This is a genomic window from Lysobacter sp. Root604, assembly GCF_001427505.1.
In the GTDB taxonomy this organism is placed as follows: domain Bacteria; phylum Pseudomonadota; class Gammaproteobacteria; order Xanthomonadales; family Xanthomonadaceae; genus Lysobacter.
Map to the genome: position 1 here is coordinate 229,711 of NZ_LMGS01000001.1, position 54,012 is coordinate 283,722.

General features: G+C 69.7%; 59 protein-coding genes and 1 riboswitch (2 of these 60 cut by a window edge). Of the genes, 34 read left to right on the plus strand and 25 right to left on the minus strand.

Annotation, left to right across the window (positions count from 1 at the left end; translation table 11 throughout):
• From eno to ASD69_RS01155, 7 genes are all read left to right on the plus strand, one after another.
• A protein-coding gene (gene eno, locus ASD69_RS01130; protein WP_056172839.1) for a phosphopyruvate hydratase crosses the window boundary here: on the plus strand, window positions 1-965 show its 3' portion. Its footprint begins 322 nt before the window's first position; only the last 965 of its 1,287 coding nucleotides appear in the window; the start codon falls outside the window, past its left edge; its stop codon occupies window positions 963-965.
• A gap of 19 nt (window positions 966-984) precedes the next feature.
• Window positions 985-1,320 (plus strand): cell division protein FtsB, encoded by a 336-nt coding sequence (gene ftsB, locus ASD69_RS01135; protein ID WP_056172842.1) that lies wholly within the window; start codon window positions 985-987, stop codon window positions 1,318-1,320.
• A 43-nt stretch (window positions 1,321-1,363) separates the two neighbouring features.
• Complete coding sequence (ispD, locus tag ASD69_RS01140) at window positions 1,364-2,053, plus strand: 2-C-methyl-D-erythritol 4-phosphate cytidylyltransferase (protein WP_056172845.1); 690 nt, start codon at window positions 1,364-1,366, stop codon at window positions 2,051-2,053.
• 80 nt (window positions 2,054-2,133) lie between these two features.
• The gene (locus ASD69_RS21605) at window positions 2,134-2,295 is read left to right on the plus strand and encodes a hypothetical protein (protein WP_157498882.1); all 162 of its coding nucleotides are present in this window, start codon (window positions 2,134-2,136) and stop codon (window positions 2,293-2,295) included.
• Window positions 2,296-2,541: 246 nt separating this feature from the next.
• Window positions 2,542-3,015, plus strand: a complete 474-nt coding sequence (gene ispF / locus ASD69_RS01145) for a 2-C-methyl-D-erythritol 2,4-cyclodiphosphate synthase (RefSeq protein WP_056172848.1) — start codon at window positions 2,542-2,544, stop codon at window positions 3,013-3,015.
• Entirely contained in the window at window positions 3,012-4,076 is a 1,065-nt protein-coding gene (truD, locus tag ASD69_RS01150) for a tRNA pseudouridine(13) synthase TruD (protein ID WP_056172851.1), read from the plus strand. Before ispF ends, truD begins: the two co-directional genes overlap by 4 nt.
• Window positions 4,077-4,191: 115 nt before the next feature.
• The gene (locus ASD69_RS01155) at window positions 4,192-4,419 is read left to right on the plus strand and encodes a hypothetical protein (protein WP_056172853.1); all 228 of its coding nucleotides are present in this window, start codon (window positions 4,192-4,194) and stop codon (window positions 4,417-4,419) included.
• A 6-nt stretch (window positions 4,420-4,425) separates the two neighbouring features.
• On the opposite strand, the gene ASD69_RS01160 is transcribed toward ASD69_RS01155, so the two are convergent.
• The gene (locus ASD69_RS01160; RefSeq protein WP_056172856.1) at window positions 4,426-5,010 is read right to left on the minus strand and encodes a Smr/MutS family protein; all 585 of its coding nucleotides are present in this window, start codon (window positions 5,008-5,010) and stop codon (window positions 4,426-4,428) included.
• 341 nt (window positions 5,011-5,351) lie between these two features.
• On the opposite strand from ASD69_RS01160, the gene surE reads away from it, so the two are divergent.
• From surE to ASD69_RS01180, 4 genes are read left to right on the plus strand one after another with little or no spacing between them, the layout of a single operon-like run.
• Window positions 5,352-6,131, plus strand: a complete 780-nt coding sequence (gene surE / locus ASD69_RS01165) for a 5'/3'-nucleotidase SurE (RefSeq protein WP_056172858.1) — start codon at window positions 5,352-5,354, stop codon at window positions 6,129-6,131.
• Window positions 6,128-6,808, plus strand: a complete 681-nt coding sequence (locus ASD69_RS01170; RefSeq protein WP_056172861.1) for a protein-L-isoaspartate(D-aspartate) O-methyltransferase — start codon at window positions 6,128-6,130, stop codon at window positions 6,806-6,808. The genes surE and ASD69_RS01170 overlap by 4 nt, the downstream gene beginning before the upstream one ends.
• Before the next feature lie 25 nt (window positions 6,809-6,833).
• The gene (locus ASD69_RS01175) at window positions 6,834-7,451 is read left to right on the plus strand and encodes a YqaA family protein (RefSeq protein ID WP_056172864.1); all 618 of its coding nucleotides are present in this window, start codon (window positions 6,834-6,836) and stop codon (window positions 7,449-7,451) included.
• An 8-nt stretch (window positions 7,452-7,459) separates the two neighbouring features.
• Entirely contained in the window at window positions 7,460-8,317 is an 858-nt protein-coding gene (locus ASD69_RS01180; protein ID WP_056176385.1) for a peptidoglycan DD-metalloendopeptidase family protein, read from the plus strand.
• 352 nt (window positions 8,318-8,669) lie between these two features.
• Here ASD69_RS01180 and ASD69_RS01185 read toward each other — a convergent pair whose 3' ends face one another.
• The 3 genes from ASD69_RS01185 to yhbY form a co-directional block, all read right to left on the minus strand.
• The gene (locus ASD69_RS01185; RefSeq protein ID WP_056172867.1) at window positions 8,670-9,308 is read right to left on the minus strand and encodes a D-Ala-D-Ala carboxypeptidase family metallohydrolase; all 639 of its coding nucleotides are present in this window, start codon (window positions 9,306-9,308) and stop codon (window positions 8,670-8,672) included.
• Entirely contained in the window at window positions 9,305-9,679 is a 375-nt protein-coding gene (locus ASD69_RS01190; protein WP_056172870.1) for an MTH938/NDUFAF3 family protein, read from the minus strand. Before ASD69_RS01190 ends, ASD69_RS01185 begins: the two co-directional genes overlap by 4 nt.
• Before the next feature lie 151 nt (window positions 9,680-9,830).
• The gene (yhbY, locus tag ASD69_RS01195) at window positions 9,831-10,136 is read right to left on the minus strand and encodes a ribosome assembly RNA-binding protein YhbY (RefSeq protein WP_056172873.1); all 306 of its coding nucleotides are present in this window, start codon (window positions 10,134-10,136) and stop codon (window positions 9,831-9,833) included.
• Window positions 10,137-10,205: 69 nt separating this feature from the next.
• Between yhbY and rlmE the strand changes: the two genes are divergently transcribed.
• The 9 genes from rlmE (at window position 10,206) to ASD69_RS01240 (ending at window position 20,443) form a co-directional block, all read left to right on the plus strand.
• Entirely contained in the window at window positions 10,206-10,838 is a 633-nt protein-coding gene (rlmE, locus tag ASD69_RS01200; protein WP_056172877.1) for a 23S rRNA (uridine(2552)-2'-O)-methyltransferase RlmE, read from the plus strand.
• Between the two features lie 97 nt (window positions 10,839-10,935).
• Window positions 10,936-12,831, plus strand: coding sequence for an ATP-dependent zinc metalloprotease FtsH (gene ftsH / locus ASD69_RS01205; RefSeq protein ID WP_056172880.1), 1,896 nt, complete (start codon window positions 10,936-10,938; stop codon window positions 12,829-12,831).
• A gap of 482 nt (window positions 12,832-13,313) precedes the next feature.
• Window positions 13,314-14,213, plus strand: coding sequence for a dihydropteroate synthase (gene folP, locus ASD69_RS01210; RefSeq protein WP_056172882.1), 900 nt, complete (start codon window positions 13,314-13,316; stop codon window positions 14,211-14,213).
• Between the two features lie 1,155 nt (window positions 14,214-15,368).
• Window positions 15,369-16,358, plus strand: a complete 990-nt coding sequence (gene miaA, locus ASD69_RS01215) for a tRNA (adenosine(37)-N6)-dimethylallyltransferase MiaA (protein ID WP_056172888.1) — start codon at window positions 15,369-15,371, stop codon at window positions 16,356-16,358.
• 144 nt (window positions 16,359-16,502) lie between these two features.
• Complete coding sequence (gene hfq, locus ASD69_RS01220; RefSeq protein WP_056172892.1) at window positions 16,503-16,781, plus strand: RNA chaperone Hfq; 279 nt, start codon at window positions 16,503-16,505, stop codon at window positions 16,779-16,781.
• A 96-nt stretch (window positions 16,782-16,877) separates the two neighbouring features.
• A complete protein-coding gene (gene hflX, locus ASD69_RS01225; RefSeq protein WP_056172896.1) occupies window positions 16,878-18,185 on the plus strand; it encodes a ribosome rescue GTPase HflX in 1,308 nt (435 codons plus the stop codon).
• Window positions 18,186-18,260: 75 nt separating this feature from the next.
• Complete coding sequence (gene hflK, locus ASD69_RS01230; protein ID WP_056172899.1) at window positions 18,261-19,394, plus strand: FtsH protease activity modulator HflK; 1,134 nt, start codon at window positions 18,261-18,263, stop codon at window positions 19,392-19,394.
• Window positions 19,391-20,254 carry a protease modulator HflC gene (gene hflC, locus ASD69_RS01235; protein ID WP_056172901.1) on the plus strand — a complete coding sequence of 288 codons (864 nt, stop codon included), beginning with the start codon at window positions 19,391-19,393 and terminating at the stop codon, window positions 20,252-20,254. Before hflK ends, hflC begins: the two co-directional genes overlap by 4 nt.
• Complete coding sequence (locus tag ASD69_RS01240) at window positions 20,255-20,443, plus strand: DUF2065 family protein (protein WP_056172904.1); 189 nt, start codon at window positions 20,255-20,257, stop codon at window positions 20,441-20,443.
• Between the two features lie 28 nt (window positions 20,444-20,471).
• Here the strand turns inward: ASD69_RS01240 and ASD69_RS01245 are convergent, their stop codons facing one another.
• The 4 genes from ASD69_RS01245 to ASD69_RS01260 are packed head-to-tail and all read right to left on the minus strand — an operon-like array spanning window position 20,472 to window position 23,553.
• The gene (locus ASD69_RS01245; protein WP_056172906.1) at window positions 20,472-21,257 is read right to left on the minus strand and encodes a LytTR family DNA-binding domain-containing protein; all 786 of its coding nucleotides are present in this window, start codon (window positions 21,255-21,257) and stop codon (window positions 20,472-20,474) included.
• Window positions 21,254-22,336: a histidine kinase gene (locus ASD69_RS01250; protein ID WP_056172910.1), complete on the minus strand. Its 1,083-nt coding sequence runs from the start codon at window positions 22,334-22,336 to the stop codon at window positions 21,254-21,256. The genes ASD69_RS01245 and ASD69_RS01250 overlap by 4 nt, the downstream gene beginning before the upstream one ends.
• A 39-nt stretch (window positions 22,337-22,375) precedes the next feature.
• Window positions 22,376-23,245: a DUF2306 domain-containing protein gene (locus ASD69_RS01255; protein ID WP_056172913.1), complete on the minus strand. Its 870-nt coding sequence runs from the start codon at window positions 23,243-23,245 to the stop codon at window positions 22,376-22,378.
• Entirely contained in the window at window positions 23,242-23,553 is a 312-nt protein-coding gene (locus tag ASD69_RS01260; RefSeq protein ID WP_056172916.1) for a hypothetical protein, read from the minus strand. The genes ASD69_RS01255 and ASD69_RS01260 overlap by 4 nt, the downstream gene beginning before the upstream one ends.
• Before the next feature lie 378 nt (window positions 23,554-23,931).
• Between ASD69_RS01260 and ASD69_RS01265 the strand changes: the two genes are divergently transcribed.
• The 5 genes from ASD69_RS01265 (at window position 23,932) to ASD69_RS01285 (ending at window position 28,704) form a co-directional block, all read left to right on the plus strand.
• Window positions 23,932-25,224 (plus strand): adenylosuccinate synthase, encoded by a 1,293-nt coding sequence (locus tag ASD69_RS01265; protein WP_056172919.1) that lies wholly within the window; start codon window positions 23,932-23,934, stop codon window positions 25,222-25,224.
• 124 nt (window positions 25,225-25,348) lie between these two features.
• The gene (locus ASD69_RS01270) at window positions 25,349-25,777 is read left to right on the plus strand and encodes a hypothetical protein (RefSeq protein WP_157498884.1); all 429 of its coding nucleotides are present in this window, start codon (window positions 25,349-25,351) and stop codon (window positions 25,775-25,777) included.
• A gap of 106 nt (window positions 25,778-25,883) precedes the next feature.
• Window positions 25,884-26,357, plus strand: a complete 474-nt coding sequence (locus ASD69_RS01275) for a hypothetical protein (protein ID WP_157498886.1) — start codon at window positions 25,884-25,886, stop codon at window positions 26,355-26,357.
• A gap of 28 nt (window positions 26,358-26,385) precedes the next feature.
• A complete protein-coding gene (locus ASD69_RS01280; RefSeq protein ID WP_157498888.1) occupies window positions 26,386-26,760 on the plus strand; it encodes a hypothetical protein in 375 nt (124 codons plus the stop codon).
• A gap of 129 nt (window positions 26,761-26,889) precedes the next feature.
• Window positions 26,890-28,704 carry an SLC13 family permease gene (locus tag ASD69_RS01285; protein ID WP_056172930.1) on the plus strand — a complete coding sequence of 605 codons (1,815 nt, stop codon included), beginning with the start codon at window positions 26,890-26,892 and terminating at the stop codon, window positions 28,702-28,704.
• Window positions 28,705-28,714: 10 nt separating this feature from the next.
• On the opposite strand, the gene ASD69_RS01290 is transcribed toward ASD69_RS01285, so the two are convergent.
• A complete protein-coding gene (locus ASD69_RS01290) occupies window positions 28,715-29,140 on the minus strand; it encodes a VOC family protein (protein WP_056172933.1) in 426 nt (141 codons plus the stop codon).
• A 72-nt stretch (window positions 29,141-29,212) separates the two neighbouring features.
• Between ASD69_RS01290 and ASD69_RS01295 the strand changes: the two genes are divergently transcribed.
• Window positions 29,213-29,785 carry a TetR family transcriptional regulator gene (locus ASD69_RS01295; RefSeq protein WP_056172937.1) on the plus strand — a complete coding sequence of 191 codons (573 nt, stop codon included), beginning with the start codon at window positions 29,213-29,215 and terminating at the stop codon, window positions 29,783-29,785.
• A gap of 8 nt (window positions 29,786-29,793) precedes the next feature.
• Here ASD69_RS01295 and ASD69_RS01300 read toward each other — a convergent pair whose 3' ends face one another.
• Complete coding sequence (locus ASD69_RS01300; RefSeq protein ID WP_056172939.1) at window positions 29,794-30,132, minus strand: hypothetical protein; 339 nt, start codon at window positions 30,130-30,132, stop codon at window positions 29,794-29,796.
• Window positions 30,133-30,261: 129 nt separating this feature from the next.
• Here ASD69_RS01300 and ASD69_RS01305 point away from each other — a divergent pair, with 129 nt between their 5' ends.
• Window positions 30,262-30,882, plus strand: coding sequence for a GIY-YIG nuclease family protein (locus ASD69_RS01305; RefSeq protein WP_056172943.1), 621 nt, complete (start codon window positions 30,262-30,264; stop codon window positions 30,880-30,882).
• Between the two features lie 6 nt (window positions 30,883-30,888).
• Here ASD69_RS01305 and ASD69_RS01310 read toward each other — a convergent pair whose 3' ends face one another.
• Complete coding sequence (locus ASD69_RS01310; protein ID WP_056172946.1) at window positions 30,889-32,133, minus strand: sigma-70 family RNA polymerase sigma factor; 1,245 nt, start codon at window positions 32,131-32,133, stop codon at window positions 30,889-30,891.
• A gap of 5 nt (window positions 32,134-32,138) precedes the next feature.
• Window positions 32,139-32,543, minus strand: a complete 405-nt coding sequence (locus ASD69_RS01315) for a YciI family protein (RefSeq protein ID WP_056172949.1) — start codon at window positions 32,541-32,543, stop codon at window positions 32,139-32,141.
• Window positions 32,544-32,804: 261 nt separating this feature from the next.
• Here ASD69_RS01315 and ASD69_RS01320 point away from each other — a divergent pair, with 261 nt between their 5' ends.
• Window positions 32,805-33,068, plus strand: coding sequence for a hypothetical protein (locus ASD69_RS01320; protein ID WP_056172952.1), 264 nt, complete (start codon window positions 32,805-32,807; stop codon window positions 33,066-33,068).
• A 77-nt stretch (window positions 33,069-33,145) separates the two neighbouring features.
• Window positions 33,146-33,739: an HAD family hydrolase gene (locus tag ASD69_RS01325; protein ID WP_056172955.1), complete on the plus strand. Its 594-nt coding sequence runs from the start codon at window positions 33,146-33,148 to the stop codon at window positions 33,737-33,739.
• A gap of 40 nt (window positions 33,740-33,779) precedes the next feature.
• Here the strand turns inward: ASD69_RS01325 and ASD69_RS01330 are convergent, their stop codons facing one another.
• Window positions 33,780-34,754 (minus strand): alpha/beta hydrolase, encoded by a 975-nt coding sequence (locus ASD69_RS01330; protein ID WP_056172959.1) that lies wholly within the window; start codon window positions 34,752-34,754, stop codon window positions 33,780-33,782.
• 141 nt (window positions 34,755-34,895) lie between these two features.
• Between ASD69_RS01330 and ASD69_RS01335 the strand changes: the two genes are divergently transcribed.
• The 5 genes from ASD69_RS01335 to ASD69_RS01355 all read left to right on the plus strand — a co-directional run bounded on the left by ASD69_RS01335 (window position 34,896) and on the right by ASD69_RS01355 (window position 40,404).
• Entirely contained in the window at window positions 34,896-35,732 is an 837-nt protein-coding gene (locus ASD69_RS01335; protein ID WP_200943923.1) for a helix-turn-helix transcriptional regulator, read from the plus strand.
• Window positions 35,733-35,743: 11 nt separating this feature from the next.
• Complete coding sequence (locus ASD69_RS01340) at window positions 35,744-36,889, plus strand: histidine kinase (RefSeq protein WP_157498890.1); 1,146 nt, start codon at window positions 35,744-35,746, stop codon at window positions 36,887-36,889.
• A gap of 360 nt (window positions 36,890-37,249) precedes the next feature.
• Window positions 37,250-38,401 (plus strand): histidine kinase, encoded by a 1,152-nt coding sequence (locus ASD69_RS01345; RefSeq protein WP_056172970.1) that lies wholly within the window; start codon window positions 37,250-37,252, stop codon window positions 38,399-38,401.
• Window positions 38,398-39,180: a LytTR family DNA-binding domain-containing protein gene (locus tag ASD69_RS01350; RefSeq protein ID WP_056172972.1), complete on the plus strand. Its 783-nt coding sequence runs from the start codon at window positions 38,398-38,400 to the stop codon at window positions 39,178-39,180. Before ASD69_RS01345 ends, ASD69_RS01350 begins: the two co-directional genes overlap by 4 nt.
• A 126-nt stretch (window positions 39,181-39,306) precedes the next feature.
• The gene (locus ASD69_RS01355) at window positions 39,307-40,404 is read left to right on the plus strand and encodes a serine hydrolase domain-containing protein (protein WP_056172976.1); all 1,098 of its coding nucleotides are present in this window, start codon (window positions 39,307-39,309) and stop codon (window positions 40,402-40,404) included.
• Window positions 40,405-40,577: 173 nt separating this feature from the next.
• On the opposite strand, the gene ASD69_RS01360 is transcribed toward ASD69_RS01355, so the two are convergent.
• The 12 genes from ASD69_RS01360 to gcvP form a co-directional block, all read right to left on the minus strand.
• Window positions 40,578-41,003, minus strand: a complete 426-nt coding sequence (locus ASD69_RS01360) for a hypothetical protein (RefSeq protein ID WP_056172978.1) — start codon at window positions 41,001-41,003, stop codon at window positions 40,578-40,580.
• Between the two features lie 71 nt (window positions 41,004-41,074).
• Window positions 41,075-41,572: an SRPBCC family protein gene (locus ASD69_RS01365; protein ID WP_056172981.1), complete on the minus strand. Its 498-nt coding sequence runs from the start codon at window positions 41,570-41,572 to the stop codon at window positions 41,075-41,077.
• Window positions 41,573-41,584: 12 nt separating this feature from the next.
• Window positions 41,585-41,944, minus strand: a complete 360-nt coding sequence (locus ASD69_RS01370) for a metalloregulator ArsR/SmtB family transcription factor (RefSeq protein ID WP_056172984.1) — start codon at window positions 41,942-41,944, stop codon at window positions 41,585-41,587.
• 118 nt (window positions 41,945-42,062) lie between these two features.
• Complete coding sequence (locus ASD69_RS01375; protein WP_056172986.1) at window positions 42,063-42,698, minus strand: DUF998 domain-containing protein; 636 nt, start codon at window positions 42,696-42,698, stop codon at window positions 42,063-42,065.
• Window positions 42,695-43,099 (minus strand): hypothetical protein, encoded by a 405-nt coding sequence (locus ASD69_RS01380; RefSeq protein WP_056172991.1) that lies wholly within the window; start codon window positions 43,097-43,099, stop codon window positions 42,695-42,697. Before ASD69_RS01380 ends, ASD69_RS01375 begins: the two co-directional genes overlap by 4 nt.
• Before the next feature lie 87 nt (window positions 43,100-43,186).
• Window positions 43,187-43,954: a LytTR family DNA-binding domain-containing protein gene (locus ASD69_RS01385; protein WP_056172995.1), complete on the minus strand. Its 768-nt coding sequence runs from the start codon at window positions 43,952-43,954 to the stop codon at window positions 43,187-43,189.
• Window positions 43,947-45,215: a histidine kinase gene (locus ASD69_RS01390; RefSeq protein WP_056172997.1), complete on the minus strand. Its 1,269-nt coding sequence runs from the start codon at window positions 45,213-45,215 to the stop codon at window positions 43,947-43,949. The genes ASD69_RS01385 and ASD69_RS01390 overlap by 8 nt, the downstream gene beginning before the upstream one ends.
• Window positions 45,216-45,378: 163 nt before the next feature.
• Window positions 45,379-46,248, minus strand: a complete 870-nt coding sequence (locus tag ASD69_RS01395) for a hypothetical protein (RefSeq protein ID WP_056173000.1) — start codon at window positions 46,246-46,248, stop codon at window positions 45,379-45,381.
• An 18-nt stretch (window positions 46,249-46,266) separates the two neighbouring features.
• Window positions 46,267-47,772, minus strand: a complete 1,506-nt coding sequence (locus ASD69_RS01400; RefSeq protein WP_056173002.1) for an XVIPCD domain-containing protein — start codon at window positions 47,770-47,772, stop codon at window positions 46,267-46,269.
• Between the two features lie 215 nt (window positions 47,773-47,987).
• Window positions 47,988-49,490 carry an XVIPCD domain-containing protein gene (locus tag ASD69_RS22320; RefSeq protein ID WP_056173006.1) on the minus strand — a complete coding sequence of 501 codons (1,503 nt, stop codon included), beginning with the start codon at window positions 49,488-49,490 and terminating at the stop codon, window positions 47,988-47,990.
• 135 nt (window positions 49,491-49,625) lie between these two features.
• Window positions 49,626-50,642 carry a sensor domain-containing diguanylate cyclase gene (locus tag ASD69_RS01410; RefSeq protein WP_056173009.1) on the minus strand — a complete coding sequence of 339 codons (1,017 nt, stop codon included), beginning with the start codon at window positions 50,640-50,642 and terminating at the stop codon, window positions 49,626-49,628.
• A 261-nt stretch (window positions 50,643-50,903) separates the two neighbouring features.
• Window positions 50,904-53,819, minus strand: coding sequence for an aminomethyl-transferring glycine dehydrogenase (gcvP, locus tag ASD69_RS01415; protein ID WP_056173012.1), 2,916 nt, complete (start codon window positions 53,817-53,819; stop codon window positions 50,904-50,906).
• Between the two features lie 99 nt (window positions 53,820-53,918).
• Window positions 53,919-54,012, minus strand: a riboswitch (glycine riboswitch); it runs 58 nt beyond the window's last position.

Here is a 54,012-nt window from a genome sequence, read left to right on the forward strand (position 1 = left end):
CCAACGCGCTGCTGGGCGTGTCGATGGCCAATGCGCACGCGGTCGCCGCGTCGAAGAGGCTGCCGCTGTGGCAGTACCTGGCCAACGGCCGCGCGCCGGTGCTGCCGGTGCCGATGATGAACATCATCAACGGCGGCGCGCATGCCGATAACAACGTCGACCTGCAGGAGTTCATGATCCTGCCGGTGGGCGTGCCCAACTTCGCCGAAGCGCTGCGCGCCGGCGCCGAGGTCTTCCACGCGCTCAAGTCGGTGCTCAAGGGCCGCGGCCTGAGCACCGCGGTCGGCGACGAGGGCGGTTTCGCGCCCGACCTGCGCAGCAACGAGGAAGCGCTGGAAACCATTCTGGAAGCGATCGGCAAGGCCGGTTACAAGGCCGGCGAGGACATCCTGCTGGGTCTGGACGTGGCCTCCACCGAGTTCTACGACAACGGCAAGTACCACCTGGTGGGCGAGGGCAAGCGCCTGACCAGCGAGCAGTTCGTCGACTTCCTGGCCAACTGGGCCGCGCAGTATCCGATCGTGACCATCGAGGACGGCATGTCCGAGGACGATTGGACCGGCTGGAAGCTGCTCACCGAGAAGATCGGCCACAAGGTACAGTTGGTCGGCGACGATCTGTTCGTGACCAATCCCAAGATCTTCCAGGAAGGCATCGACAAGCACGTCGCCAACGCGATCCTGATCAAGGTCAACCAGATCGGCACCCTGACCGAGACCTTGGAAGCGATCGCCATGGCGGACGCGGCCAAGTACGCGGCCGTGGTCTCGCACCGTTCGGGCGAAACCGAGGACACCACGATCGCCGACATCGCCGTGGCCACCACCGCGACCCAGATCAAGACCGGCTCGCTGTGCCGCAGCGACCGCGTCGCCAAGTACAACCAGTTGCTGCGCATCGAAGAACAGCTGGGCGCCGCGGCCCGTTACGCCGGCCGCGACGCGTTCGTGTCCTTGAAGCGCTGAGCGGCCGGGGAGGGCGGACATGCGCTGGCTGCGAGTGCTGGTGATCGTCCTGGCGGGCCTGCTCGCCTTCCTGCAGTACCGTCTGTGGATGGGCCAGGGCGGCACCCGTTCGGTGGCCGCGCTGGAGCAACAGGTGCAGCAGCAGACCCGCGATAACGGCGGGCTGCGTCAGCGCAACGCCGCCCTCGCGGCCGAGGTCGAGGACCTCAAGTCCGGCGAGGCGGCGGTCGAGGAGCGTGCGCGCAGCGAGCTGGGCATGATCAAGCCCGGCGAAACCTTCTACCGCGTGGTCGAACCCGAAACCCCGACCAACGCGCAGGCCGCGCCGGCCGGCACGGACGCGCCGGCGCCGTGACGGCGGTATTCCGCCCGTTCCGGATCGACGCGGAGCCGGGCCGATGAGCGCGCCGATCTGGGCGGTGATGCCCGCGGCCGGTCGCGGCACGCGTTTCGGCGGCGAAACCCCCAAGCAATATCTGGTCGCGGCCGGCAAGCCGCTGATCGCGCACGCGCTGGACGCCTTGCTCGCGCATCCGCGCGTGGCCGGCGCGATGGTGGCCTTGGCCGCGGACGACGCGCTGTGGCCGGGTTGGAGCGAACGCCAGGGCAAGCCGGTGCTGCGCTGCGTCGGCGGCGGCGAGCGCGCCGATTCGGTACTGGCGGCGCTGCGCGCGCTGCCCGACGGCGTCGGCGACGACAGCCTGGTGCTGGTGCACGATGCGGCGCGCCCGAACCTGCGCCGCGCCGACCTGGATGCCTTGATCGTCGCGGCCGACTCCGACTCCGACGGCGCCATCCTCGGCGCGCCGCTGCGCGATACCCTCAAGCGCGCCAACGATCGACGCATTCTCTCCACCGAACCGCGCCAGGGTTTGTGGCGCGCGTTCACGCCGCAGGCCTTCCGCCGCGGCGCGCTGAGCACCGCGCTGCGCGACGCCGCGGTGGCCGGCCTGGTCGTCACCGACGAGGCCGCGGCGATGGAATACGCGGGCCTGCATCCGCGTCTGGTGGAAGGCCGCGAGGACAATCTCAAGGTGACGACGCCGGCGGATTTGGCGCTGGCGGAGTATTTGCTGGGGAAGGTTTAGCGGTTCTTTCGGCGTCGCTCCCGCTTGGGTCGCCACTTTTGATCGTCATTCAGCCTCGCTCTCACCTGGAGTCGCCGCTCTTGATCGTCATTCCCGCCTTCGCGGGAATGACGGCAAGAACAAACGGCGTAGGGGCGAATGACAGCAAGTACGGACGCCGGCAAGTACGAACGCTGCCGCGCTTGGTTCTCGATCGCAGCTGCTTCTCGCTCGTCATTCCCGCGAAGGCGGGAATCCAGTGACTTCAGCGCGATGCGGGAAGAGCCGAGGTAGGTCCGCTTCTGTCGGCGACCTCAGCCCTAAGGCTGTTCCTGCATTGTCGAATCTGCGGGGCTTTCGCCTGCCGTTTGGACATGCCGCTAAAGTCACTGGATTCCCGCTTTCGCGGGAATGACGGCAAAAAACGAGGCTTCGCGGGCTGCTGAGTCGACGGCTCCCCCGGGAATTTCGTCATAATTGCCCCCGATTCCCTCAGGCGGCACCCACTCATGCGCATCGGCCAAGGCTACGACGTCCACGCATTCGGCGATGGCGACCACGTGATGCTCGGCGGCGTGCGGGTGCCGCACGATCGCGGGGTGCTTGCGCATTCGGACGGCGACGTGGTCCTGCATGCGCTGTGCGACGCCATGCTCGGGGCGTTGGCGCTGGGCGATATCGGCCAGCACTTTCCGCCCAGCGACGAGCGCTGGCGCGGCGCCGACAGTCGTCGTTTTCTGCGTCACTGCAACGAGCTGATCGCGCAGCGCGGTTATCGGGTCGGCAACGCCGACGTCACCGTGGTCTGCGAGCGGCCCAAGGTCGGTCCGCATGCGCTGGCCATGCGCGAGGCGATCGCGCAGGACCTGGGCATCGCCCTGGACGCGGTCAGCGTGAAGGCCACCACCAGCGAGAAGCTGGGCTTCACCGGCCGCGGCGAAGGCATCGCCGCGACCGCGATCTGTCTGCTGGTGCCGGCGTGAGCGGCGAGCCCGCGCTGGCGCGCGCGCATGGCGCGCCGGCCCTGCGCGCGCGCATCCGCAGCGTGCCCGAGGATTTCCTGGTCGAGGAACTGCCGGGCTTCGCGCCCAGCGGCAGCGGCGAGCACCTGCTGCTGACGATAGAGAAGCGCGGCATGAACACCGCCTTCGCCGCCAAGCGGATCGCCGCCTGGGCCGGCGTCGGCGAGCTGGCGATCGGCTACGCCGGCCTCAAGGACCGTCACGCGCTAACCCGCCAACGCTTCAGTGTGCACCTGCCCAAGCGCGTCGCGCCCGATCTGGCGACGCTGCAGGAAGCCTCCGCGTCGGGCGAGGGCTTGCGCGTGCTCGACAGCGCCTGGCACGCCAAGAAGCTGCCGCGCGGCGCCCTGGCCGGCAACCGCTTCGTGCTGACCCTGCGCGAGCCGGAAGGCGAGCGGGCGGCGATCGAAACCCGTTTGCAGGCGATCGCCGCGCGCGGCGTGCCCAACTATTTCGGCGAGCAGCGCTTCGGCCGCGACGGCGACAACGTCGCCAATGCGCTGGCGATGTTCGGCGGCCGTCGCGTCAAGCGCGAACAGCGCAGCCTGCTGCTGTCGGCCGCGCGCTCGGAGCTGTTCAATCGGGTCCTGGCCGCGCGCGTGAGCGCCGACTGCTGGGATCTGCCCCTGGACGGTGAGGTGTGGATGCTGGACGGCAGCCGCAGCGTGTTCGGGCCGGAGCCCTACGACGACACGCTGGCCGCGCGCCTGGCTGGGTTCGACATCCATCCCAGCGGCCCGCTCTGGGGCCGCGGCGAGCTGCGCAGCCGCGAGGCCGCGGCCGCCATCGAGCTGGCGGCGCTGGCCGGCGAGGACGCCGCCGCGTTGCGCGAGGGCTTGGAGCAGGCCGGCCTCAACCAGGAACGGCGCGCCCTGCGCCTGCGTCCGACCGCGCTGAACTGGCGTTGGCTGGACGGCCCGGAAGGCGTCGCACTGGAACTGGATTTCGTGCTGCCGGCGGGCGCTTATGCCACGGTCGTACTCGCCGAACTGGGCGAAATCTCGACGCTCGTTCGGCCCTGATCGACCGTTCGTCGGAAAGCAACGGGGGGCACTGGTTGCTCCTGAGGGCGGGCGTATAAGCCAAAAGAGCGACCGGCAATGGTGCCGGGCGCTGCAAGCCTCAGGAGACGGGAATATGAACGCGTCCTTGAAAGTCGTTTTGCTGTCGCTGTCCGTCCTCGGTCTGGCCGCCTGCGCTGGGCATAGCACCAAGAGCGCCTACGTACCGCCGCAGAAAGCGCCGTCGATCATGGACAACGACGAGCTCTACATGGCGCAGGTGGAACGCATCGCGCGTCGCCGCGGCATCGATGTGACCTGGGTCAACCTGCCGCGCAAGCCACTCGCCAAGCACGAAGATTGACCTTGCTCAGCGCCGCCTGAGCGGCGGCGCGAGCAGCACCAGCACCGCTCCGGTACCGCCCTGCGAGGGCGGTGCGGAGTGGAAGGCCAGTATGTCGCCGCGCTGCCGCAGCAGCCGGTCGACCAGGTTCTTCAGCACCGGCAGGCCCCGGCTGTCGACGTACTCCGTGCCGCGGCGGTGGCCCTTGCCGTGGATCACCCGCACGCATCCCAGCCCGTGCTCGCGCGCGTCGTGCAGAAACGCGCGCAGCAGCGCCTCGGCCTCGCGCACATCGCTGCCGTGCAGGTCCAGTTCCTCCTGGGCGGAGATCTCGCCGCGGCGCAGGCGCTGGAACACCCGCGGCGGCAGTTCGTCGCGGCGGTAGGACAGGGCATCGCCGGATTCGAGCTCGCCGGACCCGGCCAGGCTGGCGTCCAGCGCATGCCGGAATTCCTCGCGCGCCTGCGCCTCATCGCGTTCGGCCATGCGCGCGCGCGGCTTGGGCTTGGGCGCGCTGGGCGGCAGCGCGGCCTCGGGCAGCCGCCGCACCGGCCCGATCGCGGAGCGGAACAGTTCGGCGGCGTCTTCGTCGTCGTCGTTCGGATCGGCCATGCGGAAACTTTAGCAGGGCGGTCGGGGCCTGCCCTTGGATTCGGATGCCTCGCACGCTCCCGATTCGGGGTAGGAGCGGCGTGAGCCGCGGCCGCGAAATCACGGCCAGCACGCCGCTCCTAGCCCAAGGCAGGGGCCAAACCCAGCGCGATCTTTCCGATCCTGGCCGCAGCGATCGGGATCGTGGTCCCGCGCCGCGAGCGGTGCGGGAGCCGGTAACGCCCATCGGCTATCATGGGCCCGTGCGCCGTTCGCGCGCTCCCGAGGTTGCGAAGAACCTACGTTCCACGGACCTCGGTGCCCACCCCGTTTCGAAGCTGTGCGGTAACGCAAGGGAGTCCATGCGAGTTCTCGTGAGTAACGACGATGGCGTCGACGCCCCCGGCATCCGCGTCCTGGCGCAGACCCTGCGCGAGGCCGGCCATGAGGTGCTGGTGGTCGCCCCCGACCGCGACCGTTCCGGCGCGAGCAATTCGCTGACCCTGGATGCCCCGGTGCGCGTGCACCAGCTTGACGCCTCGACCTGGCGCGTGCACGGCACTCCGACCGACTGCGTCCACGTCGCGATCACCGGCATGCTCGAGGTCGAGCCCGACCTGGTGGTCTCCGGCATCAACAACACCGCCAACCTCGGCGACGACGTGATCTATTCGGGCACCGTCGCCGCGGCGATGGAAGGCCGCTTCCTGGGCCTGCCGGCGCTGGCGATGTCGCTGCAGACGGTGGACCACGACGGCAAGCATTACGAGACCGCCGCGCGCGCCGCGGTCGAGATCATCGCGCGCCTGCGCACCGATCCGCTGCCGGCCGACACCATCCTCAACGTCAACGTGCCCGACCTGCCCTGGGGCGAGATCGCCGGCTTCGAGGTCACCCGCCTGGGCAACCGTCACCGCGCCGAGGCCTGCATCCCGCAACGCGATCCGCGCGGGCGCCAGTGGTGGTGGATCGGCGCTGCCGGCCCCGAACAGGACGCCGGCCCCGGCACCGATTTCCATGCGCTGCGCCGCGGCTGCATTTCGATCACCCCGATCCACGTCGACCTGACCCGTTACCAGGCGTTGGATCAGGTCGCCAGCTGGGTCGGCGGGCTCGCCGCCGAGCTGGAGCAGGGCGCATGAACGTGCGCATGCGTCTGCAACCCGAGGCGATCGGCACCGGCATGACCTCGCAGCGCGTGCGCGACCGCCTGGTCGAGCGCCTGCGCGACAACGGCATCGGCGACGAGCGCGTGCTCAATGCGATCCGCACCGTGCCGCGCCATCTGTTCGTCGACGAGGCCCTCGCCACGCGCGCCTACGAAGACACCGCGCTGCCGATCGGCCACGGCCAGACCATCTCGCAGCCGTGGGTGGTGGCCAAGATGACCGAGGCCCTGCTCGCCGACGGCATGCCGGGCAAGGTGCTGGAGATCGGCACCGGTTCGGGCTACCAGGCCGCGATCCTGGCCGCGCTGGGTCTGGACGTGCACACCGTCGAGCGCATCGGCGAGCTGCTGCGCACCGCGCGCAAGCGCTTCCGCCAGCTCGGCTTGAACGTGCGCAGCAAACACGACGACGGCCGCATCGGCTGGCCCGAGAACGGCCCCTTCGACGCCATCATCGTCACCGCCGCCGCGCCGGCCCTGGTCGATGCGCTGACCGCGCAGCTGGCGCCGGGCGGCACCCTGATCGCGCCGGTCGGCGGCTCCTCGTCGCAGTCGCTGCTCAAGCTGCGCAAGGACGCCGACGGCAACGTCAGCCAAACCACGCTCGCGCCGGTGGTGTTCGTGCCGCTGCTGTCGGGCATGATCGATTGAACGCCGCGCGCCACAGGGATACTGAGTGAAGATTTTCGGTCCGCTCTACGAGCGCACGCTGGCCTGGGCCGCTCACCGTCATGCACCGGCCTATCTCACCGGTTTGAGCTTCGTCGAAGCGATCATCTTCCCGGTGATGCCCGAGGTGATGCTGGCGCCGATGTGCGTGGCCCAGCCCAAGCGCGCGTTCTGGTTTGCGACCTTGAGCCTGATCGGCTCGATGGCCGGCGCCCTGGTCGGCTACGCGCTGGGCCATTACGCGTTCGAGGCCCTGAAGCCGATGTTCGCGGCCCTGGGCATGCTGGACAACATCGAGGCGGGCATCGCCACGGTCCAGGCCAAGATGGTCGAATCGCCGTGGGCGGTGTTCACCTTCCTGGTGATCGGCGGCTTCATGCCGATTCCGATGAAGGTGTTCACCTGGGCGTCGGGCATCGTCGGCGTTCCCATGCTGCAATACGTGCTGAGCATGCTGATCGGTCGCGGCAAGCGGGTGTTCCTGCTGGCGCTGGTGATCCGGATCGGCGGGCCGCGCGCCGAGGCTGCGCTGCGTCGCTATATCGAGCCCTTGGGCTGGATCGCGACCGCGGTGGTGGTGGCCGGCATCGGCTGGCTGTGGTGGCACGCCCAATCTGGAGCATGAAAGCGCGCATGACTAACAACGGACTGTCGCTCATCGACACCATCCCCGCCGGCTCGGCCAAGACCGGCCGCGCTCTGGTCGTGGTCGCCGCGGCGCTTGTGCTGGCGGCTTGTTCGAGCACGGTGGTCCGCGAACCCTCACGCGGCGGCCGGGCCCCGGTGCGCGTGTCCACGCCCAAATACGGCGCCAGCGCGGTGGTCCAGCGCGGCGACACCATGTACGGCATCGCGTTCCGCAACGGCATCGACGCGCGCGATCTGGCTGCATGGAACGGCATCAGCGCGCCGTACACGATTTATCCGGGGCAGCGCCTGAAGCTGTATCCGGGCAGCGGCAACGCCACCGCCTCGCGTCCGCCGGTGTCGCGTCCGGTGCCGGCGCGCCCGGGCGGCACGACGCCGGTCACCGGCACGCCGAGCGCGCCGACGGTGCGTCCGCCGGTAGCGACGGCGCCCTCGCGTCCGCCGCCGGCGCCGACCGCGCCGGTCAGCAGCGGCATCGACTGGCGTTGGCCCGCCGACGGTCAGCTGCTGAGCCGCTACGTCGCCGGCGAACCGACCAAGCAGGGCATCGACATCGCCGGCAGCAGCGGCGCGCCGGTGCGCGCGGCCAGCGACGGCGTCGTGGTGTATTCGGGTTCGGGCCTGGTCGGCTACGGCGAACTGATCATCATCAAGCACAACGATGCCTGGTTGTCGGCCTACGGCCACAACCGCAACCGCATGGTCAACGAAGGCCAGTTGGTGAAGTCGGGACAGCAGATCGCCGAAATGGGCCGCAGCGGCGCCGCGCGCGACATGCTGCATTTCGAGGTCCGCTACAACGGCAAGCCGGTGGATCCGTTGTTGTATCTGCCGAAGAAGTGATCGGGCGCCGACGGCACCACACCGCGATATCGAATTCTGCTTTGGGGTAGGAGCGGCGTGAGCCGTGACCTCGTTGTGGCCGAAGTTGTGCGATCGCGGCTTACGCCGCTCCCACAGAAAGCCGGCGGTTACGCCGCGACGGGTGGATCTTGCTTTGGGGTAGGAGCCGCGTGAGCCGCGACCTCGTCGTGGCCGAAGTTGCGCGATCGCGGCTTACGCCGCTCCCACAGGAAGCCGGCGGTTACGCCGCGACGGGCGGATCTTGCTTTGGGGTAGGAGCGGCGTGAGCCGCGACCTCGTCGTGGCCGAAGTTGCGCGGTCGCGGCTTGCGCCGCTCCTACGGGAGGCGGTGTTAGCCGCGGCGATGGGGTTTGCTTTCGCCAATGCGGGACGGCTTAGGCGGGGGCGCGCACAACGAACTACGCCGCGTGTAGTCGTAACCCCAGGTCCGATGACCGGCGGTGTCGATGTGGATGGCGTCGTCGGCGTAGAAGCCCAGGCCGAAGCGGCGCGCAGCGCCTTGCTGTCGCCAGTAGTCGCATAGGCGCCGTCGCTGCGCGGCATCGGCCTGGGTCAGATCGAAGTCCAAGGCTGCGTTCGTGGTGTGCTTGCTGCGCTCGGCGCCGCCTTCGCAGCGGTTGAAGGACGGCTCGCGGTAGGCCGAGGCGACGATCGCCGGGCCCAGCAAGCCCGCGCCGCGCAACTCGCGCACCAGCCGCAGGGTCGGCACCATGGCCGGCCACTGGGCCTGCGGCGGGACTGCGAACTCCTCGGCGCCACACCATCGCCAGCGTCGACCGCTGCGCAGCAATTGCTGCGGTGGGAGCGCCCGGTCGACGCCGTGTTGGCGCAAATAGGCGAAATAGGCGTCGCTGGCGGCGGCGTTCGTCTCGCGCCAGCGTTCGTAGCGTTCGGCCGGGTCGGGCGGCGCGCAGGCAGCCAGGGCGGCCGTCGCCAGCAGGGTCGCGAGCCGTGCGGCCCAGGGCCTCATGCGCCCAGCACGAACCCCGCGACCACGCGCCGGCCTTCGCCGGCGAGCACGTTGAAGGTGCGCGCGGCGGCGGCGTTGGTCATGGTTTCCAGGCCGACGCCGCGGCTGAGGCAGGCGGCCAGGGTGGCCGGCGGCGGGAAGGCCTGGGTGGCGCCCGCGCCCAGCACGATCAGTTCGGGGTCCAGCGCCAGCAGGGGCGCGAGGTCGTCCAGGCTGAGTTGACGCACGTCCTGGACCGCCCAACCCTCGATCAGGGTGTCGGGGGAGAGCACGAAGCTGGCTTCGAGCCGGCGCTCGTTGACCAGGGCGACCTGGCCGTCGGCGCCGCGCAGGAAGTAGGTGTGGTCCGGGTTTTCCAGCGTCAGTTGCATAGGGCTGGGATTCGGGATTGGAGATTCGGGATTCGTTTGAACGAGGGGCTTGGGGGCTTGAACGAGGGGCGGGCCGGCTAAGCGGGAGGTTGGGCCGTTCAGCTTTGCCGAATCCCCAATCCCGACTCCCTAATCCCGGCCGTTAAGCCGTTCAGGCCCGCGGCAACACGATCTGGCGCTTGTCCTTGCTCTGGCGGTAGTACACGGCGGTGTGGCCGATGCGCTGGACCAGGGCCGCGCCGGTGCGCTCGGCGAGCTCGGCGATCATGGCGTCGCGGACCTCGCGGTCGTCGGCGCCGACCTTGACCTTGATGAGCTCGTGGTGCTCCAGGGCCAGGTCGATCTCGGCCACCAGGGCGTCGGTGATGCCCTTGCCGCCGACCTGCAGCATCGCCTTCAGGTCATGCGCCTGGCCCCGCAGGAATCGAGTCTGGGAGGAGGTCAGGAGGGTGGGCATTCGGGCACGCAACGGGGTACGGAGGGGGCGTCAGGGTATCATGGCGGCCCACTAGCCCCGCCGGCCGCCATGGCAACCCGCAGTAAAAGCAGCCAACGCTGGCTCAAGGAACACTTCTCCGACCCCTTCGTGAAGAAGGCCAAGGCCGAAGGTTTGCGCTCGCGCGCGGCCTACAAGCTGGAGGAGCTGGTCGAGCGCGACCGCCTGCTCAAGCCGGGCATGGTCGTGGTGGACCTGGGCGCGGCCCCGGGCGGCTGGTCGCAGTGGGTCAGGCAGGCCTTGGGCCCCAAGGGCCGGGTCATCGCCCTGGACATTCTGGAGATGCCCAGCCTGGCCGGGGTCGAGTTCCTTCATGGCGATTTCAGGGAGGATGCGGTCCTATCCCAGCTGGAGGCCAGCCTGGGCGGACATACGGTGGACCTTGTGCTGTCGGACATGGCCCCCAATATGAGCGGTGTGGATGCGGTGGACCTGCCGCGAGCGATGCACCTGTCGGAGCTGGCGATGGATTTCGCCGACCGTCATCTGCGCGTGGACGGCGCGTTCCTGATCAAGCTGTTCCAGGGCGTGGGCTTCGACGACTACGTGCGCGAGCTGCGCCGTCGTTACGCCAAGGTCTCGATCCGCAAACCCGCGGCCTCGCGCAAGCGTTCGCCCGAGGTTTACGCCCTGGCACAGGGCAAGCGGGCACAAATTAAGTAAGGTGCGGGATTCGGGCCCAGGCCCGGTATTCCGATCTCACGGCGCACAGACGCGCCAGCGGCAACCAGGCCCCCCACGGGCAGCAGGCAGGAACTGAATGAACGACTTGGCCAAGAATCTGTTGCTCTGGGTGATCGTCGCCGTCGTATTGATGTTGGTGTTCCGCGCGTTCGGTCCGCCGGCCGGTGCCAGCGATGTGGTCGCGTACGACCAATTCGTGCAGCAGGTGCAGGGCGACCGGATCAAGAAGGTCAACATCTCCGACGACAAGACCACGATCAACGGCGAGCGCAAGGACGGGACCACGTTCACGACCTACTCGCCCGACGACAAGGAACTGGTCAACGATCTGATCAACCACAAGGTCGCCATCGAGCAGGCGCCGCCGCAGAGCGGTCCGTCGATCTTCCTGATCCTGATCAACGTGCTGCCCTGGCTGCTGTTCATCGGCATCTGGGTCTATTTCATGCGCCAGATGCAGCAAGGCGGCAGCAAGGGCGCGATGAGCTTCGGCCGTTCGCGCGCCAAGCTGCAGGGCGAGGACCAGGTCAAGGTGACCCTGGCCGACGTCGCCGGCTGCGACGAGGCCAAGGAGGAAGTCGGCGAGCTCGTCGAGTTCCTGCGCGATCCGTCCAAGTTCCAGAAGCTGGGCGGCAAGATTCCGCGCGGCGTGCTGATGGTCGGCCCGCCGGGTACCGGCAAGACCCTGCTGGCGCGCGCGATCGCCGGCGAGGCCAAGGTGCCGTTCTTCTCGATCTCCGGTTCGGACTTCGTCGAGATGTTCGTCGGCGTCGGCGCCAGCCGCGTGCGCGACATGTTCGAGCAGGCCAAGAAGCACGCCCCCTGCATCATCTTCATCGACGAGATCGACGCGGTCGGCCGCCATCGCGGCGCCGGCCTGGGCGGCGGTCACGACGAGCGCGAGCAGACCCTCAATCAGTTGCTGGTCGAGATGGACGGTTTCGAAGGCGGCGAAGGCGTGATCGTGATCGCCGCGACCAACCGCCCCGACGTGCTCGACCCGGCGCTGCTGCGTCCGGGCCGTTTCGACCGCCAGGTCGTGGTCGGCCTGCCCGACGTCAAGGGCCGCGAGCAGATCCTGCGCGTGCACATGCGCAAGCTGCCGCTGTCCGACGATGTGGTGCCGATGACGATCGCGCGCGGCACGCCGGGCTTCAGCGGCGCCGACCTGGCCAACCTGTGCAACGAGGCGGCGTTGTTCGCCGCGCGCGAGAACGGCAAGGAAGTGCGCATGGAGCACTTCGACCGCGCGCGCGACAAGATCATGATGGGCACCGAGAACCGCTCGATGGCCATGAGCGAGGAAGAGAAGAAGCTCACCGCCTACCACGAGGCCGGCCACGCGATCGTCGGCCGCCTGGTTCCCGATCACGACCCGGTCTACAAGGTCACCATCATCCCGCGCGGCCGCGCGCTGGGCGTGACCATGTACCTGCCGGAAGGCGACCGTTACAGCTACAACAAGATCAACATCGAAAGCCGCCTGTGCTCGCTGTACGGCGGGCGCGTGGCCGAGGAGCTGATCTTCGGCGCCGACATGGTCACCACCGGCGCGTCCAACGATATCGAGCGCGCCACCAAGATGGCCCGCAACATGGTCACCAAGTGGGGCCTGTCCGAGCTGGGCCCGATCACGTACGGCGAGGAAGAGGACGAAGTCTTCCTGGGCCGTTCGGTCACCCAGCACAAGAACGTGTCCGACGAGACCGCGCGCAAGATCGACGAGGTCGTGCGCGGCATCCTCGACAACGCCTACGCCCGCACCACCCAGATCCTGAAGGGCAACCTGGACAAGCTGGAAATGATGGCCGGCGCCCTGCTGCAGTACGAGACCATCGATGCGGGCCAGATCGACGAGATCATGGCCGGACGCGAACCGGGTCCGCCGGCGGACTGGGTCAAGTCGGGCAAGACCAGCAAGGACGACAAGGGCCGTCCGGGCGCGATCGGCGGTCCCGCCGCGCAGACCTGAATCAGGCTGGATTCGCTTACGAGAACGCCGGGCTAGCCCCGGCGTTTTTCGTTTGAGGCGGGAGGCGTCGGGTGGGAAGGTTCGTCGCGGCTTACGCCGCTCCCACAGAAAGCGAGCGGGTCCGTCGGGCGTGCAGGCCCTGCCGCGCGCGGGAGTACGGCCACGGGCTTCGCTGGATTCGCTTACGAGAGCGCCGGGCTAGCCCTGGGGTTTTTCTTTTGGGGCGGGAGGCGTCGGGTGGGAGGGTTCATCGCGGCTTACGCCGCTCCCACAGGAAGCAGCGGGTCCGTCGGGCGTGCAGGCTCTGCCGCGCGCGGGAGTACGGCCGCGGGTTTCCTGTGGGAGCGGCGTGAGCCGCGATCGCGACACGCGCTTGCCGACGACCGCTCGTGCGCCGGGTAACCCCCGCGCTCATCTCGGACGCATCCTCCACCCGTGCGCGGTAGCATGCCCGCTCGCCCCGACGCCGCACGAGACCGCCCATGTTCGACCTCGCCCCGATCCTGGATTGCAACGGCCGCGCCCTCAAGCTGGACCGGCCGCGCGTGATGGGCATCGTCAATGTCACCCCCGATTCGTTCTCCGACGGCGGCGCGCACGACAGCGCGGAGGCCGCGGTCGCGCATGGGCTGCGCCTGGCGGAGGAGGGCGCCGACGTGCTCGACATCGGCGGAGAGTCCACCCGACCGGGCGCCGACGAGGTGCCGGTGGAGGAAGAGCTGCGCCGGGTGATTCCGGTGATCGAGCGCTTGGCGCGGGACACGCCGCTGCCGATCAGCATCGACACCTCCAAGCCCGAGGTCATGCGCGCCGCGGTCGCGGCCGGCGCCGGCCTGATCAACGACGTGTACGCGCTGCGCCGCGAGGGCGCGCTCGATACCGCGGCCGCGCTGGGCGTGCCGGTGATACTGATGCATATGCAGGGCGAGCCGCGCAGCATGCAGGCCGCGCCAGAGTACGACGACGTCGTCGCGGAAGTGCATCGCTTCCTGGCCGAGCGCATCTTCGCCGCCGAGATGGCGGGCATCGCCAAGAAAAAGATCGTGGTCGATCCAGGCTTCGGTTTCGGCAAGACCCTGGCACACAACCTGACCCTGCTGGCGCAACTGGAACGCTACGCCGAACTCGGCGTGCCGGTGCTGGCCGGCCTGTCGCGCAAGAAGAGCATAGGCGAGCTCACCGGTCGCGAATCGGCGCGCGAGCGCGTGCACGGCTCGGTCGCAGCGCACCTGATCGCGGCCCAGCGCGGCGCGCGCCTGCTGCGCGTGCACGATGTCGCCGCGACGGTGGACGCGCTCAAGGTGTGGGAGGCGGTGGCGGCACAGGCGATGCCGCGCCGCGCCGCGGCGCCGTCGATGCCGAAGTGGCCGGACGACGAATAGGTCGCAGACGTGCCGGCGTTGGCCGGCGCACGCATTCGATCGTGGCATGGCGCGCACGATTGCGCGGGCATGCCGCATCTGGCGTCTGCGCGCGGCGATGCGATGGCCTTGTGCTTCATGGCGCAACGTGGGCAAGACGCGCGATTTTTTTATGCGCGCATCCGAGCGGGCTGCGCATTCCCTTCTCCCGCAGGCGGGAGTAGGTGCCCGCAGGGCGGATGAGGGCGCGCGGCCAAGCGCGAACGACGTTCTCTGTCGTAGCCCCTCACCCCAATCCCTCTCCCGCACGCGGGAGAGGGGCTCCGCGAGGCGCTCGTTTCGCGTCGCATTGCACCTTGGTGCGCGAACGCCGCGCTTCGGCGTCCGCCGTTCGCAGCGATGGCGAATTTGTCGCCAAACTTGCTGCGCCCCTTGCGCTGCCTGGCTTGCGCGCGGTTCATCATGCAACTGTCCGCAGGCTTGTCCACAGGCGATGTGGATAGTCGCGCGCGATGCGCGTGCAAGCGCATCGGAATCGGAAATTCAAGCTTGACGCGATCGCCAATCTGGGCATGCGCACGCGTTCGTTCGGGATGCCGAAAAGCCGGAATCTGTCAAACAATTTCGCTGGCTAATTTTTAGCCAAATTCCTTGCGGGCCTTGCTGCGCCTGGCTCTGCGCGGGCTTCGCGCGAGACTGTCCGCAGGCTTGTCCACAGGCCGTGTGGATTAGTCGCGACGCCCGCTTCGTATTGCGTTGCAGCACGCAATGGCGGCGATTGCGTATTGACGAATCCGATCGCATTCGTTCCGCATCCGCGGTTCGCGCGGCGACCGTCGGGCATGCGTCTTCGCGCAGGCAAGTCAAGCGATTTCGCTGGTCATTTTTTCGACAGACCTCTTGCGCTCCTTGCTGCGCCTGGCTCTCAGCTATGTCGTCCCAATACTGTCCGCAGGTTTGTCCACAGGCTTTGTGGATAGCGCGCAGGCACTGGCGAAAATTTGATCGAACTGCGCGCGGGCCTTGCTGCGCCTGCGCCGCAGCGGCTTATCAACAGGCTTGCCCCAGCGCTTGCCCACAAGCTTTGTGGAAACCGCTGGGTGGCGCGCGCTTCCGCGAGGTGCGCGGCTGTGCGAGTCTGCGCGCTCGCCTCCGTACCGGAACCGCCGCCTCCGCATGTCCGCCGACCCGCGCCCGCTCGCGATCGCCCTGATGGGCCCGACCGCCTCGGGCAAGACCGCGCTCGCGCTGGACTGGGCGCAGCGCTACGGCGGCGAGATCGTCAGCGTCGACTCGGCCCTGGTCTACCGCGGGCTGGACATCGGCTCGGCCAAGCCCAGCTTGGAGGAGCAGGCGCGGGTGCCGCACCATCTGATCGACCTGCGCCAGCCCTGGCAGCCGTACTCGGCGGCCGAGTTCGCCGTCGACGCCCGGCGCGCGCTGGACCAGATCGCCGCGCGCGGGCGCCTGCCGATCCTGGCCGGCGGCACCGGCTTGTACTTCCACGCCCTGTTGCAGGGGCTGGCGCCGATGCCGGAGGCCGACCCCGGTGTGCGCGCCCAGCTCGAAGCCGAGGCTGGTCAACGCGGCTGGGCGGCCCTGCACGCGGAGTTGACCGCGCTGGACCCGGAGGCGGCCGCGCGCATCCACGCCACCGACGCCCAGCGCATCCAGCGCGCGCTCGAGGTCTACCGCTTGTCCGGCCGCCGCATCAGCGACTGGCGGCGCGAGGCCGCCGGCGCGCCGCGCCTGCCGTACCGGGTGCTCAAGCTGGTGCTGGCGCCGACCGATCGCGCCGTCCTGCACGCGCGCATCGCGCAGCGCTTCGACGCCATGCTGGCCGGCGGCTTCCTCGACGAGGTCCGGGCTTTGCGCGGCTTGCCGGAATTGCAGGCGCATCCGCGGCCGTTGGACTTGCCGGCCTTGCGCGCGGTCGGCTACCGCCAGGCCTGGGAATTCCTGGACGGCGAGGGCGGCGCGCAGGCCTTGGCCGAGTTCCGCGACCGCGGCATCTACGCCACCCGCCAGCTCGCCAAGCGCCAATTGACCTGGCTGCGCGGGCAGTTGGATGCCCGCTGGTTCGACCCGGCCGCCGACGCCCAGGCCTTGGAACGGGCCGCCGCGCTATTCATCGGCGGATCCCGGCACGCCCATCGCAAAGCCTGAGTTCGAGCCGTATCCGCAACGGCCACTTGCGTTACCATCGGCCGGTCACCGCTGTGGGGACAGCTACCGGCGACGCGGTCCGACAGGATGTCCAGGGCCGTCTTTGGCACCGAACCTTATAACTAGAAAGCTGGGGAACTACTGATGTCCAAGGGGCAATCCTTACAGGATCCTTTCCTGAATGCGCTGCGGCGCGAACGCGTACCGGTCTCGGTCTACCTGGTCAACGGCATCAAGCTGCAGGGCACGATCGAATCCTTCGACCAGTTCGTGGTCCTGCTGCGCAATACCGTGAGCCAGATGGTCTATAAGCACGCGATTTCGACCGTGGTGCCCGCGCGCAACGTCCGCGTCGGTCCCGGCGGCGGCTACGTGCAGTCCAGCGAAGGCGGCGGCGCCGAGGGCGACGACGAGAACGAGTGAGTGCGGGCTAGGGGCCGACAGGGATGAGACGATGGCGGGGCCGTGGCGTCCCGCCGCGCTTGCATTCCCGGTTTTCCTCCCCATCTTGCTGACTCGATGTTCGAACGCTCACGAAAAGGCGAACACGCCTTACTGATCCAGCCCCACGCCGGCGGTCCGCCGGACGAGGGCTTGCTGGAAGAATTCGCCGATCTGGCCAAGTCGGCCGGCGCCACCGTGGCCGCCGTGCTGACCGCGCGCATCGACCGCCCCAACGCGGCGATGCTGATCGGCAGCGGCAAGCTGGCCGAGGTCAAGGCCGCGGCCGACGCCACCGGCGCCGACCTGATCCTGGTCAACCATCCGCTGTCGCCCGGCCAGGAACGCAACCTGGAACGCGCGCTCGAGCGGCGCGTGGTCGACCGCACCGGCCTGATCCTGGACATCTTCTCGCAGCGCGCGCAGAGCGCCGAGGGCAAGCTGCAGGTCGAACTGGCCCAGCTCAAGCACATGGCCACGCGCCTGGTGCGCGGCTGGACCCACCTGGAGCGCCAGCGCGGCGGCTCGATCGGCCTGCGCGGCCCCGGCGAAACCCAGCTGGAAACCGACCGCCGCCTGCTGCAGAAGCGTCTGGAGCAGTTGCAGAAGCGCCTGGACAAGGTCGAGGTGCAGCGCACTCAGATGCGCCGTGCGCGCATGCGCAGCGAACTGCCGCGCGTGGCCCTGGTGGGCTACACCAATGCCGGCAAATCGACCCTGTTCAACGCCATGACCGGCGCCGAGGCCTACGCCGCCGACCAGCTGTTCGCGACCTTGGATCCGACCGTGCGCCGGATCGATCTGTCCGGCGGCGCGGCGGTGCTGGCCGACACGGTCGGCTTCGTGCGCGATCTGCCGCACGATCTGGTGGCCGCGTTCCGCTCGACCCTGTCGGAGGCGCGCGAGGCCGACCTGCTGATCCACGTGATCGACGCCGCCGACCCGCTGCGCGACGAGCGCATCGCCCAGGTCGACGCGGTGCTGCAGGAGATCGGCGCCGGCGACTTGCCGCAGCTGCTGGTGTTCAACAAGATCGACCGCCTGGACGGCGCTCAGCCGCGCATCGACCGTCCGGGCGAGGGCCATACCCGGGTCTGGCTGTCGGCGCGCGATGGCCGGGGGCTGGACCTGCTGCGCACCGCGCTGGCCGAGGCCCTGGAGCTGCGCCATGTCGCCGGCGCGCTGCGGGTGCCGTCGCAGGGCGCGCGCCTGCGCGCCCGCCTGCACGAGCTGGGCGCGGTCCGCGCCGAGCGCGCCGACGAGCACGGCTGGGAGCTGGAGGTCGATCTGGCCATCGCCGACGCCCAGCGCCTGTTCGCCCAGCCGCACGGCGAACCGCTGCGGTCTTTGCTGGAATCGGTGGCTGTACCGGACGACCTTGCTTGAGACGGCCAGGGCCCCCACCTAGAATCAACCGACCCGTCAGCTGAACACGGGTGCAGTTCCCTCTTTGGAGCAGGCATGGCCTGGAACACCCCTGGCAGTGACAATTCCGGCGGATCCGACCCCAACGGTCGATCGCCGCGGCAACGCAAGTCCGACGGCCGCGGCCTGGATGCCTTGCTCGACTCTATTCGCGGCCTGTTCGGCGGCGGTGGCGGCATGGGCGGAGGCAGCATCCTGCGCTGGGCCGCCGCGATCCTGGGCCTGTGGCTGGTCTTCAACTGCTTCGTGCTGGTCACCGAGCAGGAGCGCGGCGTGGTCCTGCGCTTCGGCCATTTCTCGCGCATCCTCCAGCCCGGTCCGCATTTGAAGGCGCCGTGGCCGATCGAGCGCGTGACCAAGGTCAACGCGACCCAGAGCAACGCGTATACCGAGACCGTGCCGGTGCTGACCCGCGACGGCAACATGGTCAACGTCGAAATCAACGTGCAGTACCGCATCGGCGATCCGCAGCAGTACCTGTTCGGTTCGCGCGATTCCGCCGACGTGCTGCAGCAGGCCGCGCAGAGCGTGTTGCGCGAGCAGATCGGCCGGTCCGACCTGGACACCGTGCTGAGCGCCCGCGGCGCCCTGACCACGGTGGTGCGCGCGCGCCTGCAGGAATCGCTGCTGGCCTACCGCACCGGTCTGACCCTGACCGAGCTCAACCTGCCCAACGCGCGGCCGCCGGACGAGGTCAAGGACGCGTTCGACGAAGCCCAGCGCGCCGACGCCGACAAGGCCACCTCGATCAACCAGGCCGAGGCCTACGCCAAGAAGGTGGTGCCGGAAGCGCGCGGTCAGGCGTCGCAGGTACGCACCGAGGCCGAGGGCTACAAGACCGCGGTGATCGCGCGCTCGCAAGGCGACGCCAGCCGCTTCTCGCTGCTGGTCGATCAGTACAAGTCCGCGCCGGAAGTCACCCGCAAGCGCCTGTGGCTGGAAACCGTGCAGCAGGTGATGGGCGACAACCGCAAGATCGTCGGCGGCGACTCGCGCCAGATGCTGTACGTGCCGCTGCCGGAACGCCGTGGCGGCGGTTCGACGCCGCTGCTGACGCCGGAGCTGCTGGCGCCGACCATCGCGACGCCTTCGTCCGAATCGGGTAACGAAACCATGTCGCGCCCGGCCCGCAGCAAGCGCCCGGATGGCCGCGAGGAGCCCGCACAATGAAATTCTCCGCCTGGATCGCCGTGGTCGTAGCCGTGCTGCTGGCCCTGCTGGGATCGATGTTCGTGGTCAGGGAAGGGCACGGCGCGATCGTGTTCCGCCTCGGCACCATCGTGCGCCGCGACATCGGCCCCGGTCTGCACTTCAAGTGGCCGCTGATCGAGAACGCCTCGGTGTTCGATCGCCGCCTGCAGGTGCTGACCGCCGCGCCAGAACGTTATCTGACCGCCGACAAGCTCGATGTCAGCGTCGACTTCTTCGCGATCGGCCAGATCGAAAACCTGAGCCGCTTCTACCAGGCCACCGGCGGCGACGAGAACACCGCCGCCGCGCGCCTGGCGCCGATCATCAAGGACTCGCTGCGCAACGAGATCAACTCGCGCACCCTGACCCAGGTGGTCTCGGGCGACCGCGCCACCGTGATCGGCAAGCAGCTGGTCGGCATCAACCGCGCCGCCTCCACCCTGGGCGTGCGCATCATCGACATCCGCATCAAGCGCATCGATCTGCCGCAGGACAGCAACGTGCTGGCCTCGGTCTACAACCGCATGCGCTCGCAGCGTCTGCAGGTGGCCAGCCAGAAGCGCGCCGAGGGCGTGGAGCTGTCGCAGGCGATCCGCGCCACCGCCGACCGCGACAAGACCGTGATCGTGGCCGAGGCCGAACGCGACGCCCAGCGCCTGCGCGGCGAAGGCGATGCCGAGGCCGCGCGCACCTACGCGGCGGCGGCCAACAAGGATCCGAGCTTCTACGCCTTCCAGCGCAGCCTCGAGGCCTATCGCCAGTCCTTCAAGGACGGCGACAGCGTGATCGTGCTCGACCGCGACGACCCGTTCCTGCAATACCTCAAGTCGGACCGTTGAGTGAGCGGTGAGCTGATTTCGGCACTGTGCCTGGTCGCGGTGCTGGAAGGGCTGTTCCTGTTCGTGGCGCCGCGCGGTTGGAAGCGCGCCGCCGAACAACTGCAAGCGATGCCGGACCGCCAGTTGCGCATCGTGGGCGCGGTGGCGGTCGCGGTCGGCGTGCTGGCCTTGTGGGCGGTGCGCGCCTGAGACCCGCCGCGCGGCGACGCCGCGCGTCTCACATCTGGCGGAAGTGGTGCAGGTAGCTGCGGCTGACCGGCAGCACTTCGTCGCGGCCCTTGAGGTGGATGTGCGCGGTCTCGTTGGCGCCGCGGGTGACGTGGCTGATCGCGCGCAGGTTCACCACCACCGCGCGATGCACCTGCACGAACTGGGCCGGATCCAGTTGCGCGGCCAGTTCCTTCAAGGGCGTGCGGATCAGCGCCTCGCCGGGCTTGCCGCCGTCGCCGCGCCAGGCGATGCGGGTGTACTTCTCGTCCGAGCGCAGGAAGTCGATCTCGTCGACGCCGATCAGGCGCAGCGCCTGGCCGACCGAGGCGCGGATCCAGCGCAGGGTCTCCGGCGCGCTCTTCTTCTGCAGCTGCGCGGCCAGCCGTTCCAGCAGGGCTTCGGTGTCGGGCGCGGGTTGCGCGGCGCGCAGGCGCTCGCGCAGGCGCGCGATGGTGTCGGCCAGACGCTCGGCTTCCACCGGCTTGACCAAGTAGTCGAGCGCGCCCTGGGCGAAGGCCTGGACCGCGTACTGGTCGTAGGCGGTCACGAACACCAGATGCGCGCGCCGGCCGATGAGGCGCGCCGCTTCCACGCCGGACAGGCCCGGCATGTGCACGTCGAGGAAACAGATGTCCGGGCGCAGCGCCTCGAAGCGCTCGACCGTTTCGCGGCCGTTGCGGGTTTGCGCGACCACCTCCAGCTCCGGCCAGGCTTGCGCCAGCTGGCGCGTCAGCGCGCGTCGCAGCAACGGTTCGTCGTCGGCGATCAGGGCGGTCGGGCGTTGCGCGTTCATGGCGCGCTCCGCTGTGCGGGGAATTCGATTTCGGCGCGCACGCCGTGCGGCCGCAATTCGATCAGCACCAGACGGGTGTCGTCGCCGTAGGCCAGCTGCAGGCGTTCGCGCAGATTGGCCAGCCCCGTGCCGAGACCGTCGCCGGTGCGGCTGAGGCCGATGCCGGTATCGGCGACCTCGGCCAGGCAGCGGCCGTCGCGCAGGCGCACGCGCACATCGATGCGGCCGCCTTCCTCGCTGGGGTCGATGCCGTGGCGGACCGCGTTCTCGACCAGGGTCAGCAGGGTCATGGGCGGGCAGTCCAGCGCCAGCGCGGCCTCGTCGGCGTGCAGGGCGTATTGCAGGCGGTCGGGCATGCGCATGTGCATCACTTCCAGGTAGGCGCGCACCAGTTCCAGCTCCTGGCCCAGGGTGGCGGCCGGGCCGTGCAGGCGCGGCACCGCGGCGCGCAGGTAGGCGATGAGGCTGGCCAGCACGGTCGAGGCCTGCGGCGAGCCGGCGTCGACCAGTTCGCGCACATTGGCCAGGGTGTTGAACAGGAAATGCGGCTCGACCTGGGCCTGCAGCAGACGCAGGCGCGCGTCCAGCGCGTTGCGTTCGTAACGGCTGCGTTCCAGTTCGAAGGCCAGCGCCTGGCGCTGCGCTTCGCCGCGGATCTGGCGCAGCAACGCGGCGATCGCCATCCACGGCGCGACCAGCAGGCCGTAGACGATGACCTTGGTCACGCCGGCCAGATACAGCTTGTCCTGCCACCACGGCAGCGAGTTGTCGGCGGTGGTCAGGGTGTAGGCCAGGATCGCGGCGAACGGAATCGTCGCCGCCACGCCCACCACCTGCAGCACCCAGCGCGCGCTCCAGCGCGGCAGGCGCGCGGGCCAGCGTTCGAACACGCCGAACACCAGCACGGTCGCGAAGCCGACGATCAGCATGCGCAGCAGCACGATGGGGTACGGCGCGTGCGAGCCCAGTTTCATCAGCAGGCTGCTGACGAAAGCGGCGATCAGCACGAAGCGCACGCGCCGCCAGCCGAGCATGCGCGCGGGCGGAGCGGGCAACAGGGGCGGGACCGGTTCGGACATGGCGCGACGATAGCAACTAAGACGGCGGCGGCGTCGGCCTCACAGGCGCGGCAACCACATCAGCATGGTGGCCGCGCCGACGCCCGCCGCGGTGACCAGGGTCAGCATCGACAGCAGCGCGGTCGCGGCGATGCGCGCGCCGGCGCCGCCGCGGTCCTGCGCGCGCAGGTACAGCTCCAGCACCGCCAGAGGTAGCAGGTACTGGGCGAACGCGAGGAACGTCAGGAAGGGGCCGCGGAAACTGGCGGGATCGAAACCGGCCGGGCCCTGGTTGGCGACGATCCAGAACATCAGGCCGATGCGGAAGAACCAGACCCCGCTCACGGCCAGGAACAGGCGCAGCGCCCAGCGCCGGTGCAGGTCGATGCGGCGCGCGCGCGCATGCCGATAGGCCTGATAAGCGAAGGCCAGCATCAGCAGCGCGTTGAGGCCGATCGCGAGCTTCTGCGAGAGGTCGCCGACCGAGCCGCGGGTGAGGATCATGCTCAGCCCGCCCAGGCTCATCACCGCCACCATCGCCAGATAGGCGCGGCCGGTCCAGCGGTGGAACGCGGGCCAGCGCCGCCGCACCGCCGGGGTCAGCTGCAGCAGCCCGGCGACCACGATCAGGCAGGCGAAGCCCAGGTGCGCGGCCACCACCAGATTGCCCGCGGTGTCGCCGGCCACGTAGCCGCGCGGGAACACGCCGTTCCAGGCCTGCCAGCGGCCCTGCAGAGCGGCGCGGCCGTAGTAGCCGAGCACATAGGCCACGAACAGCAACTGGCCCAGGGCCGCGACAACGAACCAGGCGCTCGCGCTGAGCTTCAGGGCCGTGCCGGCCTTGCGGCTGAGCGTGTCGGCAGGCGACCTGCTCGCGGCGACGGCGATGTCGGCGTCGGGATAGGTGGGCGCCGGTGCGGTCGGGATCATCGCGGCAGCTCCGAAGCGGAGTGCGCAAGGACGTCGACGGCGGCCACGGGTGGTCGGCCGGATTCGCGGTCGTGGCGCGGCGGCGGCAATGGAAGCGCGATCGGCGACGCCTGCCAAACGCCCTGCAGGGCGACGTTGTCGTGGCCGATCGCATACGCCACGCACAGCAGCTGGCTCAGGGCCGCGGTCGCGAACCAGCGGCACGCGCGGCGCTCCGGCGCCACGCCGGCTCTGCGGCGGCGGGGCGCGGTCGCGGCGACGGTCGGGTCGGGGGCGGGCTGAGGCGTCGCCGGTGAGGTCGGGATCATCGCGGTGGCTCCGGGTGCGGACCGCGGCAGTGTTCGCAGGCGGCCGCGGGGCGCGCCAGCGGGGGCGCGATGGGCGACGGGATGCGGGCGATGGACCACGCCAGTCGATGACGGACGGTGCCGGGGCGGCGCGGCCGAGGGCCCCTGCGCGCGGCCGGTGCCCGCCAGGGCCGCCCCACGGGCGTTCCGGCCTCCGGCTGAGCCGAATCTGTCCGTTGTGGCGGCCGGGGTGGCCGCGGCCACCCGAAACCCGGATAATGCACAAAAGCCGGACGGGGATTCCCGCCGGCTTTTGTCGTTTTCGGCTTCCGCACGATGCGGGGCCTTCCGCGATGCCGGTCCCGCCGGGCCGTGCCAAACCAATTCGGAGTGCGTGTAATGGGTCAGTCAGTCGTCGTTCTCGGTGCCCAATGGGGCGATGAAGGCAAGGGCAAGATCGTCGACCTGCTGACCGAGCGGATCGGCGCGGTCGTGCGCTTCCAGGGCGGCCACAACGCCGGCCACACCCTGGTGATCGGCGGCAAGAAGACCGTGCTGCACCTGATCCCGTCCGGCATCCTGCGCGACGGCGCGCTGTGCCTGATCGGCAACGGCGTGGTGCTGAGCCCGGCCGCGCTGCGCAAGGAAATCGACGAACTCGAAGCCACCGGCGTCGAAGTGCGCTCGCGCCTGAAGATCAGCCCGGCCACGCCGCTGATCATGCCGTACCACATCGCCCTGGATCAGGCCCGCGAGAAGGCCGCCGGCGGCAAGGCCATCGGCACCACCGGCCGCGGCATCGGCCCGGCCTACGAAGACAAGGTCGCGCGCCGCGGCATCCGCGTGGCCGATCTGCACTATCCCGACCAGCTCGCCGAGAAGCTGCGCAGCGCGCTGGACTACCACAACTTCGTGCTCACCCAGTACCTGGGCGTGGACGCGGTCGACTACCAGCAGACCCTGGACGAGGCGCTGGCCTTCGGCGAATACGTCGAGCCGATGAAGTCCGACGTCGCCGGCATCCTGCACGACCTGCGCAAGCAGGGTAAGCGCGTGCTGTACGAAGGCGCGCAGGGTTCGCTGCTGGACATCGACCACGGCACCTATCCCTACGTGACCTCGTCCAACACCACCGTCGGCGGCGCGCTGGCCGGCACCGGCGTGGGCGCGGACTCGATCGACTACGTGCTGGGCATCGCCAAGGCCTACGCCACCCGCGTCGGCGGCGGCCCGTTCCCGACCGAGCTGGACGACGAGATCGGCGAGGGCATCCGCAAGCGCGGTCAGGAATTCGGCGCCACCACCGGCCGGCCGCGCCGCTGCGGCTGGATCGATCTGGTCGCGCTCAAGCGCGCGGTCGCGATCAACGGCATCTCCGGCCTGTGCATCACCAAGCTCGACATCCTCGACGGCATGGAGAAGCTCAAGCTGTGCATCGCCTACCGCTACCGCGGCAAGGAAACCGAGTACGCCCCGCTCGACGCGCAAGGTTGGGACGAGTGCGAGCCGGTGTACCTGGAGTTCCCGGGCTGGCAGGAAAGCACCCACAACGTCACCGAGTGGGACAAGCTGCCGGCCGCCGCGCGCGCTTACCTGCGCGCGCTGGAGGAACTGTCCGGCTGCCCGCTGGCGATGGTCTCCACCGGTCCGGACCGCGACGCCAACATCGTGTTGCGCGATCCCTGGGCCTGAGGCCCGCTCAGGACGCTCTCGCGCAAGCGGAGCGGTGTTGCGAAAAGGCCCCGCGATGCGGGGCTTTTTCGTATCTTTAGCCGTCCGGGCCGTGCCCGACCGTCGCCATCCATAGGGGCAGAGCATGAGCCATCCACCGCGTTCCCAGACCATGCGCGTGCTGATCGCCTTGTTCGTCGCGATTTTGGTGTGTGTGGCGGTGTTCGTGGCCTGGGCCGCCAAGGGCGTGATTCTGCTGTTGGCGGTCATGGCGATCGTACTGGCTGGCGCCATGGCGGGGCTGGGCGCCCTGGGCAAGCTGCTGCCGCTACCGAGCGCGATGCGCGCGCGCATGGCCAAACGTGAGGAGTTCGATCGGCGCTATCCCTCGCGCCGCTACCGCTGGCTGTTCTGGCTGGGCCTGGGCATGTCGCTGTGGAGGCTATGGCTCGCGCAGTCCAGCGGTCGCTACGCGTGGAGCGATTTCTGGGCGGGACTGGTGTTCATGGCGCTGGGCCTGATCGCGATACTGGTGTGGCGGATCAAACATCCGGAACTCGCGCGCGAGGTCTGATCCCCCATCTCGATGCTGGCAGCGCGCCGAATCGGTTCGTCGCATCATGCCTTGGGTCGGCTCGCATCTTTGCTAGGCTGGCGCCAGTCGATGGAGAGGGACAGCCATGCGTACACAGAGTGCGAAGCGCATGCGGGCGGCGAATCGCCTGCTGCTGGCCATTGCGGCGACCTGTTTTTCCTTGCCCGCGTCCGCGATCTGCCTGGCGGTGCCGTTGGAAGACGAATTGAAAGCGGCCAAGACCGTGTTTCTGGCGACGATCACCGAGTCCAAACTGGCGGGCCCGGTCAGCGGGCTCAAGGACGAGGACGGGTATCGCATCGATCATGCGTTCGTGGTGCGCAAGTCGTTCAAAGGCGATCCCGCATCCGTCAAGCGTGTCTATACGACCAGCTTGTATAACGACCCTGTCAGGAACACCGCCGTGCATATGGCGGAGCAGATCCATTTGTTTCCGGGCGAGAGCGTGCTGGTGATAAGCGCGGGCGAGGACGCGGTGCAGGTATCGCTGTGCGGGCCCGCCAAGCGGCGCGACGGCGTCGACCTCGATCGGGTCCGTGCCCTGCTGTCGACGAAGTAGGCCACCTCACGCTCGCAAGCCGACGCTCATGAACAACCCTTATCAAGCGCCTTCAACTCGCGTGCCGGCGACGCCGGGTGCGCAACGGCCGGCGTTGGTCGTGGTCGGTGTGGTCTGCGCGATTCTGACGGCGCTGATTCCCACCCTGGTCGTGCCCAGTTTCGGTCTGACGTTCAGCGCCTTCGGCGCCGACCTGCCGTGGCCTACGCTCTGGTTGTTGCGGGCCTATCCGGCGTTGTGGCTATTGCCCGTGATCGTGCTGGCGGTCTGGCGGTTCTGGCCCAGGCCGGACAGGCGCAGGTTGGCGGCGTTCTGGACGGGGCTGGCGATCCTTGTGGTGGGTCTTCCCGCGTGCATCGCGGCCTTGTACGCGCCGATCTTCATGCTGGCGCAAACGATCTGATCGGCGCTGGCGGATCGATCCGTCCCGCCATCCATGCTGTGCGTATCGGCGCAGCTTCGCGGCCCGCATGAATACCGCCTTCATGCGCATCGGCTAAGTTAGTACGCAGTTTTTGCAACAGGGGCGGGGATGGATCCGCAGCAGATCGTATTTCTACTGATCCTGGCCGCGGCGCTGGCGTTGTTCATCAGCGAGAAGCTGCGCGTGGACCTGGTGGCGATGCTGGCGATGCTGGCCTTGACGCTGACCGGCGTGTTGTCGCCCAAGGAAGCGCTGTCGGGTTTCGCCAGCGAACCGGCTATCATCGTCGCGGCGGTGTTCGTGCTGTCGGCGGGCCTGTCCGCGACCGGCATCACCGACCGCATCGGCGCGGCGATCGGGCGCGCGGCCGGCGGCAGCGAGGCGCGCGCGATCGCGGTGATCATGCCCGCGACCGCGGCGATGGCGGCGTTCTCGCACCATCTGATGGTCACGGCGATGATGCTGCCGATCCTGATGCGCCTCGCGCAGGAGCGCAAACTCGCGGCCTCGCGCCTGCTGATGCCGATGTCGCTGGCCGCGTCCTTGGGCACCACGCTGACCCTGATCAGCGCGCCGGCGTTCCTGCTCGCCAACGATCTGCTCGCGCGCAACGGCGCCGGGCGCATGGACCTGTTCGCGATCACCCCGATCGGCGCGATGCTGGTCGCGATCGGCGCGATCTACATGCTGGCCGGGCGCTGGCTGCTGCCCAAGCGCCAGGGCGAGAGCGGCAACGTCGAATACCTGAAGCTGGACCGCTACTACACCGAGTTGCTGGTGGACGAGGGTTCGCCCTGGAGCGGCAAGACCCTGGCCGCGTTCGACAAGGCCTTCCAGGGCCGGCTGCAGGTGGTGGATTGGCTGCGTCACGGCATCCGCCGCCGCGATCAGCGCGCGCAGGCGCCGCTGGCGGCGGGCGACGTGCTGCTGGTGCGCGCTTCGCCCGACGAAATCGCCTCGGTGCGCGACGAGCCCGGCCTGTCCCTGCACGCGGTGGTCAAGTACGGCGAGAAGCCGCGCGAGGACGGCAAGGCCGAAGCGCTGGGCGAGGAGCGGTTGGTGCAGGCGGTGGTCGCGCCGCGTTCGGAGTTCCTCGGCCGCAGCGTGTCGGAGATCGATTTTCTCAGCACGTTGGGCGTGGTCGTGGTCGGACTGTGGCGCAAGGAGGGCTGGCTGGGCGGCGAACTGTCCGAGCTGCGCCTGGAGGAGGGCGATCTGCTGGTGTTGTGGGGCGCGCAGGCGCGCCTGGAGCAACTGGCCACGCATCGCGCCTTCCTGATGCTGATGCCCTTCGACGCGCGCGGCAGCACGCGTCGGCGCGCGCCGCTGGCGCTGGGCATCATGGCCGCCTCGATCGCGCTGGCGGCCACCGAATCGCTGGCGCCGCAGATCGCGTTTCTGCTGGGCGCGGTGGCGATGGTGCTCACGCGCTGCGTGAGCATCGAGCGCGCCTACGAGGAAATCGACGTACGCATCTACGTGATGATCGCCGGCGTGATCCCGCTGGGCATCGCGATGGACAAGACCGGCACCGCCGATCTGATCGCGCAGCTGCTGGCCGCGCACGCGCAGGGCCTGCCGGTGCTGGGGCTGTTGTTGTTGATGTTCGCCGCCGCCGCGCTGCTGACCCAGATCCTGTCGGACGCGGCGACCACGGTGCTGCTGGCGCCGATCGCCTTGGCCCTGGCGCAGAGCCTGGGCCTGCCGCCGCTGCCGTTCGTGGTCTGCACCGCGATGGGCGCGGTGGCCTCGTTCCTGACCCCGATCGGCCACCACGGCAATCTGTTGATCCTCAATCCCGGCCAGTACACCTTCGGCGATTTCCTGCGCGTGGGCATGCCGCTGACCAGCCTGATCGGCCTGACCGTGGCCTGGATGGCGCGCTGGCTGTGGCTGGGCGGGCCGCTGCTGCCTTTCGCCTGAGCGCGCGAACTCAGGTCGGCAGCGCGCCGGCCTCGTACTGCAGGGCGTAGTCCGCGCTCGGCGGGATCGGCTTGATCACGTCGATCAGCACGCCATTGGGGTCGGCGGTGATGAAGTGGCGCTGGCCGAATTCCTCGTCGCGCAGCGAGCGCAGGATGGGCAGGCCGGCGGCTCGCAGACGATCGTGCACGGCGTCGACGTCCTCGACCTCGAAGTTCAGCAGCAGGCCGCCAGCGCGGCCGCGAGCGACCGCCGGGATCGTTTCGTGGCTGCCGTCGAGCACGGCCAGATTGACCGTCGGGTCGCCGTCCAGTTGCAGGTGCACGTACCAGTCGGCGCTGAACAGGGCGACGAAGCCGAAGTGCTGGCGGTAGAAGGCGGCGGTGGCGGCGACGTCGTCGGTCATGAGCACGGGGTAGTAGCTGGTCACTTTCACGGTCGGCTCCTGGGGAATAACATACAGGCTGTATGCAATCGTCAAATTAACATACAGGCTGAATGTATTTCAATGAGTGCCCACCGCAGCAATCGCGAACGCACCGATGCCACCCGCCTGGCCCTGCTCGAGGCCGCGCGCGGCCTGTTCGTGGAGCGGGGCTACGCGGACACCTCGACCCCGGACATCTGCGCGGCCGCCGGCATCACCCGCGGCGCGCTCTATCACCACTACGCCGATAAGCGCGATCTGTTCCGCCACGTGCTGGCGCGCGAGGCCGAGGCGGTGGCGGCCGACATCGAGGCCGCGGCGCCGACGCTCGCCGATCCGCGCGCGGCCCTGCTGGCCGGCAGCCAGGCCTACCTCGCCGCGATGGCGGTACCCGGCCGGACCCGCTTGCTGTTGATCGACGGCCCGGCGGTGCTGGGCATGGCCGAGCTGACCGCGTTGGACGACGCACACGCCGCGCGCACGCTGCGCGAGGGACTGGCTGCGGCGATGGCGCGCGCACCGTCCGAGATCGATGCGTATGCGCGCTTGCTCTCGGCGGCGTTCGATCGCGCGGCTTTGGAGGTCGACGCCGGTGCGGATGCGCAGGCGATGCGCGCGGCGATGCAGGACTTGCTGACGCGCGCGATCGCCTGAGCGCCCGTTCAAACCACGACGAACGGCGTCGGCACGTAGGAGGCCAGGTCGGCGCGGATGCCGAGCTCACGCATGAACTGTGCGGGGTCGAAGCCGGCTTCGGCATAGTGCCGCTGCATCGCGGCCTTGGCTGCGGCTAACGCTTCGGCGCTTTCCCATTCGACCAGGGTCGCGACGTCGTACTCGCCGCTGGGCCCGGTCCGGCTCAATACCAGGTTCTGCTTGCAGCCCGGCAGGGCGTCCAGAGCTTGCTGTGTGTAGCGCAGGCGTTCGATGAAGGCGGGCATCGCCGCGGCGGGCACGACGAAATGATCCAGGCGATAGACCGGGGAGGCGGGCAGGGACATGCGCGATCCTTGACGTGGGGTGTCGGCCGCTACGGCCGGGCAGGCGCGCAGTCTGCGACCTCAAGCGAAGTTGAGGTCAACAGGCGGTGCGTCGCAGCGGATGCGCGCTTGAGGATTTAGGCTGTGGCGATGGCGTTCCTGTCCACCGGCGATCCCGATGTCACCCACAGTGCCAGCGCGGGGCGTTGCTATCTGTACGTGCTGCCTTGCGCGTACGAGGACCTGCTCAAGCTGGGCTTCTCGCGCAGCCCGTTGCGCCGCCTGGGCGAGCTGCAGACCCGCTACTACGAAACCTTCGATCTGGAGCGCGCGTTCCTGGTCGAAACCGAAACCGTGCGCGACGCGCGCGACCTCGAACTCAGCCTGCGGCATGCCCTGCGCGAACACCAGGCGCCGGCGCCGCTGCTGATCCGGCGCGAGGCCGCCGGCCACACCGAGTGGTACCGCGGCGCCTACGCATCGCTGCGCGCGCAGGCCGATGCGCTGGGCGAGCGCGGCTATCGCCTGCATGTGCCCTTGCGCGCATGGCTGGCGCAGGATCTGTTGGCGCATTCCGATGCGTTCTACGCCTGGGCTGCGAGCGTGTTGGACGCCCTGGGCGGCGATCCCGGGCAACTGGATGCGCCGGCCCTCGCGGGCTTGCGCGCCAAGGTGCTGGACACTCTGGACGCCTATCCGGCCTTGGGCCTCGCCCTGGATGGACGCCTGCCCGAATCCTTGTACGACTGGCACCGCGCGCGCCGCGGCTGAGCGCGTCTAGGCCTGCTCGGACAACCGTGCGGCCTGCCGGCGCAGATAGTCGCGCTCCGGAATGCTGGCCGTGCGCACGGCCGCGCCGCGGTAGCAGGCGATCGCGGCCTCGCGCTCGCCGGCGCGTTCGTGCAGGTGCGCGCGCACCGCATCTAGGCGGTAATGACCGGCCAGGCGCGGGTCGGCGTCGAGCTCGCGCAGCCGCGCCAGGCCGTACGCGGGGCCGTGGACCATGGCGGCGGCGATGGCGTGGTTGAGCGCGACCATGGGGTTGTCCGACATCCGCTGCAACAAGCCGTACAAGGCCAGGATCTGCGCCCAGTCGGTGTCCTCGTAGCGTTGCGCTTCGTCGTGCACGGCAGCGATCGCCGCCTGCAGTTGATAGGGGCCGACCGCGCCGCGCGACAGGGTGCGGCTGATCAGCGCCACGCCCTCGGCGATCGCGCGCCGGTTCCAGCGCGTGCGGTCCTGCGCCTCCAGCGGTATCAGTTCGCCGTCGGGCCCGCTGCGGGCTTCGCGGCGCGCGTCGGTGAGCAGCATCAGCGCGAGCAGGCCCGCCGCTTCGCCGTCCTGCGGCAGGCCGCGTTGGACCTCGCGCGCGAGCCGGATCGCTTCCTGGGCCAGATCCTCGCGCTGCAGGCGCTCGCCGGCGCTGCTGACGTAGCCTTCGTTGAAGATCAGGTACAGCACGTGCAGCACGCTGGCCAGGCGTTCGCCGCGTTCGCGCGGATCGGGAATCTCGAACGACACGCCGGAGTCGCGGATGCGCTGCTTGGCGCGGCTGATGCGCTGGGCCATGGTCGCCTCCGGTACCAGGAAGGCGTTGGCGATCTCGGCCGTGCTCAGGCCGCCGACCGCGCGCAGGGTCAAGGCGATCGCCGATGGCGGCGTCAGCGCGGGATGGCAGCACATGAACAACAGGATCAGCGCATCGTCGTGGCCGACGTCGGCGGCGTCGGGCGCGGGCGCCAGCCATTCGTCGTCCGGCGTTTGCCGCAGCGCCTCGGCCTCGCGCCGTCGGCGCGCGAGTTCGCTGCGGATATGGTCGGTCATGCGCCGCGCCGCGACCTGGATCAACCAGGCGCGCGGATGCTCGGGCGCGCCCTGCTGCGGCCATTGCGTGGCCGCGGCCAGCAGCGCCTCCTGCACCGCGTCCTCGGCCGCGGCGAAGTCGCCGTAGCGGCGCACCACCGCGCCTAGCACCTGCGGCGCGAGGCTGCGCAGCAAGTGTTCGGCGGGGGCGTTGGACACGGGGTTTACGAGGCCTCGCACGCCGAATGGTCCATGACCTGGCGCACCTCGACCGGCAGGTTCAGCGCCGCGCCGCCGGGACCGGGGCCGGCCGACCAGCGCGCGGCAATCTCGTAGGCGCGCTGGGCGCTGTCGACGTCGACGATCAGATAGCCGGCCAGGAATTCCTTGGACTCCGGGAACGGGCCGTCGGTGACCGCCGGGCTGCCGTCGGCGCGCGCGTGCACCATCGTCGCCGCTTCCGGGCCGGTCAGGCCCTGGACCTGGACGAATTCGCCGGCTTCGACCAGGTCGTGGTTCATGCGCCGCAGGTACTCCATATGCGTGTTCACGTCCTGCTCGGGCCACAGCTCCATCCGCGACACTTTCCAGGCGGCGTTCGGGAAGGTCATCATCAGCATGTACTTCATGGCTAGGTTCCTGTCGTTGGCGGCGCCCGGAATGGGCGCTGGCATGAAGTAGTCGGAGCAGGGGGCGGCTGCTCTACATGCCGGCGAAAAATAATCTCGGCCATCTTAGGGGGCGGCCGGGTCGCGTTCACGTGGACCGTTCGGGGGCGTTACTAGGGATGGGGACTCAGGCCGGACCACGGCCGGCCCCACCGGCGTCGGCGCCTTGCGCAGGCGGCCGTTCCCGCTCCCACAGGCGGAGCCCAACGCGAGAGGTGCCACATGCCCGTACTCGGCGCAGTAACGTTCACCCTGAAGTCCGGCAAAGTCTGCGGCCCGTACAACGCGACCCGCGAAGTCGCCGACAACTACGTCGACGTGACCAAGGGCGGCAAGGACTATCCGACGCCGCTGGATTTCAACAAGTTCAAGACCGTGGCCTCGCTCACGTTCAAACCCGGCGTCGGTGGCGCCACCACCTGGACCAGTTGGACTTACTTCAACAACGGCCAGTGGGCGGTGGACCGCTTCACCAACCTGGCCTGAGCCGGCCCGATTCGCGCGCCGGCGCGGGCGCCGCCCGCTATGCTGCGGTTCCCTCATCGCAGGCGAACCGCAGCCGCATGAATCTGGCGCTCTTCGATTTCGACGGCACCATCACCGATCGCGAACTGTTCGCCGATTTCGTCGCGCGCGCGGTGCCGCCGCAACGCTTGCGCCTGGGGCGCTGGCTGTTCGCGCCGATGGTGTTGGGCTACAAGCTGGGCCTGGTGTCGGGCAGCACGATCCGCGCGCGAGTGGCGCGGTTCGGCTTCCAGGGCTTGGACGCCGCGCAGGCCGAACAGGCTGGGCGCCGCTTCGCCGACGAAGTGCTGCCCGGCGCGATCCGGCCCGGTGCCCTGCAACGCATCGCCTGGCATCGCGAGCAGGGCGATACCGTGGTGGTGGTCTCCGGCGCCTTCGACCTGTATCTGCGCCCTTGGTGCGAACGTCACGGCCTGGACCTGCTCTGCTCCAGTCTGGAAGTCGAACACGGCGTACTGACCGGCCGCTACCGCGGCGCGCAATGCGTGGGTCCGGAAAAGCCGCGCTGCGTCGGCGAGCGCTACGACCTGTCGTCTTACGCGCAGATCTACGCTTACGGCGATACGCGCGAAGACCTGGACATGCTGGCGCTCGCGCATCGGCGCTGGTACCGCTGGCAGGAAATGGCCTGAGCGGCGGCGCCCCGGTCTTGCCGGGACGCCGCGCGGGCGCTCACACCGCATCCCACAAGCGCAGGGCTTCCTCGGCGACCACGTCCGGGCGTTCCTCCGGCCAGAACAGCTTGCTGCCCTCCAGGCGGCGGGTGCCCTGGTAGCGGCCGAAGCTGCGTTCCAGGTGCTCGGCGCCGGCCGGCGAGAAAATCGTGTCGCCCATACCCCAGACCACCCGCACCGGCGCGGTGCTGCGCTTGAGCGATGCGCCCACGCCTTCGAGCACGTTATGGTCCAGCGCGACCGCGTAGGCGTGCACGCGCGCCTTGCTCTGCGCCGAGGCCAGCAACGGCGAGAAATAGGTGTCGATGGCTTCGTCGCTGGGGTTGGAGGGGTCCAGGTAGCACATGCCGCCGATGCCCTCGGACGAGCGCGCCAGACGGTGGTCGGCATGCCAGGGCGCCAGCCACTGGTCGACGAACTTGCCTTCGCGCGACAGCGCGATCACCGGCAGCATGGCCGCGGGCGGGCATTCGATCTCGGTGTCGCAGTTGGTCAGCAGCAGCGAACGCACGCGTTCGGGATGGCGCGCCAGCAGCAACTGCGCGACCGCGCCGCCGCTGTCGCTGGCGATCACGTCGGCGCGTTCGATCGACAGGCGATCCATCAACGCCAGCAACATCTCGACCTGGGCGTCCGGAGCCACGCTCTGGCCGTCGGCGACTTCGGTATGGCCCAGGCCCATGAAGTCCGGCGCCACGCAGCGGCGGTAGGGCGCCAGGCGTTCGATCGCGCCGCGCCATTGGAAGCTGTTGAGCGGAAAGCCGTGCAGGAACAGCGCGGCCGCGCCGCGACCGCGTTCGACATAGGCGATGCGGCCGTAGCGGGTGCGCGCATAGCGGCGCGCGGCCTTGAACGCGGCGGCGTTCAAGGGGCCGGTCGCAGAGGGCGCGGCCTCGGCTAGACCGAAGCCGGTGGCGAGGGCGCCGGCGGCGAGTGCGCCGGTGGAGAGAGCGAGAAAGCGCCTGCGGTTCATGGGGTAGCTCCGTCGAAGGACCGTCCTTCGTTGGCGCAAATGATTGGTGCTGGAGGTCATGCCCTCAATGTCGTCGCAGGTCATGCTTCCATGACCTGGCAGGTCATGGTTTTCGCTACCGGGCGTCGTAAGATGCAGGCGATGGATACAGCCGTCGCACGCCTCACCCCGTCCGCCGCGCCGACCCAGGTCGGCGCCCTGCTGCGCGAATGGCGAGCGGCGCGGCGCTTGAGCCAGTTGGACCTGGCTTTGGACGCGGGCCTGTCGGCGCGCCACCTCAGTTGCGTCGAGACCGGCAAGGCCCAGGCCAGCCGCGAGGTGATCGCACGGCTGGCCGATGCGCTGGAGATGCCGCTGCGCGAGCGCAATGCGCTGCTGGTCGCGGCCGGCTACGCGCCCAAGTACCCGGAGACCGCGCTCAACACGCCCGAGCTGTCGCAGGTACGGCGCGCGATCGAGTTCATCCTGGCCCAGCAGGAGCCGTACCCGGCCTTCGTGCTCAACCGGCGCTGGGACGTGCTGATGGCCAACGCCGCCGCGATGCGCGTGAACGCCTACGTGATGCGCGGCAAGCCCAGCGCGCACGCCAACATGATCCGGCAGTTCTTCGATCCCGAAGACCTGCGCCCGGCGGTGGCGAATTGGGAGGAGGTGGCCGGCGACCTGATCCGCCATCTGCACGACGAGGTGGCGGCCGCGCCCGGCGATGCCGCCGCGCGCGCCCTGTTGGACGAAGTGCTGGCCTATCCGGGCGTACCCGCGCGCTGGCGCCATCGCGACCTCGGTGCGACCCCGACGCCGCTGCTGACCACGGTGCTGCGCCGCGACGAACACCTGCTGCGGTTCTTCTCCACCATCACCACTTTCGGCACGCCGCGCGACGTCACCATCGACGAGTTGCACATCGAGTGCTGCTTCCCGGTCGACGACGCCACCGCCGAGCTGTGCCGGGCGCTCGCGCGCGACGCGGGCGGCTAACGGAGCGGCGCGTGGATCGTACGGCGTCCCTAGGCGGCGAACTGCGCGATCCGATGGCGCCGCCGAGCTCGATCGGCAGTGCTTTGCAGGCCACGCCGATGTCGCCGTACTGGCTGCCGGTGCTGGTCGGCCTGCCCTTGATGGCATGCACCGTGCTGATGGCCTTGCCGGTATTCGGAAGCGAGCAGGCGATGTATTTCTGGGGCGCTTTCCTGCTCTGCAATCTGTTCTGGATGTGGCCGCTGACCACGATTCAGGACACGATGCGCCGCAGCGGCTCGGCCAAGTGGGCGATGGCGCTGGTGCTGCTGGTGGTCACGTACCTGATGTCGGTGGGCAACAACCTGGCCTGCGCTGCGATCTCGCGCGCGCGCGGCTGGCCGCCGGACTATCCGCTGGACTGGCGCGTGCTGCTCACCGGCTGCGACATCTGCTGGCTGGTGATGATCGCCTACTGCATGGTGCATGCGGGCACGGCCTACTACAGCGAGTTGCAGGAGACCAAGGCGCGCAACCGCCAGGCGCTGGCCTTGACCCGCGAGGCCGAGTTGCGCGCGCTGCGCTATCAGCTGCACCCGCATTTCCTGTTCAACACCCTCAACGCGATCTCCAGCCTGGTGGCCGAGGACCGCAGCGGCGACGCGCGTCAGATGATCGCGCGCCTGGCCGAGTTCCTGCGCGCCACCCTGGAAAGCGGCGACCGCCACGAGGTCGCGTTGGCCGAGGAGCTGGCGCTCACCGAGACCTATCTGGAGATCGAGCGCGCGCGCCTGGGTGCGCGCCTGCGCCTGCGTTGGAGCGTCGGCCCGGACACCCTGCGCGCGCGCGTGCCGGCGCTGCTGCTGCAGCCGCTGGTGGAGAACGCGATCCGTCACGGCATCGCCCCGCGCACCGCGCCGGGCCAGCTCGAGATCCGGATCGAGCGCGACGGCGACCGCCTGCACCTGCACGTGGGCAACGACGGCGCCGGCGAGACCCGGCCGTTCCAGTCCGGCCGTGGCGTCGCCCCGCTGGGGCTGCGCAACATCATCGAACGCCTGCGCGCGCTGTACCCGCAGGCGCATTCCTTCGCCGCCGGCGGACGCGCCGACGGCGGCTACGAAGTGCGGCTGTCGCTGCCGTTCCGGGAAGCCGGGGCGGCCACCGTAGCCGGCTGAACGCGGCCCGCCGCAGTCGCGCCCAGGGCCGAGACGGGACGGCACCGGCGGCCGGCGCACCCGCGTTTCGTCCCGCCGCACGCGCCTACCGCTTCGTCGCAAGAGCGCGTGCGCACGCTGGCCGCGTGCCGCGCGCTGAGGCCCAATAGAGCCTCGCTCGAACCGGCATCGCCGTTCCGTCACGCGTCCACGGCGCGTCGGCGCCGTTTCGAGCGCCTATTGCGTTGCCAAGGACGGCGACTCTTTACTGCCGCTCCGCCGGCCTGCGCGCCGGCACACGAACGGCACATCGGGCTTGGTCGCGGGCGACATACGCTGGAGAATCGGCTTGCCGCTACGTAACGACCTGCCGAACCCGACATGACCACCCCCGCCGCGATACCGGATTCAAGCGCCGAGCCGGCCTCGGCCGATACGCCGGCGCAGGAGTCGCCCGGTTCGGGACGGCTGTGGCTGTCTCTGTTGGCGCGCCTGCTGTTGGGCGTGTGCACCCTGCTGATCGCGCTGCCGTCGCTGGACGACCCGCACGAGACCGCCTACTGGGCCACCTTCCTGCTCGCCAATCTGATCTGGATGTCGCCGCTGACCGCGATCCAGCACCTGTTCTGGCGGCGCGGGATCTCCAAGTGGACGATGGTGATCGCGTTGCTGGCGATCACCTACGTGATGTCGGTGCTGAGCAACCTGGCCGCGCACTGGATCGCCAATACCCAGGGCTCGGAATTCCGCGATCCGACCAACTGGACCTTGATCTTCGGCGGCGTCGGCGGCTGCTGGCTGGTGCTGATCGCGTACTGCGCGATCCAGTCGGTGATCACCTATTACGCCGATCTGCAGGACGCGCGCGAGCGCAACCGCCAGGCCCTGGTGCTGGCGCAGGACGCCGAACTGCGCGCGCTGCGCTACCAGATCAACCCGCACTTCCTGTTCAACACCCTCAACGCGATTTCGGCCCTGGTCGCCGAGGACCGCAATCGCGAAGCGCAACAGATGATCACGCGCCTGGCCGGCTTCCTGCGGGTGACCCTGGACGGCGCCGAGGGCCACGAGGTCGCGCTGGCCGACGAGTTGGCGCTGACCGATACCTATCTGGAAATCGAGCGCGCGCGCCTGGGCCAGCGCCTGCGTCTGAAATGGAACATCGGCCCGGACACCCTGCGCGCGCGGGTGCCGGTGCTGCTGCTGCAGCCGCTGGTCGAGAACGCGATCCGTCACGGCATCGCCCAGCGCAGCGAGCCGGGCCGCCTGGACATCCGGATCGAACGCGAGGGCGACCGCCTGCACCTGCACGTGGGCAACGACGGCGCGCCCGCGCCCGCGGCCTCGGGAGAGGAATCGCGCCGCGCCGGCGCGATCGGTCTGCGCAACATCGCCGAACGCCTGCAGGCGCTGTACCCGGATGCCCATAGCTTCGCCGCCGGTGCGCGCGCCGACGGCGGTTACGAGGTGCGCATGTCGCTGCCGTTCAACGAGGCACCGGCGGCGCTGGTGGTCAAGGAGACTGAAGCATGATGCGAGTAGCGGTAATCGACGACGAACCCCTGGCCCGCAGCGGTGTGATCGCCCGCTTGGCGACGCAGCCGGACATGCAGGTGGTGGGCGAGTTCGCCGACGGCACCTCGGCCCTGGCCGGCATCGTGGCGCTGGCGCCGGACCTGGTGTTCATCGACGTGCAGATGCCGGGCATGACCGGCCTGGAAGCCCTGGCGGCGCTGTCGCCGGAGCAGCGGCCGTTGGCGGTGTTGTTGACCGCCTACGAGAACTTCGCCGTGCGCGCGTTCGAGCTGCACGCGATCGACTACCTGCTCAAGCCGATCGACGACGAGCGTTTCGCCGAAGCGTTGGAACGCGCGCGCCAGGCCCATCCCTATCGGCGCGCCGGCACCCAGCCGCCGGGCACGCTGGCCGCGCCCAGCGCGCACCACGACGACGACGAGAGCAACTGGCTGACCCGTTTCGTGGTGCGCGTGGGCCGGCGTGTGGCCTTCGTCGAAGCCTCCGAGGTCGAATGGATCCAGGCCGACGGCGACTACGCGACCCTGCACGTGGGCGATCGCGGCTATCTGCTGCGCGAATCGATGGGGCGCTTGTCGCGCCGGCTCGATCCGGCCCAGTTCGTGCGGGTGCACCGATCCACCATCGTGCGGGTGGACTGCGTGGCCGAACTGCAGCCGCTGTCCAACCGCGACGCGATGCTGCGCTTGCGCGACGGCACCCCGGTGCGCGCCAGCCGCACCTACATCGAGCCGCTGCAGGCGCGCCTGCGCGGCCGCGCGGGCTTCGTCGGCTAAGCGACCCGCGGCGCACTGCAACCGCGCGCGCCGCGGCGGTATCTCCGGTTCCGACCTTGGCGCTCGCGCCAAGCCTGGGAGCGGGCCGCATCGGCGGCCCGGCGCCCGTTCGCACCGGAGCCGCGCATGAAATCCTGGATTCTGAGCTTGGTCCTGCTATGGCCCGCGGCGAGCGCCGGGCAAGCGCAGGCCGTCGCCCCCACCCTCGACGCCTTCGTCGCCGACTACGCCCGCACCCACGACTTCAGCGGCACCGTGCTGGTCGCGCGCGACGGCAAGGCCGAGTACCTGGCCAGTTTCGGCCTGGCCAATCTGCCGTTCCGCGTGCCCAACACCCCGCGCACGCGCTACAAGATCGCCTCGATCACCAAGACCTTCACCGCGGTGCTGATCCTGCAGCTGCGCGATCAGGGCCGGCTCGATCTGGAGCGCAGCATCGCCGCCTATCTGCCCGATTACGCGGGCGAGGGCGCGCATGGCGTTCGCCTGCGGCAACTGCTCAACCACACGTCGGGCCTGACCAATCTGGACGCGGTCAAGGACGCCCAGACCGCGATCCGCGACGGACTGCCCGTGTACCAACTTCCGCACAGCAGCGATGCGCTGTTGTCGCGGTACTGCGCGGGCAAGTTGGTGGCCGCGCCCGGCACCGTCTTCGACTACAACAACTGCGACTACATCGTGCTCGGCAAAATCGTCGAGCGCGTAACCGGGCAAAGCTACGAGCAGGCGCTGCGCGAACGCATCCTGCAGCCGCTGGGCCTGGCCGACACCGGGCTGCTGCGCCAGGACCGCATCGTCGAGCGCCTGGCCGATACCTACTTCGGACGCGACGGGGCGGGCGCGATGACGCCGGATCTGCCCGCCTATCCGGAGAACTGGTACGCGGCCGGTGCCATGTACTCCAGCGCGCAGGACCTGGCGACGTTCGCCGACGCGCTGTACGGCGGCCGCCTGCTCAGCGCCGATTCGCTGCAGCGCATGCTGCGTCCGGGCCTGGACGACTACGGCTATGGCCTGTGGAGCTATGAGATGAAGATCGGCGGCCGCAAACTATGGGTGGCCAAGCGCCCGGGCCAGATCATGGGCGCGCGCAGCCAGCTGTTGCGCGTGATCGAGCCGCGCATCAGCGTGGTGCTACTGAGCAACGCCGGCAGCGCCGATCTCGACGAATTCGTCGCCGAGATCGCCCGCCGCGCGGGCGCGCAGGCGCTGTCGCATTGAAGCGGCCGGGCGCGTGTGCGCGCAGCCGCGCGCCCGAAGGTTTCCTCTTGGAACTTGCGTGCGCGCGGCACGTCGCGGATCGGATGCCTAGTGCACGCGACCTTCCCGAGCATGCGCGGCTCTCCTGCTGCGTGCGTCGGCGCGAAAGGGCGGGGACGCAGGGCGACCCGCGATCAGCGGCGGCGCGCGTACAGCCAGCCGCCGATCAAACAGCTGGGCAGGCCGGTCAGCGCGACCAGGATCGCGTACCAGGCCGGCCCGAACTCGGGGCCGCGGCCCCAGGTCGCGACCACGCCGACGATGCCGAACACGGTACCGATCAGGCCCAGCGCCCAGACGTGCGCCATCGGCCGGTACGGTGCGAGGCGCGCGCACAAGTAGCCGCCGAGCACGGTGTAGACCGCGCGATAGCCCAGTGCGAGCAGCCACAGGCCGGCGCTCATCGGCTGGAACCAGGCCGGAAACACGCCGCTGGCGTGCAGGATCACGTCGGTGACGGTGGACAGCAGCATCACCGAGAGCAGGCCCAGCAGCACCGCGACGATGCTGCGGCCGGTGCGTCGCTGGGGAACGGCGGGATGGATGGTTTGAGCGTTCATGGCAGGACCTTCGCGCTGTGCGCGCTGGATTGCGGCGGGAGGACGCGGGCGCTGCGCGCCCGCGCGTGGGATCACGGTGCGGTCGCGGCGGCGCCGGCCAGGAAGGCGTCGAGCTGGTCGTAGCCGGCGGCGATGCCCTGTTCCATGTTGCTGGCGAGCGCGCCGTCGCGCGCTTCGCGCGAGGCATAGACCACGGTGGTGACCAGGGTGGTCTTGCCGTCGCGTTCGCTCAGCACCGCGGTGCCCACGGTTTCGCCGCCGGTCCAGTCCATGTCGAAGCGTTCGCTGCGCACGATGCGTTGCGGACGCTCGATCTCGCGGTGCACGCCGCCCATGCCCATCTCCACGCCTTCCGGCCCGCTCCAGACGTAGCGGTAGGCGCCGCCCACGCGCAGGTCGACCTCGCAGACGGTCAGGGTCCAGCCGTCCGGGCCGTGGAACCAGCGCTTGAGCAGTTCGGGTTTGGTCAGGGCGTCGAACACCAGTTCGCGCGGCGCATCGAACGCGCGCGTGATCACGATGTCGCGTTCGCCGGGGGCGGTGACGGAGAGGGCGTTGTGGGCGTGCATGGGCGTAACTCCTTAGCGTGAGCGTTTCTTGGTGGGTTTGGGCGCCTGCTCGGCCTGCAATTGGACGAGCAGCGCATCGAGGCGCTGATAGTTCTGTTCCCAGATCCGGCGGTAGTGCTCGAGCCAGACGTTGGCCTCGGCCAAGGGCTGCGCTTCGATCCGGCAGGGGCGGCGCTGCGCATCGCGGCCGCGGGTGATGAGGCCGGCGTGTTCGAGCACCTTGAGGTGCTTGGAGATCGCCGGCTGGCTCATCGCGAACGGCTCGGCCAGTTCGGTCACCGTGGCTTCGCCGCTGGCGAGGCGGGCCAGGATCGCCCGTCGCGTGGGGTCGGCCAGGGCGGCGAAGGTGGCGTCGAGACGCTGGGTCTGCATTTATATAACCTAGAAGTTATGTAACTTGAAGGTTATATACATCCGCGCAGGTCAGGCGTCAAGTGCCGATTTTGCGAATTCGCGTGAGCGGGGCGCGGCGCGCGGGCGCCGTATCGCCTCAGGCGCGCGGGTCGGGCGCGCGCAGGCGCCGCGCCAGGTACCAGGCCGCGATGCCGATCGGCGGGTAGATCGCCAGGGTCGCCAGGCGCTGCAGCAGACCGGTACAGGCGCGGGTGTCCAGTCCGGTCCAGTGCGCCATGAACGGGATCAGGGCGAGGATCCACAGATTGGTCGCCAGCAGATAGCGCTTGATCGCGCCGCTGCGCTCCAGCGACCACAGCGCCAGGATCATGAAGGAGGGAAACAGCAGGATGCCGATCATCAGCGGCCCCGAGCCATGACGCGGGTGCGGCAGCGGGAAATACGCGGCCTTGATCGAGACCACGGCATTGATGAGCAGAGCCAGGGTCACCAGCGCGATCGCCAGCGGCGGGCGACCGAGCCGGCGCAGCGCCGCGGCGATACCGGCCGCGCCGATCAGGGTGGCGATGCCGGTCAGCACCGCGCCGCTGTTGAAGATCCACGGCAGCGGCGCGCTGTCGGAACCCAGCGTGCTCGCGGCCTGGCGCAGGAAGCTGTAATCGGGAAAGAACGGCGCGGCGATCAGTTGGGTGGCGTAGTAGACGAAGGGCACCGCGATCGCGCAGGCGAGGGCGGCCCGCAGGCCTGGCCCGGGCCGCGATCGCGCGCTCATCGCGCCGCCTCGATGCTGGCGGCCAGCGCGGTGTCGGGCTGCGAGGATTTGCAATCGGGGCCGCTCGTGGCCGGATGCTCGTGCTGACCGACGCACAGGTCCAGCGCCATCGGCAGGCCGACGATCTCGCGGCTGTCGCCGACCTTCATGCTGAAGCGCTCGAACGCCAGCTCACGGCAGTCCGGTTGCCGCGGCGCGCACTCGCGCGCGAACAGCGCGTAGTGGCAGCGGCCGCTGTCGCTGGCGATGCATTCGAAACGTCCGATCCCGGCGTGCACGCGGGTGCGCGCATGCAGGGTGTCGTGGCCGTTGCTGGTGGCGCGCGCGATCAGGGTGCTGCCGCCGGTGTCGCAGCCGAGCAGGGCGAACAGGAAATAAGCCAGAGCGATCAGATTTCGCATGCGACACCTCGAAGAGTGGACGAGCGCCGCCGACACGCGACCGGGTCGCATGGGCGTTGCTGCGTTTGGGAACGGCGGGGCCTGGAACTACATGTGACGGAACAGCGCCATGAACGGCTGGCTCACGCTCAGCGTTTCCGGGCGTTGCTTGAGCCGTACCGTGCCGCGGCCGCTGTCGTCGCGCACGATCGCGGCGATCGCCTTCAGGTTGACGATGGTCGAGCGGTGGATCTGCTTGAACACGTTCGGGTCCAGCACGCCCAGCAGTTCGCGGATCGGCGTGCGCAGCAGCGCTTCGCCATCGGCGGTGACCACGGTGGTGTACTTGTGGTCGGCGCGGAAGTAGACCACGTCGTCGACCAGGATCAGGCGGGTTTCGCGGCCGGCGCTGGCGGTGATCCAGGTCAGCGGCGGCGCCTCGGGGCGCGGCATCTGGGCGCCCAGCTGGCGCAGCAGATCGGCGAGCGCGGCGCTGTCGCCGCCGCTGCCGGCCACGCGCGCCTGCAGGCGCTGCACCGTCGCGGCCAGGCGCTCCGGCGCGATCGGCTTGAGCAGGTAATCGATCGCGCCGCGTTCGAAAGCATCCACCGCGTACTGGTCGTAGGCGGTCACGAACACGATCCGGGTCTGCGGGCTGGCCTCGGCCGCGGCGGCCGCCACTTCCAGGCCGCTGAGCCCGGGCATGCGGATGTCGAGGAAGGCGACGTCGGGCTTGTGCTCGGCGATGGCCTCCAGCGCTTCGGCGCCGTCCTCGCAGGCGGCGGCGATGTCCAGCTCCGGCCAGGCCTGGGCCAGCAGATCCAGCAGGGCCTGGCGCAGCAGCGCTTCGTCTTCGGCGATGACGGCCTTAGCCATGACGTGCGTCTCGATCGAAAGCGGCGGGGACCGTGATGGTCGCGGCCACGCCGTTGGGGAAGTTGGCGACCACGGCCAGCGACGCGTCGGCGCCGTAGACCAGGCGCAGGCGTTCGCGCACGTTCTTCAGGCCGATGCCGGTGCCGCCGGGCTGGGCGCCGAAGCCTTCGCCGTCGTCGGCCACGGTCACCGCGACCGCGTGGCCGTCGCGGCGCGCGAGGATCCAGACCATGCCGCCGCCGCTGCGCGGTTCCAGACCGTGCTTGATCGCGTTCTCGACCAGGGTCTGCAGCATCATCGGCGGCAGCGGGGTCTGGCGCAGCGCGTCGGGTACCTCGATCTGCACGGCCAGGCGCGGGCCCATGCGGATGCGCAGGATCTCCAGATAGGCCTGCGCGCGTTCCAGCTCCTGGCCCAAGGTCGACAGCGCGTCTTCGGTGCGCGGCAGCGAGTGACGCAGGTACTGAATCAGATGGCCGAGCATCTCGTCGGCGCGCGCCGGATCGGTGCGGGTCAGGTACTGCGCGCTGGCCAGGGTGTTGTAGAGGAAGTGCGGTTCGACCTGCGCGTGCAACAGGCTGAGCTTGGCGACGGTGAGTTCCTTCTCGGTCACGGTCTGGGCGACTGCGGCCTGTTCGTTGCGGCGGCGCTCGGCGACGCGGCGCGCGATGGCGCGGGTGATCGCCTCGGCGTTCTCCAGATTGGTGCCGTCGTCGACCCGGAACCAGTCGCTCCAGGCACCGCTTTCGGGCTCGCAGACCAGGGTGACGCTGCCGCTGCCGTCGCGCGGGGCGACCAGGGCTAGGATTTGATTGCGCGGCACGCCGAACCAGTTGAGCGGGTTGTAGCGGCCGAGGGGTCGGCGGCCGTAGGTGTCGGGGCGACGCACCTTGGCGCGCACCTGCAAGCTGTCGCGTGCGCTTTCGATCTCCTCGCTGCGCGGCAGTTCGCGGATCGCGGCGTCGAGCAGGTCGAAGGCTTCGCCGGCCTCGAACGGCACCTCGATCTGGCGGCGCTGGCGATTGGCCAGGGCGCTGCCGTCGATGTGGCCGGCGATCAGGCGCACCCGCCGCAGATGCGAGAACGCGCCGGTGATCACGAACGCAGCGACGATCAGTCCGACCAGGAACACCGGCCAGGGATCGTTGTTGCCGTAGCTGCCGTCGACGCTGGGCAGCGCCGACCACGCCAGCGCCAGGATGAAGAACAGCACCGTCCAGGCGGCGATGATGCGGACTAGGAAGAACAAGCTCTTGATCACGGTGCGGCCCGGCTACGTTGTTGCAGGCAAGCATAGCGACGCCCCGCGCCGGGGCCAGCGGCGCGCGACGAAAGCGGGCGTGGGGCGACGAAACGGGGCGCCGCGGGTGCCGGGCGCCGCAGGCGCGCCGTTCGACGCGCCTGCGATGGAGCTGGGCGGCTCGTTACTTGCCGAGCACGTAGCGATCCTGCGGGTCCGGGCAGCTCTCGTCGCGCGGCGGGCAGGGCCACAACTTGCGCGGCAGGCTGTCGCGCACCTCGAAACGATCGCCGTTCCAGATCACGAAGCCGGCGTGGGCCTTCATGCCGCCCTGGAAGCCGCGCGTGTCCTTGGCCGGCAGCGGCCGCTCGGGGTCGGCTTCCACCACCCAGCGCAAGGTCGGCGCGACGGCGGCGCGGCTGTCGTCCAGCGCGATCGGATTGGCGCCCAGCGCGCGGTAGCGGTCCAGGCGTTCGCGGCCCAGGCTCAGCTCCGGCGCGCGCAAGCTGGCGGTGACATCGACCGGCGCCTTGCCCGCGGCGACGAGATAAGCGCGCAATCCGCTATCGGCGAACTCGGCCTGGGGCCGCGCGCAGGCGCGTCGCGCCGCCGCCAGATCCTCGGTCGACTCGGTCTGCACCGTGGCGACGCTGGCGCAGGGCATGCGCATCTGCACGAGATAGCCGGCGCTGCCGCGGCGGCGGCCCTCGAAGCTGCGCACCCACAGGCTGTAGCGGGCGCCGTTCTTGTCGGCGAGCAGGTACTCGGTGCGGTCGCCCGTGCCCGGGACGCTGCGCAGATAGACCTGCGCGGTCATCAGGCGGTGGCGCAACTGCTTGGGCAGCAGCACATCGCGGGTCGGCAGCGCGGCCACGAACGCGACGATGGCCTCCGGGGCCGCGGTGTAGCGGCCGTTCTGGATCACCGGCCCGCTGACCGGCGAGAACCCCGCCAGGCCGGTGCTGCCGGCCTTGCTCGTCGGCGCGGCGGCGCCGACGGTGGCGCACGCGCTCAACAGCGCGGCGGCGAGCAGGATTTTGGAACTGGGGGGCACAGGCGAACTCCTCTACGGTTACTGGTGCGCGCGCCGCGGCGCTTCCTGCTGCTGCGTGCGTTGCGGATCTTCCAGGGCCGGCGCGGGCGCCGCCGGCTGGTTGCGATTGATCGTGTCCAGGCGGTTGAGGCTGGCCTCCGGCGTGGCATGGGTGGCGACGTCCGCCGACACCGCCACGCGCGCGGCCGCCGGATCGCCGGGCCGGCCCTGGACCATGAACAAAGTCTCGCCGGCGGCGCGCGTGGCGGTGGCGTTGTTGGTGGCGATGGCGCTGATGTCGGACAGATGGGCCTGCTTGGCCTCGGCCAGCAGATGCAGATTCACGCCTTCGTTGTTGCGGTCGTAGGGCGGGCCCAGCGCGCGCACGTGCCCGTCGATCTGGGTGTACAGGCGGTGGTCGGCGTGGCCGGGATCGCGCGGATCGGACGCGGCGCGGCCCTGGCCGTTCGGGGCTTGCTCGGCGGGCGCCTGCGCGCGCTCCTGCTGCTGGCCCGGCGCGACCGAGGTCAACACGTACTGCCAGCGGGTCTGGTCCGGATTGGCGCGCACCGTGTCGATGAAGGCGGTGTGCTCGCCGCCGCCGATGGTCTGGCAACCGGCGGAGTCGGTGTTGGTGTTGCTGCCGCGATGGATCTTGAACGAGTTGTTGAGATCCTGGACGCCGTTCACGTCGCGCGAGTCGAACCAGCCGTCGGCGTTGGTGTCGCGCTCGACCATGTTGGCGCCGTTGCGCACCGCCTCGTCGGAGGGACGCAGCGAGAACTCGCGGCCGCTGCGGGTGTGGCCGTTGCTGGCATGCTCGGTGCGCACCATCTCGACCGTGCCCTCGGCCAGACGGCCGATGTCGCGCACGCGGTCGCCGTTGACGTCGTCGCCCTCGATCTTGCGCGTGCGCACATCCTCGTAGCCGGGCGAGGCCGCCAGCCGCGGCGCCTGGCGCTGGGTATCGGCGTAGATGCGGTTGCCGTCGCTGCCGGCGTGGTGGTCGTACTGCGCGGTGGGTTCGGTGGTGGCGTGGTTGAACTCGCGCGCGTGGCGGCCGCCGTCGGCGTCTTTCCAGACCACGACCAGGCGGTCGTTGAACTCGCCGCGTCCGTTATTGTCGAGGGTGGAGTTTTCGTTGCGCATGCCCAGGATCACGCGGTCCTGCGTGCCCAGGGCGTCGCGCGCGGCCTGGGTGCCGCGCGCGCCGATCACGCTGGCGTAGACGTCGTACTGCTGCGCCTGCGACAGGTTCTGGGTTTCGGCGTCGGTCGGGAAGCGCGGCGCCGCGGTCGCGCCGCGCAGGCGGTCCAGGGTCGGATTGAGTGCGGTCGCGTCCTCGGCCGAGAGCGCGTTCGGCGCACGCAACGCGGTCAGGTGCTCCTGGCCGCGCACGGCGACGTAACGGTCCAATGCCTCCTGCACCACCGCGTCCTGGTTCAGACGCAGCGCGTCCAGACGGGCGGCGGCTTCGCGGTTCTGACCGCGGTTGAGCATGCCGACAACTTCGTCGGCCGAGGCGTTGATATCGAGTTCGGGCATGGGGAATTCCTTTTCCGATTGAGCGGGCGTAGCAGGTCGTGACGGGTTCGCGTGAAGACGCCCCGTGCCGTTCGGAGGCGTTTCGGGGCGAGGTTAGCACTGGTGCGTGTCGCGAGGCAGTGCGGGCGTGGCCCGCCTGCTCGCGTCGATCGCCTACCCAAGTACGTCGCGCCGGCCAGGCCGGATGCAGGGCGCCAGACCCGGCGCCGCCGGCGTCAGCCCATACGGCGCGGCGAGGCGTCCTGGCTGTGCGCCTGCTCCGGCCCGGGGGGCTGCGGCGCGGCCCGATTGAGTTCGTCCAGACGCGCCAGGCTGGCCTGCACGGGCGTATTGGCCGCGACCTCGACCGAGATCGCCACGCGCTGCGCGCCCGGGTCGCCGGGGCGGCCCTGGAGCAGGAACAGGGTCTGGTCGGCGGGCACCTCGCCGTTGGCCCGGTTGGGCACCAGGCCGTCGGCCTGGGTGATGTGGTGGGTCTTGGCCGCGGCGAGCACGCTCAATCCGATCGCCTCGGCGTTGCGCGCGTAGTCGCCGCCGAGCGCGCGCAGATGGCCGTCGATCTGGCCGTGCAGGCGATGATCGGCATGGCGCGGGTCGGACGGGTGCAGCGACGGCGCCTCGTCGTGCGCGTCGGCGCGCCGCCCGCCCTGCGGCTGCGCGCGTTGCGGCGGTGGCGGCGCCACCGAGGTCAGCACGTACTGCCAGCGGGTCTGGCGCGGGTTGCCGCCAGCGGCGGTGATGAAGGCGTCGTACTCGCCGCCGCCGATGGTCTGGCAGCCGGCCGAATCGGTGTTGGCGCTGCCGCCGCGGTGGATCTTGAAGGTGTCGTTCAAGTCCTGCCGGCCGTTGACGTCGCGGGCGTTGAACCAGCCGTCGGCATTGGTGTCGCGCTGCACCCGGTTCTGCCCGGCGGCGACCGCGGCGGCGGTCGGGCGTAGGGCGAATTCCTCGCCCGGGTTGGCGCCGTAGGTCGGATGGGTGTCGGCCTTCATCTCGGTGGAGCCTTCGGCCAGCCGGCCGAGGTCGCGCACGCGGTCGTTGTTGACGTCTTCGCCTTCGATCTTGCGGCGGTCGACGTTTTCGTAGCCGGGCGAGCGCGCCAGGCGCGGCGCCACCTGGCCGCCGCTTTCGGCGATCAGGCGCGTGCCGTCGCTGCCGGCATGGTGGTCGTATTGCGCGCTGGGTTCGGTGTTGGAGTGGTTGAACTCGCGCGCGTGGCGGCCGCCCTTGGCGTCCTTCCACACCACCACGATGCGGTCGTCGTATTCGCCGGCGCCGCGGTTGGCGGTGCTGCGGGTGTCGTTGCGCATGCCCAGGATCACGCGGTCCTGCGTGCCCAACGCGTCGCGCGCGGCCTGATCGCCGCGCACACCGATCACGCTGGCGTAGACGTCGTACTGCTGCGCCTGCGACAGGCGCGCGGTCTCGCGATCTTCGGGGAAGCGCGGCGCGGTGTGGCCGGCCGCCAGCAAACGCCCCAGATCCTCGCGCGGTGGCGTGACCGCGCTCATGCCCGGCATCGGCAGCAGGGTCATGCCGTAGAGGGCGGTGATCGGACCGGCCGCGCGGGTGGCGACGTAGCGGTCCAGGGCTTCCTGCACCACCGGCGGCTGATCGCGACGCAGGGCGTCGAGACGGGCGACGGCGTCCACCCCGCGACCCTGATTGAACAAAATGGCGACCTGCTCGGCCGAGGCGTTGATATCGAACTCGGGCATGGCGGAACTCCTTGTCCTACGGCCGCGCCGCCAGCGGCGCGCCCCTGTGGCGCCGGGGCCTTCCCGGGGCCTTGGCGGCAGCCTAGCACCGCGGTGGGGCGTGCGCAGCGCGGCCCGGGCCCTGCCGCAGTCCGCTCAGCCCGGCTCGCCCTTCTTGCGGCGCTTGGCGCTGTACATGGATTGGTCGGCCTTGTGCAGCAGCTCGCCCAGGTCCTCGCCGTCGTCGGGATAGATCGCGCAGCCGATACTGGCCTGCAGCGCGATGCTGCGGTCGTCGAACGCGAACGGCGGGTCCAGCGATTCGGCCAGGCGCTGGGCCTGGGCGACGGCGCCGTCGCGGTGCTCGATGCCGGGCAGGATCACCCCGAACTCGTCGCCGCCGACGCGGGCCACGGTGTCGCCGCTACGCGCGCTGCGGCGCACCCGCGCGGCGAACTCCACCAACGCCGCATCGCCGGCGCGATGGCCCATGCGGTCGTTGACCGGCTTGAGGCCGTCCATGTCGAGGTTGAGAATGCCGATGCGGCGCCGATCGCGCTGCGCCTGCGCCAGGCAGTGACGCAGGCGGTCGTAGAACAGGGCGCGGTTGGGCAGGCCGGTGAGCTGGTCGTGGGTGGCCTGGTGGAACAGCTCGTCGGTTTCGTAGCGGGCAGCGTGGTACATGGCCGCGCCGATCAGGCCCGACATCAGATCGAGCATGCGCAGGTCGTCGCTGTCGAACGCGGACGGCGCGGCGCCCATCACCTTGAGCACGCCCACCACGGTCTGGTGATGTTTGAGCGGCACCACGATCATCGAGCGCAGGCCGACGCTGCGGCAGGCCTCGCGGTCCACGCGCGGGTCGGTCTCCGAATCCTCGCAGTTCAAGGGCGCGCCGACCGCGACGCAGGCGCCGGACAAGCTGGCCGCGCGCCGCAGGCGCAGGCCCAGGCTGGGCTCGGCGATGCCGGAGGCGGCGCGATACACCATGTCCTCGCCTTCGGCCAGTTCGACCACCGCGCCGACCGCGCCGGTCAGGATCTGCGCCCGTCGCGCGACCAGGTCCATCACCCCGCCCAGATCCAGGCCCAGGCGCGCGATCTCGGTCTGGGTTTCGATGACTTGCAGCAGGCGCGCGGCGTCGTCGGCTGCGGGCGTTTCGACCGCGCTCATGGGCGGCTCCGGCGGAGAATCGGGATCAACATAACGCGTGCCGATGACAGCCGGGTAGGCGGAACGGATCGCATTGCGGCGAGCGCACACAAGGTGCGCATTTGTTGTGCATTTTTCATGAGGGGCGAACCGGTATGGCCTCAGCGGCCGGGCCCTGTCGCGAAACCCAGCCGATACATTCAGCCGCGACTCCGTTCGCCATGGTCGCGCGGCGCGGTCGCCGCGTCGCGACCGGCCCGCGGGCCGGTCGCGCTTTACAGCTTACGCTTCGGCTTCTTCCTTGTAAGCGTCCACCGGGATGCAGGCGCACATGACGTTCTTGTCGCCGTAGACGTTGTCCACGCGCGCGACCGGCGGCCAGTACTTCTGCAGCTTCAGGCTGGGCAGCGGGAACGCGGCCAGCTCGCGCGGGTAGGCGTGGGTCCACTCGCTGGCCGAGACCGCGGTGGCGGTGTGCGGGGCGTGCTTGAGCGGGTTGTCCTCGCGGTCCAGCGTGCCTTGCTCGACCGCGCGGATTTCGTCGCGGATCTGGATCATGGCGTCGATGAAGCGGTCCAACTCGTGCTGCGATTCGCTTTCGGTCGGCTCGACCATCAGGGTGCCGGCGACCGGGAAGCTCAGGGTCGGGGCGTGGAAGCCGAAGTCGATCAGGCGCTTGGCCACGTCCTCGGCGCCGATGCCGGTGGCGTCCTTGAGCGGGCGCAGGTCGAGGATGCACTCGTGCGCGACCAGGCCGTTGCGGCCGGTGTAGAGGGTCTCGTAGTGCGGGGCCAGGCGCGTGGCGATGTAGTTGGCGTTGAGCAGCGCGACCTGGGTCGCGCGGCGCAGGCCGGACGCGCCCATCATGGTGATGTACATCCACGAGATCGGCAGGATCGAGGCGGAGCCATAACTAGCCGCAGACACCATGCCCACTGCTTTCTTGCGAGAAGTGCGGCCATGGATGGCTGCTGTTTGATTCTCGCCGACAGGGATGTCGGCATAAGTGCCTGGCAGGAACGGCGCCAGGTGCGATTTGACCGCGCAGGGACCGACGCCGGGACCGCCGCCGCCGTGCGGAATGCAGAAGGTCTTGTGCAGGTTGAGGTGCGACACGTCCGAGCCCCACTTGCCGGGCTTGGCCACGCCGACCAGGGCGTTCATGTTGGCGCCGTCGGTGTAGACCTGGCCGCCGTGGGCGTGGACGATCTCGCAGATCTCGACCACATCCTCCTCGAACACGCCGTGCGTGGACGGGTAGGTGATCATCAGCGCGGCCAGGCGGTCGCTGTACTTCTCGGCGGCGCGGCGGATGTCCTCGACGTCGACGTTGCCGTTGCTGTCGCACTTGGTGACCACGACCTGCATGCCGCACATCTGCGCCGAGGCCGGGTTGGTGCCGTGCGCGGATTCCGGAATCAGGCAGATGTCGCGGTGGCCTTCGTTGCGCGAGCGGTGATAGGCGCGGATCGCGAGCAGGCCCGCGTATTCGCCCTGCGCGCCGGAGTTGGGCTGCAGGCTGACCGCGTCGTAGCCGGTGCACTCGACCAGCATGGCTTCGAGTTCGTCGATCAGCTGCTGGTAGCCCACGGTCTGATCGGCCGGCGCCAGCGGATGGATGTTGCCGAACTCCGGCCAGGTCACCGGGATCATCTCGGCGGTGGCGTTGAGCTTCATGGTGCAGCTGCCCAGCGGGATCATGGTGCGATCCATCGCCAGGTCCTTGTCGGCCAGCGCGCGCATGTAGCGCAGCAGTTCGTGCTCGCTGTGGTGGGTGTTGAACACCGGGTGCTGCAGGAACGCGCTGCTGCGGCGCAGGCCGGCGGGCAGGGCGTCGGCGGTGGCGGCGTCGAGCGCGTCGATGTCGTCGATACGCGCGCCGAACAGCGCGGCCAACTGCGTCACTTCGGCGCGGGTGGTGGTTTCGTCCAGGCTGATGCCGACGCGGGCCGGATCGCCGCAGTAGTTGAGGTTGATCCCGGCGGCGACGGCCTTGGCGCGCAGGGCATCGGCGTCGACGCCGACGATATCGAGGGTGTCGAAGAAGTCCGGACCGACGGTGAGGCCGGCCTGGCGCAGCGCGCCGGCCAGGATCGCGGCCAGGCGGTGCACGCGGCGCGCGATCCGGGTCAGGCCCTCGGGGCCGTGGTAGACGGCGTACATCGAGGCCATCACCGCCAGCAGCACCTGCGCGGTGCAGATGTTGGAGGTGGCCTTCTCGCGGCGGATGTGCTGCTCGCGGGTCTGCAGGGTCAGGCGGTAGGCGGGCTTGCCTTCGGCGTCGATGGACACACCGATCAGGCGGCCCGGCATCGAGCGCTTGTAGGCGTCGCGGCAGGCCATGAAGGCCGCGTGCGGGCCGCCGAAGCCGAACGGCACGCCGAAGCGCTGGCTGTTGCCGACCACGATGTCGGCGCCCCATTCGCCGGGCGCGGCGATCAGGGTCAGGGCGAGCAGATCGGTCGCGACCGCGACCAGACCGCCGCGCGCGTGCACGGCGTCGGCCAGGGCCTTGTGGTCGCCGATCTGGCCGCGGGTGTTGGGGTATTGCAGCAGCACGCCGAAGCTGTCGCTGTTGAGCGCTTCGCCGTCGTCGCCGACCTGCAGGTCGATGCCCATGGCCTCGGCGCGGGTGTGCAGCACTTCCAGGGTCTGCGGGTGCACGTCCTTGGAGACGAAGAACAGGTTGGACTTGGACTTGGCCGAGCGCTTGGCCAGGGTCATGGCCTCGGCCGCGGCGGTGCCTTCGTCCAGCAGCGAGGCGTTGGCGATCTCCATCCCGGTCAGGTCGGCGACCATGGTCTGGAAGTTGATCAGCGCTTCCATGCGGCCCTGCGAGATTTCCGCCTGATACGGCGTATAGGCCGTGTACCAGGCCGGGTTCTCGAGGATGTTGCGCAGGATCACGTTCGGGGTGAGCGTGCCGTAGTAGCCCTGGCCGATGAAGCTGCGGAAGACCTGGTTCTTGTCGGCGACGGCGCGGATCTTGGCCAGCGCCTCGACTTCGGTCATCGGCGCCGACAGCGCCAGCGGCGCGGGCGACTTGATCTTGGACGGCACGATCGCATCGGTCAGCGCTTCCAGCGAGTCGTGGCCGACCGTGCGCAGCATGTGCGCGATCTCGGCGTCGTTGGGGCCGATGTGACGTTCCAGGAAGGCGTCGTGGTGCTCGAGGTCGCGCAGAGAGGCTTGGGTCATGGCAGGGGCGTCCGAAGGCTTAGGAAGGGGCGTTGCGGCCCGCCGGCCTCACGGCCAACGAGCGCTCGCGGGCTCGCGGCAATGCCGCTCGAAAGCCCCGCTCGCCCCTCTGTCCTTTTGCCTGAGAGTTTGGAAGCGCGCTGCGCAACAGGCAGCGGGGGGAGGGTCGCTCCTGTACGGCTCGCTTCGTGCC

What these genes read in the sequence shown, in the direction of transcription:
- ASD69_RS01320 (WP_056172952.1), top strand. Translation starts at nt 32,805, where the DNA reads ATGCCCGTACTCGGCGCAGTAACGTTCACCCTGAAGTCCGGCAAAGTC.
- ASD69_RS01250 (WP_056172910.1), bottom strand. Translation starts at nt 22,336, where the DNA reads ATGTCCGAACCGGTCCCGCCCCTGTTGCCCGCTCCGCCCGCGCGCATG.
- ASD69_RS01335 (WP_200943923.1), top strand. Translation starts at nt 34,896, where the DNA reads ATGGATACAGCCGTCGCACGCCTCACCCCGTCCGCCGCGCCGACCCAG.
- surE (WP_056172858.1), top strand. Translation starts at nt 5,352, where the DNA reads ATGCGAGTTCTCGTGAGTAACGACGATGGCGTCGACGCCCCCGGCATC.
- hflC (WP_056172901.1), top strand. Translation starts at nt 19,391, where the DNA reads ATGAAATTCTCCGCCTGGATCGCCGTGGTCGTAGCCGTGCTGCTGGCC.
- ASD69_RS01265 (WP_056172919.1), top strand. Translation starts at nt 23,932, where the DNA reads ATGGGTCAGTCAGTCGTCGTTCTCGGTGCCCAATGGGGCGATGAAGGC.
- ispF (WP_056172848.1), top strand. Translation starts at nt 2,542, where the DNA reads ATGCGCATCGGCCAAGGCTACGACGTCCACGCATTCGGCGATGGCGAC.
- ASD69_RS01385 (WP_056172995.1), bottom strand. Translation starts at nt 43,954, where the DNA reads ATGGCTAAGGCCGTCATCGCCGAAGACGAAGCGCTGCTGCGCCAGGCC.
- folP (WP_056172882.1), top strand. Translation starts at nt 13,314, where the DNA reads ATGTTCGACCTCGCCCCGATCCTGGATTGCAACGGCCGCGCCCTCAAG.
- rlmE (WP_056172877.1), top strand. Translation starts at nt 10,206, where the DNA reads ATGGCAACCCGCAGTAAAAGCAGCCAACGCTGGCTCAAGGAACACTTC.
- ASD69_RS01180 (WP_056176385.1), top strand. Translation starts at nt 7,460, where the DNA reads ATGACTAACAACGGACTGTCGCTCATCGACACCATCCCCGCCGGCTCG.
- ASD69_RS01400 (WP_056173002.1), bottom strand. Translation starts at nt 47,772, where the DNA reads ATGCCCGAACTCGATATCAACGCCTCGGCCGACGAAGTTGTCGGCATG.
- ASD69_RS01380 (WP_056172991.1), bottom strand. Translation starts at nt 43,099, where the DNA reads ATGCGAAATCTGATCGCTCTGGCTTATTTCCTGTTCGCCCTGCTCGGC.
- ASD69_RS01360 (WP_056172978.1), bottom strand. Translation starts at nt 41,003, where the DNA reads ATGAACGCTCAAACCATCCATCCCGCCGTTCCCCAGCGACGCACCGGC.
- gcvP (WP_056173012.1), bottom strand. Translation starts at nt 53,819, where the DNA reads ATGACCCAAGCCTCTCTGCGCGACCTCGAGCACCACGACGCCTTCCTG.
- ASD69_RS01260 (WP_056172916.1), bottom strand. Translation starts at nt 23,553, where the DNA reads ATGATCCCGACCTCACCGGCGACGCCTCAGCCCGCCCCCGACCCGACC.
- ispD (WP_056172845.1), top strand. Translation starts at nt 1,364, where the DNA reads ATGAGCGCGCCGATCTGGGCGGTGATGCCCGCGGCCGGTCGCGGCACG.
- ASD69_RS01300 (WP_056172939.1), bottom strand. Translation starts at nt 30,132, where the DNA reads ATGTCCCTGCCCGCCTCCCCGGTCTATCGCCTGGATCATTTCGTCGTG.
- ASD69_RS01155 (WP_056172853.1), top strand. Translation starts at nt 4,192, where the DNA reads ATGAACGCGTCCTTGAAAGTCGTTTTGCTGTCGCTGTCCGTCCTCGGT.
- ASD69_RS01350 (WP_056172972.1), top strand. Translation starts at nt 38,398, where the DNA reads ATGATGCGAGTAGCGGTAATCGACGACGAACCCCTGGCCCGCAGCGGT.
- hflX (WP_056172896.1), top strand. Translation starts at nt 16,878, where the DNA reads ATGTTCGAACGCTCACGAAAAGGCGAACACGCCTTACTGATCCAGCCC.
- ASD69_RS01330 (WP_056172959.1), bottom strand. Translation starts at nt 34,754, where the DNA reads ATGAACCGCAGGCGCTTTCTCGCTCTCTCCACCGGCGCACTCGCCGCC.
- ASD69_RS01280 (WP_157498888.1), top strand. Translation starts at nt 26,386, where the DNA reads ATGAACAACCCTTATCAAGCGCCTTCAACTCGCGTGCCGGCGACGCCG.
- ASD69_RS01245 (WP_056172906.1), bottom strand. Translation starts at nt 21,257, where the DNA reads ATGAACGCGCAACGCCCGACCGCCCTGATCGCCGACGACGAACCGTTG.
- hfq (WP_056172892.1), top strand. Translation starts at nt 16,503, where the DNA reads ATGTCCAAGGGGCAATCCTTACAGGATCCTTTCCTGAATGCGCTGCGG.
- ASD69_RS01285 (WP_056172930.1), top strand. Translation starts at nt 26,890, where the DNA reads ATGGATCCGCAGCAGATCGTATTTCTACTGATCCTGGCCGCGGCGCTG.
- ASD69_RS01170 (WP_056172861.1), top strand. Translation starts at nt 6,128, where the DNA reads ATGAACGTGCGCATGCGTCTGCAACCCGAGGCGATCGGCACCGGCATG.
- ASD69_RS01160 (WP_056172856.1), bottom strand. Translation starts at nt 5,010, where the DNA reads ATGGCCGATCCGAACGACGACGACGAAGACGCCGCCGAACTGTTCCGC.
- ASD69_RS01410 (WP_056173009.1), bottom strand. Translation starts at nt 50,642, where the DNA reads ATGAGCGCGGTCGAAACGCCCGCAGCCGACGACGCCGCGCGCCTGCTG.
- ASD69_RS01190 (WP_056172870.1), bottom strand. Translation starts at nt 9,679, where the DNA reads ATGCAACTGACGCTGGAAAACCCGGACCACACCTACTTCCTGCGCGGC.
- ASD69_RS01370 (WP_056172984.1), bottom strand. Translation starts at nt 41,944, where the DNA reads ATGCAGACCCAGCGTCTCGACGCCACCTTCGCCGCCCTGGCCGACCCC.
- yhbY (WP_056172873.1), bottom strand. Translation starts at nt 10,136, where the DNA reads ATGCCCACCCTCCTGACCTCCTCCCAGACTCGATTCCTGCGGGGCCAG.
- hflK (WP_056172899.1), top strand. Translation starts at nt 18,261, where the DNA reads ATGGCCTGGAACACCCCTGGCAGTGACAATTCCGGCGGATCCGACCCC.
- ASD69_RS01185 (WP_056172867.1), bottom strand. Translation starts at nt 9,308, where the DNA reads ATGAGGCCCTGGGCCGCACGGCTCGCGACCCTGCTGGCGACGGCCGCC.
- ASD69_RS01295 (WP_056172937.1), top strand. Translation starts at nt 29,213, where the DNA reads ATGAGTGCCCACCGCAGCAATCGCGAACGCACCGATGCCACCCGCCTG.
- ASD69_RS01270 (WP_157498884.1), top strand. Translation starts at nt 25,349, where the DNA reads ATGAGCCATCCACCGCGTTCCCAGACCATGCGCGTGCTGATCGCCTTG.
- ftsH (WP_056172880.1), top strand. Translation starts at nt 10,936, where the DNA reads ATGAACGACTTGGCCAAGAATCTGTTGCTCTGGGTGATCGTCGCCGTC.
- miaA (WP_056172888.1), top strand. Translation starts at nt 15,369, where the DNA reads ATGTCCGCCGACCCGCGCCCGCTCGCGATCGCCCTGATGGGCCCGACC.
- ASD69_RS01255 (WP_056172913.1), bottom strand. Translation starts at nt 23,245, where the DNA reads ATGATCCCGACCGCACCGGCGCCCACCTATCCCGACGCCGACATCGCC.
- ASD69_RS01275 (WP_157498886.1), top strand. Translation starts at nt 25,884, where the DNA reads ATGCGTACACAGAGTGCGAAGCGCATGCGGGCGGCGAATCGCCTGCTG.
- ftsB (WP_056172842.1), top strand. Translation starts at nt 985, where the DNA reads ATGCGCTGGCTGCGAGTGCTGGTGATCGTCCTGGCGGGCCTGCTCGCC.
- ASD69_RS01345 (WP_056172970.1), top strand. Translation starts at nt 37,250, where the DNA reads ATGACCACCCCCGCCGCGATACCGGATTCAAGCGCCGAGCCGGCCTCG.
- ASD69_RS01325 (WP_056172955.1), top strand. Translation starts at nt 33,146, where the DNA reads ATGAATCTGGCGCTCTTCGATTTCGACGGCACCATCACCGATCGCGAA.
- ASD69_RS01375 (WP_056172986.1), bottom strand. Translation starts at nt 42,698, where the DNA reads ATGAGCGCGCGATCGCGGCCCGGGCCAGGCCTGCGGGCCGCCCTCGCC.
- ASD69_RS01365 (WP_056172981.1), bottom strand. Translation starts at nt 41,572, where the DNA reads ATGCACGCCCACAACGCCCTCTCCGTCACCGCCCCCGGCGAACGCGAC.
- ASD69_RS01315 (WP_056172949.1), bottom strand. Translation starts at nt 32,543, where the DNA reads ATGAAGTACATGCTGATGATGACCTTCCCGAACGCCGCCTGGAAAGTG.
- ASD69_RS22320 (WP_056173006.1), bottom strand. Translation starts at nt 49,490, where the DNA reads ATGCCCGAGTTCGATATCAACGCCTCGGCCGAGCAGGTCGCCATTTTG.
- ASD69_RS01355 (WP_056172976.1), top strand. Translation starts at nt 39,307, where the DNA reads ATGAAATCCTGGATTCTGAGCTTGGTCCTGCTATGGCCCGCGGCGAGC.
- ASD69_RS01305 (WP_056172943.1), top strand. Translation starts at nt 30,262, where the DNA reads ATGGCGTTCCTGTCCACCGGCGATCCCGATGTCACCCACAGTGCCAGC.